The sequence below is a fragment of the Paenibacillus graminis genome, assembly GCF_000758705.1.
Lineage (GTDB): Bacteria > Bacillota > Bacilli > Paenibacillales > Paenibacillaceae > Paenibacillus_AQ > Paenibacillus_AQ graminis.
On record NZ_CP009287.1, the window covers coordinates 6,792,308 to 6,849,978 of the forward strand.

A 57,671-nucleotide genomic window follows, 5' to 3' on the forward strand; every position below is an offset into this window, starting at 1 on the left:
CACGGCCAGCAGCTTCACAAATGTGTATTTATTCTGCTCTATGCGCTGTGCGAACAGACCGATCAGAAAGGCCACCACCGGCCAGGAAAAAATATAGCCTGCGGTAGGTCCGACCAGCACCGACAAGCCCCCGCTTCCGGCCATCACCGGGAATCCGGCAGCGGCCAGCCCGATGACGATCAGCACTGCAAGACTGCCATAACGCGCGCCCAGCATGGAACCGGCCAGCATTACCGCAAGCGTCTGCATGGTAATGGGTACAGTAGAGAAGGGCAGTGAAATTCTCAAATAACTAAGTGCGATCATGACTCCGGCGAAAAGTGCACTGAAGATCAGGCCTCGAGTCGTCCATTTTTTCATGAGCAGGATTACCCCCATTTTTTTAGGAACACTATATCATCCCATACCAGATACATCAATCCTAAAATATTTGCTATAATGGGTAACGATTATTGACTACAGCAGTTAAGGAAGCAGGCACGACATGATCAGAGCTGAGCATTTGACCCTGTCCTTCCGGGACGGCCAGCGCAGGCTGCCGGTGTTGCAGGGGATTTCCATACATATCAAACGGGGCGAATGGGTGGCTCTTACCGGAGCCAATGGCTGTGGCAAGTCCTCACTCATCCGCACCTTCAACGGCCTGAATATTCCAACCGGGGGCAGTCTGTCTGCAGCCGGGCTGGATCTGCGGTCACCGGACAACCGGGCAGCTGTCAAGCGGCATATTCAACTGGTGTTTCAGAATCCTGAAGCGCAGACCGTCGGCTCCACACCGTTTGAAGACGTTGCCTTTGGGCTGGAGAACCGCGGTCTAAGCCGCAGCGTAATGCTTGCAAAGATTGAGAACGTCCTGGGCCAGGTAGGGCTGGCCCATAAAGCCAGGACGGATGTTTCTACCCTGTCCGGCGGAGAACGCCAACGCCTGGCGGTCGCCTGTTGTCTGGCGCTGGATACGGAAATGATTATTTTTGATGAGGTGACCTCCATGCTCGATCCGGCCGGACGGAGGGATATCCTGGAGCTGGCCCGCCAGCTGTGGGCACAGGGGACGACAGTGCTCTGGGTAACCCAGCGGATGGAGGAGCTGGCGGAGAGCCCGCGTGTCGCCGTTATGGGGCAAGGCAAAATGCTGTACGACGGAGATCCGCGGACGCTCTTCTATGCAAGCGGGCTGCCGGATGCACTGGGCTGGCCGTCCGCACCCGTCATCCGCATCGGACAGCTGCTGCAGGCCAAGGGCTGGTCTATGGACAGCTTGCCATTGACCGAGCGGGAGCTGGAGGCAGCCCTGTGAGGATTCAGGCGGACCGCGTATCCTTCCGTTATGACAGCCTCCCTGTCCTCACGGACATCAGCCTGGATATACGTGAAGGCACGCTGACTGTTCTATGCGGAGTCACGGGCAGCGGGAAGTCTACACTGCTGCGCCTTTTGTCGGGCCTTGCCCAGCCGGCTTCCGGCACTATTGCCTTTGACGGCGGACAGCCTCCTGGCGGAAAGGCCTCCATGGTATTCCAGCAGCCTGAGACGCAGCTGTTCGCGGGCAGCGTCCATAAAGAGCTGGAGTACGGACTTGCAGAGCGCGGAGTCCCGGGGCCGCAGCGGCTGGAGCTGATCCGCACCGCGCTTGCCAGAGTAGGCTTGCCCTACGATGAGTTCGGCAGGCGCTCGCCCTTTCTGCTGAGCGGCGGCGAGAAGCGGCGGCTCTGCATAGCCGCTGCTATCGCTTCCGCCCCCGGCCTGCTTGTCCTGGACGAGCCCACAGCCGGGCTGGACCCGCAGGCGGCAGAATCCCTGCTGGAGATGCTGCGCGGGCTGCGCCGCAGCGGCTTGACTCTGGTGGTTGGCACCCATGAGCTCGACAGCTTCCTGCCCATTGCCGACAAAGTGATAGTGATGTCCCAGGGCACCGTCCATTATGACGGGCCGGCTCTTGCCCTGTCCGCTGATCCGCTTCTGCTCACGGGTGCCGGTCTTACGCCCCCCGCCTATATGCGGCTGGGTTACAGCCTGCGGCAGCGCGGCCTGCTGGCAGAGCTGCCGGACAGTCTGGACAGCCTGCTGGCAGAGCTTGAACAGCAGCCGCTTGCACCTCCGGCGGCAGAGCTGCTTCAAGCGGCACCGGGCGAGCAGAGTCCGGGCCGAAGACCGGGCGGATCAGGCCGACTCCAGCCTGCCGCAAGGGACGCGGACAGCCGGTCTTCCGGCGCCGCAAATACGGAAACAGCCCCCGCCCAGAAACTGTGGCAGAGGCTGGACCCCCGTGTGAAATGGCTGGGGATGGTGCTGGGAACACTGGTCGTTTTGGGAATGGATACCTTGTTACCGCTGCTGCTTGCAGCAGGCCTGATTGCCGGGCTGACGCTGTCCGCCCGCATTCCCTGGCGGAGGATTGTCCGGTTCTTCCGCCCGTTCCTCCTGATGTTCCTGTTCCTCTGGCTGCTGTCCTCGCTCAGCTGGAGCTCCCCGGATTATACGCTCGGGCCGGTTGGCGTAAGTGCGGCAGGCATGGAACGGGGCGGACTGAACGTGCTCCGCTTTCTGCTGCTGATCGCACTTGGATTCCTGTTCACAGAGACGACCACTGGCGCCCCCCTGCGGGAAGGGCTGGAATGGGGCATCGCTCCGTTGAGGAGGCTGGGGGTCCGCACCCGCAACTGGTCGCTGGCAGTATCGGTCACGCTGCAGTTTGTGCCCTGGATTCTGGACAAGCTGGCCCAGCTGCAGCTGGCGCTGGACTCGCGCGGCAGAAAGGCCCGCGGCCTGGCCCGGTATTCGCCCAGGCAAGCTGCACTCCTGATTGTCCCCTTGCTGATCCTGGTCATCGGGATGGGCGATGAGCTGGCTACTGCCGTTGAATCCCGCGGCTATGACCCCGCCAAAGAGCGGACGCCATCCTACCGGCTGTCCTGGCAGAACCGCGATTCGCTCGCCCTGCTCTATATCCTGCTGGCAGCTGCCTTGCTGTGGACCGTCTCGCGGTTCAGCTGAGACCATAGCACAGCGTGTATTCCGCAGGCTGCGGCCCCGGAACATGCAGCATGGGGTCTAGAATTCACCCCGCAACTCTTGACGCTTATGCCTAATCCTCTTTCGCCTCCGGGTGACGGGAGACGAGTCTTACCAGATCAAGCGTCAGGATCGACAGGGTGAGCGTTGCGGGATATGCCAGATACCTGGGTTCCCACAGCGGGCTGAACTTCTCCTTATACCGTCGCAGGCCAGCGAATCCGTACCAGTGTCCGCCCCGTACAAAGACCAGATGGGCCACCTTCTCTTCCCGCAGCGCTCCCGAATTATGGCCGACGCTGGACAGCGGGGCATTGCCCAGATTGAATCTGAGGCTGCCCTGCTCCTTGGCCCATTCCAGCAAACGGATGAACAGATAGTCCATGGTGCCGTTCGGCGATTTGTTCCGGTGGCGCATTAGGTCAATCGAGGCCGTCTCTCCCCTGTCATATCCCGGGGCCATAGAGGCAAAAGCCAGCACATCGCCCTCCTTGTTCCGCAGCAGCGCGATCGGTGCCAGCTGCAGATATGCCGGCTTGAACCAGCCGAGGGAATACCCTTTTTCGCTGCGTCCATTCAGCCACTCCTCAGAGACCCGGCGCAGCTCGTCCAGCAGTGTCTCCGGATGCGGCGCCTCCGCCACCTCAAACACATATCCCTCGCGTTCAAAACGGCTTTTCACATTCCGCAGGTCTGCATTTTTTTTGCCGCTGAGGGTAAAGTCAGCAAGCGGCACCATCGCTTCTTCACCAAGCTTGAAGAAGTGGTATCCCTGTTCATGGTATATCGGCAAAAAGTCCGGGGTCGCCTGATAAAATACCACCGCAAGCCCGTACAGATCGGCTGCCTGCCGGAATTCACTGATTCCGTCGTTGATCAGACTCCGGGGGCCCAGCGGATCACCCAGCACGACCAGCTTGTCCCGCGCTCTGGCAAAAGCAAACAGCACCCTGCCGTCTTGGGCCCAGTAGAAGCTTTTGTCACCCAGAAAGAGCATATGCGTCAAGGAATTTCCGGTATGCTCCCCGAGGAAGCGGCTTAATCTTTCCATATCCCTGTCCGCGAACAGCTTATCCACGTTGCGGTGCGGCCGGAGGGTAATCATCATCGTCAGCAGCAGCCAGGAGAACACCAGCCCGCCGGCTGCCGTAACCGCCACGTTGCTGTGACGCTGCAGCCATTCCGGCTCGACTCCGTGGGGGAGATGCTTCAGGAAGCCATGATGCACGTAATTGCCGAGCAGGTAGTATACCAGCGCTATAAAAGAGGTCAGGGCCAGCCACCAGGCCGTATTCTGCCGGCTTACAGGGACGCTGATCCGGTAGAAACGCGCTCTGGAGATCCAGAGAATAAATGCTACTACCAGCAGGAACACAGCCTCCTCATAATCGAACCCCTTGGTAAAGGTAAACACGGCTCCGGCAAACAGCAGCGCGCTTGTCCAAATATAGGCTCTGCGAACCCGCAGCGAAATGCCGCGCGACAGCAATATGAGCATGAATCCGATCAGCACAGAGAGATGATGCGAGATCCGCATCACCGGCAGCGAGAGCAGATCCTCGGTAATCCGCAGCCGGTACAGCAGCTCAGGTGTCGCCGCCGACAGCAGCAGAATAATCCCGCTGGCAAACACCAGCTTGCCGAGCGCCCATACCCCAAGATCACTCAGGAAGGTATATTGGCCCGGCCAGCCCCAGATTTTCTGCCATACATTAAGGGAAGGCTCGATACCGGCGTTATTGCGATCAGCGCTTTTCTTGCCTTGAAGCCCGATTTCCAGTGCCGCCAGCACCAGTCCGATCAGCCAGGGAATCAGATAATAAAATAATCTGTAAATGACCAGCACTGCCATCGCCTGGTCACTCCGGTATCCCAGCTGTGTAAGCCCCAGCAGCGCAATCAGATCGAAAGCGCCGATGCCGCCGGGTGCCATGCTGAGAATGCCGGCAATGGCGGCGATCACATAAATACTGAATACGGTAACGAAATCGATGCCGCCGAGCAGATGGCTCCCGATGATCCAGAAGGTAATCCCGGCAAACAGCCATTCCAGCAACGAAGCGCCGATGGAAGCCCCTACGGTGAGCCAGGGCGTCCTGTTCTGTCCCCGGTTGATCCATTTTGCGAATAGCGCTGAACGCTGAACGATAATAAAAAACGGCAGATACAACGCCATCCCCCAGACCGCGAACACCAGCCAGCGGTGCTTGTGCAGAAGTGCAGCGGCCGGGAGCAGGCCAAGGATGTTTCCCCAGGAGAGCAGAGACAGCCCGGTAATCATCAGCGGTGAGAGAAATACAATGGCGGGCGTTAGAACGGAGGCTGGCACTCCGCTTTTTTTGTAGAGAAGCGTGCGCAAGCCCACTCCCGCCAAACCGGCAAAGCCGATCAGATTGTTGAACGTGTTGGCAATCCACGAGTAGCGGAAAGTGCTCCAGTGTCCAAGATCCAGCCGGAAATGCCGCCGGATCAGATAATCGTAGCCGCTCATGGCCGCCACAGAGAGCAGTGCAACGCCCATCATTTGCAAGATGGCCCCTGCGGGGACATGCTTCAGCTCATGAAGGATCATGCCCAAATGGACCCGTTTCAGCTCATGCTGCCCCTCCAGATACACAAAAGCTATAATCACAAGCGGTACAAGCGCCCTGACCGCTTTGAGCCGGTAAATGGATATAATCAGCCTTACAATTTTGAACCGCTCCAAGGTTTGCTTCATAGAATTCATAACTTCTCCTGCCTTTACTGCCGGATGGTGAGCTTAATTGGGCTATTTACCCTTATCCATTTCTCCATTATAACAACTCCGGGGATGGAAGGCTTCTTTTTACAGCGCTCAAAGGTTAGACCTGCCGCAAAGCCCCCTTCACTGCATCATGCGTATAAAAGATCAAAAACATTTCGGGCGTTCCCTGTAGCAAGATGTCTCTCTGAATAAAATGGCTGCGCTGTCCGGTAAAGGAAGGTGCAGACCCGCTAATCCCTCTGCAGAACGAATTTGAACCCATTTAAGTTCACTAATTCCACTTCACTCCCCTGCGGCCATCCGAACCATCAACCTTTCAAAGGTTCCAACAAAGGGGAAACCCTAGTTACTATACAAGCACAAAAAAAGGACCCCCCCACAGCAGAGGTGTCCTCTTTTCCAAAATGCTGTTTACGGTTCGCTGTTTACTGGACTGCTGATTTACACCTGGATTCAAATCTTCCCGCGCTGTCTGTAGCAGCAGTAGCGATCTCCTGTGCGCTTGCCGATGAGGAAACAGCTGCTCTGTGACTTGAAATACTCACGCTTGTCCCTCCTTTCGCCACTGAAGTATAGGCGGTTTACCTGGGAGGGACGTTAAAGCACGCTGATAGTTTGCTGAAAAGCATCCGTGCAAGCACCAGCACGTGCGGGATGTTTACGGCTTAATGGGACCACTCTGTCTGCAGAGCAGCAGAAAGGACAGAATGGAGCACACACCTGCCCCCGCGATGACCATCGCCATGGGCAGAGCAGTCTCGCTGCCGCCAAGCCCGACAAGCGGAGCTACACAGCTGCCGAGCAGCAAGGGCAGCAGGCCGAGCAGCGCCGAGGCGCTGCCTGCAGAATCGCCTTGGTCCTGCATGGCCAGCGAGAAGCTGGTTGTCCCTACTACGCCCACACTGGAAACCACGGCAAACAGGCAGATAAGGATGGGCAGGAGACCGCCGCCGGCCAGAACTGTCAGCAGCAGCAGCACACCGCCCAGCGTGCACAGCAGCAGGCCGCTGACCAGAAACTTCTGCTCGCCGACCCTTCCGGACAGTCTGCCGGCGATTTGGCCGGAAAGGATGATGCCCAGTCCGTTTACGGCAAAGATTACACTGTACATTTGCGGGGAAACCCCAAAAATATTCTGCAGGACAAAGGAAGAGCCGGAAATATAAGCGAACATGGCGGCGGAGACGAACCCTTGGGAGAGGGCGTACCCCATAAACTTCCCATTGCCAAGCAGGAGAGCGAAGGTGCGCAGTGTGCCGCGAATCCCGCTTCTCATACGCCGTTCCTTAGGCAGGGTCTCCGGAAGCCGCAGCAGAATCGTGACAAAAAAGATCAGCCCGGCGGCAAACAGCACCACGAACACCCCCTGCCACGTTGTAACTCTCAACAACTGCCCGCCGATAATCGGGGCCAGGATCGGCCCCAATCCGTTGACAATCATCAGCAAGGAGAAGAATTTGGTTAATTCCGAGCCGCTATATAGGTCCCGTACCGCTGCCCGCGAAATTACAACCCCAACGGACCCGGCAAGCCCCTGGATAAACCGCAGCATTATAAGCAGCCCGATGGAAGGAGTGAACGCGCACAGCAAGGAGGAGACAGCATACACCAGCATGCCAATAAGCAGTGGTGTGCGGCGGCCATACACATCGCTTAAGGGCCCTGCTGCCAGTTGACCCGAGGCCAGCCCCAGCAAAAAGAAGGTCAGGCTAAGCTGCACCAGTGCAGCGCCCGCTCCAAAATCCGCGCCCAGCGCCGGAAGCGCGGGCAAATACATGTCAATGGACAACGGCCCGATCGCGGAAATCGCTCCCAGAATGACGGCGATCTGCAGCCGCTGCTTTCTGGACGGCCCTTCCGCTCCCAGCATCTTATTATCGATTTTTGTGATCATGATTCATAACTTCAACCTTTCCGCAGCAATGTAACCTTCATACTACCTGATGGCAGACGGAATTTTCAATGCTTTTTAATCACCCGTGCCGTGAACCTCCAGATCGTCAGAACCGGATTCGCCGTCCTTAGCGTGTGAAACATGTAAATTCTTATAATTGCAAAAAACTGCCCGCAGGAGCTTTCAAGCGTCTGAAAACAGTCACTTGGCAGCGGCCCCACAGGCAGTTGTACTTGTCAGACTTTACGGAAATCACTTTGCTGCTTCAGCCAATCTCTGGCGGCTTCTGCTTCGGCTGAGCTGAGGCGGTGGCCCTGATTGCCCCAAAGCATTGTTACCTCTGCACCCGCCTCCCGCAGCAGCGACTCCAGCTCCTTGGTTTCCTCTGTGCGGATAATCGGATCGTTGGTGCCTGCTCCGATGAACACGGCAACCTCCTTCAAGGATGGCAGGTTCAGCCCGCGCAGCGGCACCATCGGATGCAGCAGCACAGCCGAGCGGAAAATGCTGCCGTAATGAAAGAGCAGGCTGCCGGCGATATTCGCGCCGTTGGAGTAGCCTACCGCGACCAGATTGCCGGAGTCGAATCCGTACTTTTCAGCAGCCTCATCCAGAAACTGCTTAAGCTCATGGGTGCGGAAGATCAGATCCTCTTCATCGAAGATGCCTTCCGCCAAGCGCCGGAAATAACGGGGCATGCCATTCTCCAGCACATTTCCCCGGATACCCAATACAGAAGCGCCTGGGGCCAGCAGCCCGGCCAGGGGCAGCAGATCATGTTCGTTGCCCCCAGTACCATGGAACAGTACTAACGTTGGCAGACTTTCATCGCTGCCCTTGCGGAAGATATGAATCATCCCTGTTCCACCTCGATTTCACGGATTTCAAAAGGGGTAAGGTTCTCTTCAATCACTGCGCGGTGCGGCTCGAACCAGGCAGGAAGCATGAGCTTCTGGCCCAGCGCATCCGGGGCTTCATCACGGGCAAAACCTGGAGGATCGGTTGCAATCTCGAAGAGAATACCGCCTTCTTCACGGAAGTAAATGGCGTTAAAGTACTGGCGGTCCTGCACCGGGGTCGGCTGATAGCCATGGCTCTGCACGCGCCGGCCCCATTCCAGCTGCTCGGCATCATCCTTGGCCCGCCAAGCGATGTGATGGACCGTTCCTGAACCTCCGGCTCCATGGGGAACCGGCGCTGCCTTCAGATCGATGATGTTGCCCACGTCGCCGGTTGATCTGTAGCGGATATAGCCGTCGCCTTCAGTAATACGTTCGAGGCCCAGCGTGTTGGACAGCGTATCTGCGGTTTTCTCCGGATTGGTGCTGTAAAGAACGGCCCCGCCGAAGCCTTTGATTGCATGTTCAGGGGTCACACCGCCAAAGGACCAGGTGCTCAGCGCGCCTTCTTCACGTTCCACCAGTTCAATCCGCAGCCCGTCGAAGTCGGCAAAGGAGAGATAGGATTCGCCAATCCGGCTCACCTCCGTTACCGGAATCTGATAAGCAGCCAGACGCTGCTTCCAGAAGTCCATGGAGCCCACCGGAACCGCATATGTGGTTACGCCTACCTGTCCGCCGCCGATCCGGCCCTTACGTCCCTGGGAGTAGGGAAAGAAGGTAATGATCGTGCCGGGCGAACCCTGTTCATTCCCGAAATAGAGGTGGTATACCTCAGGGGCATCGAAATTGATCGTTTTTTTCACAAGGCGCAGTCCGAGAATTCCGGCGTAGAAATCCGCATTGCGCTGAACGTCTCCAACAAAAGCAGTAATATGGTGAATCCCTTGAGTTTGCATAGTCATTATAATTACCTCCTGAAATTTGTATATATGGGTCAATCCTTATATTTCAAGTTCTGCTTAACCCCCAGCGGGCACAGAGACTTCTTCCAGCAAAATTAATTTCGAGGCTCTGAAACTGCGGTTATGGCCGTGCATTGCCGGATCAGTTGAAAAACAGCGCATCGAGCGAGATCGATCCCGGCCCGGTCAGTGCCACGCCCACCGCAACCACCAGCAGCGTGAGCGGAAACTCGATCCCGTTGGCCGTAGACCAGAAGCCGTTAGGGGCATGAACCTTAACAATTGCGCCGAGCATCGCTGCGGCAATGAGTACAGCTGCCACCGGCGTCAGGAATCCGGCTGCGAACAGCACCCCCCCGACAAGCTCCATCAGCCCTGCCATTACCGCCATCAGTACACCGGGCTTAATGCCAATCGACTCCATCCAGCCTCCGGTTCCTTTTGGACCGTAGCCGCCAAACCAGCCAAACAGTTTCTGTGAGCCATGCCCGATAAACGCAATTCCGATCACCAATCTCATCAACAGTAAACCTACACTAACCATTTTAAACACTCCTCATTCTCTTGGATTTAATTATCTTAACGTTAAGGTATTAGGTAAAAATTTTTGGGTCTTACCCATGCTCTGATGTTGCTTTTGTTTCTATAACGGATGTGACCCCGCTCTGAACCTGGCATGACGGAATTAACTGGCGTACCTTTGTACATGGGACGTTCTGTTCTATACGCCTTTGCCAAGCTTCTTCAGCAGTTGGATCGCCTGACTCTTTTCTTCCTGATTCAGACTGCCCATCAAGCTGTGAATGGAACTTACATGACGGGGAAAAATATCATCGAACAGCTCACGCCCCGCATCCGTAATCTCAGCGTAAGTTACACGACGGTCCTCACTGCATGGAACACGCTTCAGCAAACCCCTCTTCTCCAGCTTGTCGATGTTGTAGGTAATACTGCCGCTGGTAACAAGGATCTTCTCACCGATCTGTTGCAAGGGAATCCGGGTTCTGTGATACAGAACCTCCAGCACCATAAACTCCGCCGAAGCAAGTCCGTGGCTCTTCATATCCTTCACCGCATGATCCATAAGGCTCTTATATGCCTTGGACAGGACAACGAATAATTTCAGCGAGGCTGCCTGCTCCTCATCCTGACTGCCGGTGGCTGCTGTTTCCTTGATATCACTCATCCTTGTTCACCTCCAATTGCTTTTTTATTTATCTTTAAATTAATTATCTTTAAGTTAAGATAAATATAATCCATTCTATATCTATTGTCAACACCTGCAGCTAAAAAAATCACAGCGGTTTGACCTGCCTCAGAAAACGGCGTATCCTTTTCCTTGGAAAAGAGAGCATACTCCTTTCTTTCCGGCAGCCGGCTGCACGCGCACGGAGATGGTGGCCGGAAGCTAACCGGAGTATCCCTGGAGACTGGCTCTGCTGCATTTGGTGCAGCAGAATGCTCTGCAGACAGGGCTAAACACCGGATCTGCCGCACGTTGTACAATTGAATCCTGCAAAAATCCTTTTTGGAGCTTCGTTCCATTAAATCTGCTGCACAACATGCAGTTGACTTGCCTTTTTACAGGCTGCGCCGTCCATTCTGCTGCAGCTTCTGCAACAGAATCCCTTGCAGTCGCCGATGGGAATAACAGTGATCCTTATATAGAAGAGAGGTCACGCATTTCTTTTCATCGAAAGCTGAGGGGTGGTTTAACTGGCAGCTGCACTTCATTTTGACATGATATTTATATAGAAGGAGGCTACCTCATGGATGCATTGAATAGACAAGCCGCTGCTGCCGATGACACAGCCTCCGGCGGCGCGGAATCCTCCCGTGTCCTCATCGTGACGGCGGTCGCAGCCGAGCGGGACGCGGTCCTGCGCGGCCTGAACGGCAGCAGCAGGTTCGATGTGATTGCAGCGGGCGCCGGCACCGCTGCGGCTGCGGCGGGAACCGCCGCCGCTCTGGCAGCCGGGAGCTACGGCTGCGTCATCAGCGCCGGGATCGGCGGCGGCTTCCCGGGCCGTGCGCCCGTAGGCTCGCTGGTCGTCGCCAGCGAGATGACTGACGCGGCCCTCGGCGCAGAGACGCCGGAGGGCTTCCGCAGCGCTGCCGAGCTCGGCTTCGGCAGCGTGACCGTGCCGGCGGAGCGCGGCACGGTGCAGGCCCTTGCGGCCGCGCTGGCAGCGGCCGGGCTTGCGGTAAGCACGGGACCCGTGCTTACCGTGTCGACGGCGACCGGCACCGCCGGGACGGCCGCCGCCCTGGCCGCCCGCCACCCGGAGGCGGCGGCGGAAGCGATGGAAGGCCACGGAGTTGCCGTGGCCGCCCAGGCGCTGGGAATCGCGGCGCTGGAGCTGCGCGCGATCTCGAACCCGGTCGGCCCGCGCGACCGGGCCGCGTGGAAGATCAATGAAGCCTTAGACGCCCTCACAGCGGGTGCGGCTATTCTATTGGAGGTACTGTAAATGACAACAGAGCTGAATATTGCCTTTTCTCCTTGTCCTAATGATACTTTCGTGTTCCATGCCTGGGCCCACGGCTTAGTTCCGGGCGCGCCCAAGCTGAATGTGACGTTTGCCGATATCGATATCACCAACGGCCTGGCTGCGGACGGTGCCGGACCCGAGGTGCTCAAAATCTCCTATGCCGCCCTTCCCTGGGTGCTTGAAAAGTACAAGCTGCTGCCCTGCGGCGGTGCGCTTGGCCGGGGCTGCGGCCCGCTGGTGCTGACCCGCAAGGGCGCGGGCGCCATCAAGCATCCGCGCGAGCTGTCGGGTCGAAGAATCGCCGTGCCGAGTGAGCGCTCGACCGCCTACCTGCTGTTCCGGCTATGGGCGGCACAGCAGGTGCCGGGCGGCCCGGCCGAGATCGTTGTCCTGCCCTTCGATGAGATTATGCCTGCGGTGCGGGACGGGCAGATCGATGCAGGGCTCGTCATCCATGAAGCCCGATTCACCTATCCGTCCTATGGCCTTAATCTCCTGACTGATCTCGGCAGCTGGTGGGAGAGCGACACCGGGCTGCCCATCCCGCTCGGTGCGATCATCGCCCGCCGCGATCTGGACCACCAGGCCATCACTGGCTGGATTCGCAGCTCGCTGCAATATGCCTGGGATCACCCGACAGATTGCAGAGACTATGTGCTGGACCATGCCCAGGAGCTGTCGCCGGAGGTAGCCAAGTCGCATATTGACCTGTATGTCAATAAGTTCACGATGAACCTGGGCGATGACGGCTATGCCGCTATCTCCGCCCTTCTGAACCGTGCCGCCGCCGAAGGGCTGGTTCCGGCCGTTGATCCGGTGCTGCTGCGGTAGCACACGGACAGGCAGCATCCCGCCGTCTCCCGGTCCACATGCTAACGCTCCGGGAGCCGGCTTTTTCTTCCCCTGGCGCTCAGCATCCCGCCCTACTTGATTAGCACTGTACCTTAGACTACGCTGAGAATAGACTATGCTGACAATGGCCCCGGACAGAATGTTCCCAGTCCGGACATCGTTATTTCGGGAAGAAGGATAGATTAAGAACAGTGAGGAGGATTTGACGTGATTCCTGCCGGCAACAGCAAGCCGAATATCGAACGTTTCCTGGGCTTCCAGGATGAGTACGACCGCTACCGGCCCGAAGCTCCGCCGATTGTCATTGAGCTGCTTACCCGATACCTGGGCCGCAGGCCTTCACTGGTAGCCGATGTGGGCTGCGGAACCGGGCTGTCCACCTTTCTCTGGAAGGATGCAGCAGATACCGTAACCGGAGTGGAGCCTAACCCTGATATGCTGGGCAAAGCGCTGGAAAAGCTGCGCCTATTGAAAGGTTCGGCGCAATCCCTGTCCTTTATTCAAGGCTTCTCCAACCAGCTTCCTTTCTCACCGGACAGCGTTGACATCATCACCTGCTCGCAATCGTTCCATTGGATGGACCCGGAGAGTACGCTCCAGGAATTCTCCCGTTGTCTCCGCCAGGGCGGAATATTCGCCGCCTACGATTGTGATTGGCCGCTGGTCCTGCAGCCGGATATTGAAGCCCGCTACAACCATCTGATCGTTGCTTCTGAAGCTATGCTAGCAGAGCTTCAGCCCGCTGCCGAGCAGGCCCGCAAATGGGATAAAGAAGGGCATTTGTCCCGGATGAAGGCCTGCGGCGTCTTCACCTATGCACGGGAAATTGTTTTTCATAATACGGAAAACTGTGATGCACAGCGTTATGTGGGCCTCATGCTCAGCCAAGGCGGAATCCAAACCGTCCTTAAGCTTGATCCAGCTGCCCTGGCACAAGCTATTGCCGGGTTCACGGCAGATGTGGAGCAGTTTTTTCAAGGGCGGACCTTGCCAGTGCTGATCAGCTACCGGATGCGGGTTGGCGTTAAATAGCTTTTGCCACTGGCAACCCCGGCAATTAATTTCATGTTTCACCATACTCCTGTTTGACCATACTCCGTACTGTACTATACTTCGTACTGCACTATATTTCGTACTGCACTATATTTCGTACTTTACTATATTTCATACTTTACTATACTTCGTGTTTGATCATACTTGTGTTTGACTTTCTTCGTGTTTGATTATACTTCATGTCTGACTTATAATTATTGAAGCGAGACGAAGAACGTCCCGGCTGCCCTCCAAGGGGAAGCCGGGACGTTTTCTATTTTTCCGGGGAGAGTGAACCGAATGGTATTTGAAGAAGCGCATTTGCAATTTATAAATGGTCATTTGGCGGACAGACCGGCAGGAGAGCGGCGGGGACGGCTGGAAAGAGGCCATCAGCACGCTGAAGCCTTATTTCTCCGTAATGTCTGGTGGCCCCTTCGGGGACACTTTACCGCACTTCATCCCGAATATGAGGTGACCGACTGGCGGGGGAAATCTTATTTTGCTGACTTCGCCTGGCTGCCCGGATATGTGAAGCTGCTCATCGAAATTAAGGGCTATGCCTCACATGTGCGTGATATGGACCGGCAAAAATACTGCAGCGAGCTGAACCGCGAAACGTTTCTGTACGCGATGGGCTATCATGTGATTTCTTTTGCCTACGATGATGTGGAGCAGCGTCCCGAGCTCTGCATGACCTTGCTGCGCATGGTTCTGGGCAGATTCCAACCGTCTGAGGCACCTGTGTCGCGCGTGCTGCTACTGGAGCAGGAGATAGTCCGGCTGGCCGTTCAACTGGCTCGTCCCATCCGCCCCCAGGATGTGAAGGAGCATTTCAATATCACCTACAAAACAGCGATTCGAATACTTCGCAGTCTGACCGAAAAAGGCTGGCTGCTTCCTTCCGCCGACACCAAACAGCAAAGAATTGCCCGTTACGAGCTGGCGCGCGGGGTTTTGGAGTACTTCTAATAGTTAGTTTTAAAACAAGTATTTTTAACAGTGGACCTATCGTTGTCGGATTGCGCTGGAGTTTGCGGATCGCAGTATCCTATGTTTCGAGTAACATTTACCGGGCAGTTTCCCGTTGATCCGCTTATTTATGCTCATCAAATGCCAATTCCGGTCACACTCGCTGTGCTGCTTTATTATTCAGCAGTTGCCTGTTACTCCCCACGTTGTCTTGTTAGTTACTTTACCAATTCCGGGTTACGCTGCGGATCGTCGCAATGATTGTGCCAATAGCTGCGTGCCTTCGGTTTATCCGAAGGCGCTTTGTGAGTCAGGCGGAAGCTGCTGCGGTTGCCGTCGCCGGATTGTTGAAGTGAATAGTTGCTTGCGGGTCGCGTTCGTTCTTTGGCTAACACTCGAATCAGAATTAGGTGGAAAAAGGGAACCTAATTTGTTCATTTTCACCGTTTCAGAACTTTTAGGTGGAAAAAGTATATTTATTTCTCTCGAATTTACTCATTATCTGTGTTTAGGCATGTTTTAAGTTTACTTTTTCCCACTCGCGCCTCCTAAAGAGGTGACCTAAAGAATTTTAGTGGAGAAATTCCCACTAATCAGGTGTATACAAAGCAAGTGTGTTCTAATTCAAACCCATATGCCTGCAATGGGGCGGGGTTACGGAGCTACGGAGGTACGGGGTTGCGGAGCTACAGAGTCACGGGGTTACCGGGTTACCGGGTTACGGGGTTACGGGGTTACGGGGTTACGGGGTTACGGGGTTACGGGGTTACGGGGTTACGGGGTTACCGGGTTACGGGGTTACGGGGTTATGGGGTTACAGCCAAAAAGCACACCACCAGCCTTTTGCCTTATTCGCCTCCACGCCTCATTCCTCTCCGCGCTCGTACGCGCGGTTCCACTTGCGGCCCCACCCTCGACGACAGAAAAGAGCCTGAAGCGAAATACCGCATCAGGCTCTTTTCTGTCGAGTGTGAGGAGGGGAGGGGCTCAGGACTTGTTACCGTCGCTCCGCTAACACAGCGGTATTGGTCTGTTCCATCCCGCCCCGAAGTCCCACCCGCTCATATCTCATTTATATCTCATTCATATTCTTCATTTCTTATTCATTTTAAATCTCAGGAACAGCTCGTTATAGTGGGCAAGCATCCGCTTGCCGAGATTGTCATAGACCTCCAGCCGGTCGGTAATTTCGGCGGGCGGGTAGAATCGGGTATCGCCGGAGATCTCTTCGGGAAGCAGCTTCAGTGCCGGAACATTGGGGGTGGAATAGCCGACGTACTCCGCATTTTTGGCTGCCACGTCTGGCCGGAGCATGAAGTCAATGAATTTGTGCGCTCCTTCCACATTCACCGCCGTGCGCGGAATGACCATGTTGTCGAACCATTTGTTCGAACCTTCCTTCGGCACCACATAGTCCAGCTTGTCGTTCTCATCCATGATCTCCGAAGCATCGCCTGACCATACAATCCCGACAGCCGCTTCTTCATTCGCCAGCAGCATCTTGATCTCGTCGCCGACAATCGCCTTCACATTGGGCGAAAGTCTGTTCAGCTTGGCCAGTGCTTCCTGCAGATGCGCCTCATTCTGGTCATTGACAGAATAATGCAAGCTGTTCAGCGCCAGGCCCATGACTTCACGGGCTCCATCCACCAGAAAAATATTATTCTTCAGCCTGTTGTCCCATAGGGAATCCCAGCTGCTGAAATCCATGCCCTTGGTCATGTCCGGGTTGAAAATAATGCCAACCGTCCCCCAGAAATAAGGCACGGAGTAGACGTTGCCCGGGTCGAACGACAGATCCATAAACCTGGAATCGATGTTGGCCAGATTCGGAATCTTGCTTTTATCCAGCGGCAGCAGCAGGTTCTCCTCCCGCATCTTGGCAATGGCATAGTCGGACGGGACCACAACATCGAAGGTCGTTCCGCCCTGTTCGACCTTCGTCAGCATAGCCTCATTGGAATCAAAGGTCTGATAGATGACCGTAATTCCCGTCTCTTTCTCGAACTGCTTCAGCAGTTCAGGTTCAATATAATCGCCCCAGTTATAGATGGTCAGCGTATTCCCCCCGGAGTACCCCTCGGCTGAGTTGAGCCGGGACGCGAGGAACATCAGTCCGAAAACAACAATAAGAATCGCCAGAAACGCATTAACCAGCTGCTTCATCTAGGCACCCCCATTTCGGCGGCAGGCCCGGAAAGCGGACCCGCCGGACGGTTCTTGCGCCGGTTCAGGAAGTAGTACCCGATGACCAGCAGGATGGTGAAGAGGAAGATTAGCGTTGACAGCGCATTGATCGACAGCGACACGCCTTGCCGTGCCCGGGAGTAGATTTCCACCGACAGCGTGGAGTATCCGTTCCCCGTAACGAAGAAGGTTACCGCAAAGTCATCCAGCGAATAGGTCAGGGCCATGAAAAAACCGCTGAAAATCCCCGGCTTAATAATCGGCAAAATGACCTTCGTCAGCACATCACGGCGGCTGGCTCCCAGATCACGGGCCGCATCGGTCAGCGTAGGGCTCATTTCCTGCAGATGCGGCAGGATCATCAGCACAGCGATCGGCACGCTGAACGCCACATGCGAGAGCAGTACAGATGTGAAGCCCAGCTTAATGCCAACAATCGTAAACAGGATGAGGAACGAGGCCCCGATAATCACATCGGGGCTGACGATCAGCACGTTGTTCAGCGAGAGCAGTGTGTTTTTGGCCCGGCGGCTGCGGACACGCTGAATCGCCAGCGCGCCGATGATTGCAATCAGCGTAGCAATCGCTGAAGACAGCAGCGCAATCACCAGCGTATTGATGACTATGATCATCAGCCTTGTATCCTGAAGCACCTCGCGGTAATAATCCAGCGTAAAACCTTCGAATTTGTGCATCGTGCCCCCGCTGTTGAACGAGTAATACATCAGATACAGAATCGGCGCATACAGCACGGCGAAGACCAGCACCAGATACAGATTAGTAAGTCCGTTTTTGTTCTTCACTGGCGCACCCCTTTCCGCGATCCGCCCGTCAGCAGCATGAACAGCGCCATAATGACGATCAGGAAGACGGCAACCGTAGAGCCCATTCCCCAGTCCTGCGTAACCAGAAAATGCTGCTCAATCGCAGTGCCCAGTGTAATGACCCGGTTGCCTGCGATGAGGCGCGTAATCATGAACAGCGACAGCGCCGGGATGAAGACTGCCATACAGCCGGAACGCACCCCGGAAACCGTTAGCGGAAAGATCACCCGCCGGAACGTCGTCCATCCGGAAGCGCCCAGATCCCGCGCGGCATCCACCAGCGACAGATTCAATTCTTCCAGGGCGCTGAAGATTGGCAGGATCATGAACGGGATAAAAATGTACACCGACACAAACACAAAACTGAAGCCTGTAAACAGAATCTGCTGCTCCCCGATGCCAAGCAGGCCGAAGAAATTATTGACCGGCCCGAAGGTTCCAAATATGCCGATAAAAGCGTATGTCTTCAGCAGCAGATTGATCCATGTTGGCAGAATAATCAGCAGCAGCCACAGCTGCTTATGCTTCGTCCGGGTCAGCAGATAGGCTGCGGGATAGGCTACCAGAAGCGAAAACAGTGTGATCAGAAACGCATACCAGAAGGAGTTAAGCATCATTCTCATATATACTGGCGTAAAGAAATTCACATAATTGTCCAGAGTGAGATGCCCGTCCAGATCAAACAGGGAATAATAGACCACCAGCAGCACCGGAGCTATGACAAAAAGCGCGATCCACAAGTAGTAAGGGATGAGAAAATACGACTTGCCCTTATTCTTCATGGCTCTCCACCTCGCCGTAAGCTTCCAGACGTTTGTCGAATTCTTCCTCCGTTTCACCGAACCGCATGACATGAATCGCTTCCGGATCAAAATACAGGCCGATTTCGCTGCCGACCTCCGCTTTGCGTGTGGAATGAACCAGCCACTCATGGCCCGATTCATCGTAGCAGCTGATCTCGTAATGCACGCCCCGGAACAGCTGGGAATCCACGCGTACACGCAGCTTGCCCTGTTCAAGCGCGGCAATCTCCAGATCCTCGGGACGAATGACAATCTCCACCGCTTCATTGCGCTTCAGCCCGGCATCGACACATTCGAACCGGTGTCCGTTAAACTCCACCAGGTAGTCATCGATCATCACACCCGGCACAATATTCGACTCCCCGATGAAATCGGCCACGAAGCGGTTGATCGGCTCATCATAAATATCATTGGGCGTGCCGCTCTGCTCGATCCGTCCGCCGTTCATGACAAAGATCCAGTCCGACATCGCCAGCGCTTCTTCCTGGTCATGGGTCACAAATATAAAGGTAATGCCCAGCCGCTGCTGCATTTCCCGCAGGATGTACTGCATCTCTGTACGCAGCTTCAAGTCCAGCGCCGACAGCGGCTCATCCAGCAGAAGCACCTGCGGCTCATTGACGATGGCGCGGGCAATCGCCACACGTTGTCTTTGTCCGCCTGACATTTCATTAATAGCACGCTGCTCGTAGCCTACAAGGTTCACGAAGCGCAGCGCTTCCTGCACCTTGTGCGTGATCACATCCTTCTTAAGCTTCTTGATGCGCAGTCCGAAAGCCACATTCTCGAATACGTTCAGGTGCGGAAACAGCGCATAGTCCTGAAATACCGTATTGACCTGCCGCTCGTTGGCGGGAATGTGGTTGATGATTTGGCCATTGAGATAAATAGAGCCTTTAGTCGGCTCGGCGAAACCGGCAATCAGCCGCAGAATAGTCGTCTTGCCGCAGCCCGAAGGGCCCAGCAAGGTATAGAATTTACCGCGTTCGATCTCGAAGCTGACGCCTTTTAATACAGGCTCTTCGTCGTCGTATTGTTTGATCACCTGGTCAAAAGAAATAATAGTGCCTTCCGGGGTAGCTATAGCTAACAACCTCCCTTACCTTATGTAATACAATCTATTTTACCCCCATCTTGCGGAGGACAATCGAAGCGGGCTGGCTCAGCGTGTGTTAGCGACAATTCCTCCCATTCTTCGACAACCTTCCATAATATATAGCATAACGGATTAGTCCTATATATGCGATAGCATACATGGTTAAAAGCAGTCTGGAAACTTAACAAGTTCGTAAAATTTATGAACCTCCCGGACTGTTTTGCGGTGCTATAATGAAAACGGCTGAAATTCATTTCATTTTTACACCTGAAAGAAGATGACCTCCAATGAATGAAGGATTACAGGACCGTCTTGAGAAATTCGGACTGTCTTTATATATGATACGGGTTACTCTTGCAGCTTCACTCTCCTGGCTGGCAGTACACACGCTGTATGGAGACAGCTATTTATACTTCGCCCCGCTGGCGGCGATTCTGATTACACAAGGCAGCGTCAAGGCCTCCCTGGAAAAGGGGGTCTACCGCATGACCGGCATTGTGCTCGGCGGCATTGTCAGCCTGATTGTGGGGCGGTTCTTCGATGTAGGAGCCCTTTCCATTCTGCTGATGCTTCTGATCGGTATCGGGGTCGCCACAGCCTGCCGGATCAATATCCAGGCGATCTCCCAAGTCGGTGTAACCTCTGTTCTGGCACTGACCTTCTATAATGATCATTATATTGAGTGGCGGGTTGCTGAAACGCTGATCGGTGTGGTCATTGCCCTAATTATCAATATGATTATCGTTCCGCCCAAGGGGTTCGTCAAGGTGAAGGGCCTGACTCTGGAAAGCGGACTGCTGCTGGCGGATGCCCTAAGCGGCCAGGCCGGCAGCGGACGGGAAGCCGTTCAGGCGGGAGACGCCCTGGCACGCTCCGCTTCACTGCTGGCGAAGAGCGAGCTTCAGCAGAAAGAGCTGCATTATACCTTAACACATTACCATTGCCGCAGCGAGCTGAGCGGACTGACACAGACCACTGCCCATCTCAAAAAAATCCACTCATATGTAAAAGAAATCCGTGCAGAAATCGAACGACTGCCCGCGCATTACGCCGCAGCCGACTGGATGGCAGAGGTTGTCACAGCCACCGCAGACTGTATCGCCCTGTACGGGACGAAGACCCTGTCCGATGCCGAATGCCAGCGTTCGCTTCCTGAATCGCTGCGCCGGGCGCGCGATCTTCAACTGGCGTGGTTCTCCGAGCTGCAGGGACAATGCTCCCTCACCTCCATCCGCGATCTTGGCGCGGTTTTCTCTCACCTGAACCGGGTGCTGGAAGAGATTGAGCAGGCCGACTATGTAGTGATGTCAGCCGCGCCGCAGAAGGCCAAAGCTGGGGCCGCCCACGCTGTGCGCTTCATACAAAAGGGACTCTCCCACAAGCTTTAAGCTTGGGAGCGTCCCTTTTCAAATATATGGCTTTCCTCTTTCATCCTATCAGTTAGCCTTCGCTTTCAAGCCCCTCCATCATGCTTCAAACTCTCCATCATAAACCGCCCGATCCTTCTATATTCTCCTGTAAATCTGGAATTCATTAAGTGTAATTTAATTATAAATTCATTATTTTTACAAAAAATCAACAATTACCTACATTATTCAATTTTTATAGTCAAATTCAATTATTCCAGTTGAAAATTCGCTACTTAAGTACTAGAATTAAGCTTGTTTGGAGAAGTTATTTTTGGACATCATACCAGTATTGACCACTTTTTTGTCGATTACAGTCGATTTATTCGCCTCATACTGAGTGTATATCATTGATCTATTCCTAAAGGCAAACTGTCCCGAAAGGGCAGGACGCAAAGTCATGGGCCTAAGAGCGCTATTGCTGCATTTATGGTCGCCAGGCTGCCAATAGAGACGCCATTTGGTCGGATATCCCAGGATATAAGTATCACGGCTCCATGATGTTCTTTTCTGTACAGATACCATTGATTATACGAAAAAAGTGAGGTTACGAGAATGCCGCAGCATACCATCGAACGTTCACGGTACGAGTTCATTGCTTCCATGCTTCTTGGGAAGACCGATCTCTTAAATCTTTACTCTGTGGATCCTCAGACGTTTGGCGGAACAGACGAAGCTAAGAATGGTGTCATCATTATCCAGAATAACGAAATCTTCATCACTCCGCCTCTTCCCGGCGGCAAGCCGGCTGTAATCTCCGCGATGCATCCTGTTGTATTGAAGATTAATGGTCAGGTCATCACGGGACCAACTCAAATTACCTCTGCTGATGACCTCACCTGGGAGATTTGCGAGAAACCGCAATACCAGATTACAGTATCCGATGATAAGCTAAAAGTGTACTTTACCCTTTACCGCGCTGAAAGGTATGCCTGGAATCTCGTCAACAGTCCGGCCTCAGCCTTTGTCACTGTCCGTGCGGAGATGAACAGGGAAATGCTCTTATCCACCCTCTCCATAGAACGGATTATGGCCGGTTTTGAGAAAAGCCCTATAGTCAGCAGTCTCAATATCCCTGCGCTCTACGAGGAGCTGAATAACCCTACCTACCTTCCGGTATGTATTGCTGAAGGCAAGGCTCCTGTGCCAGGGACCAATGCGAGTCTCGAACTGCTGTTTCAACAGAAAATAGAGACTGAGTTCAAGTCTATGGACGATTCCGCCCAAGAAACAAGCTGCCTGGAATTCTTTATGGTGCAGGAAGGCGAAGTATTTGCGAAGAAGCTGCCCCCCAAAGAAGGCCTGCCCGGCTTTGATGTGTATGGCGGTGTACTTCCGCCGCCGCCGCCGCAGGACCTTACCCTGTTCTCATCCCCTTACGCAGCGCTGCTTCCGGGCGGGGAGATCAAGGCCTGCCGCAAAGGCAGACCACGCATAACCGGAAGCGGAACCTTTGTTAGAACGATTGATTTTCCCCAAACGTTCTTCGTTCCGCATAGTGACAATGAGGCCGGGGGTACCCTCATGTTCCCTGGTGATGTTATCGCAACTCGTTATTTAAGCAAGAATACAGTTATCGAGGCTTTGGGCAATGTTTATATTTTTGGTGATGTGCGCAATTCCCGGATCGCTGCTACAGGCAGCATATTTATCAGCGGCAATGTTGTAGGGAGTGAGCTGTACGCCGGGGGATACGGGGCCACACATAACCGCCTGTGCAGCTTCACCGAACTGGTGGCGAAAGAGGTTTCGAGACTGAGAGAGGCTGCCAGACATCTTGCCGAGACGGTCGAGTCAACGATGCAGACAGTGAAATACGGGTTGGTCATCATGCTTCTGCTGGAAAGTAAATATGCCCATCTTCCCCGTATGTTCCGTGACATGCAGGAGCTGTTATCAGGTATGAGTACTGATTATCCTCAGGATACCAAGATCCTGAAACATATGATGAAGTTTTTTCTAAATCCCGGACAATTTACCGACCAAATTACGGATGCGGGAATAGGCTCTTTTCTGAGTCTGCTGAAGAACCTGGCCCATAGCATCTACCAGATGCAGGAGGAACGGGTCCGGATCGATATTGCCGGGTCACATGACAGTGTTATAAAATCCGGCGGGGATGTCCATATTCATGGAGATGGAGTTTCCCAGAGCAGCCTGTATTCCTCTGGAGATATTTATTTTGCGAAGTATAGCTCCATGTCTTCCGACTCCACCATGGAGGCAGCCGGAACGATTAATGCACGCAGCGTTGGCGGGGAATCCATTGGCACAACACTGCTGGTTGCAGGCCAACAAATCATTGCCCATACCATCAGGAATGCTTCTGTGGCAGTAGGCGGGTATTCTTTAGAGATTACTGACCCGATTGAAAGTATCGCATTTACGGCCAAAAGCCTAAAACAGGAATACGGGGGAGTCCCCTCCTCTTCAAGCGAGTAATCAGCGGTATCCCTTACATATAGCCTTACCGGCAAAAGGTACACATACAGAAAGACCCTGCCGGGCTGCGTGCCGGCAGGGTCTTTCACGGGCTTTTTAAGACTCGTATTGCGGTCTCTCCATGTCGAACGTCCGGCCAACCGCTGCATACGAAGCTCCCGCGAGACGGCTTACCGGCTTCAGCTTGGCCGCATCAATGCGTCCGTTATGAATCAGTTCATCCTCTACATAGAAGCACAGCACTTCTCCGATCATCATATCGCAGTGTCCCAGCTCCACATGCCGCGTAAGCCGGCACTCCATGGCAATCCTGCATTCCGCTATACGCGGAACCCGGATCATTTGTCCGGGCACCGGCGTTAGTCCGGCCAATTCCAGCTCGCTGACGCCTTCCGGGGCGTTGATTGAGGTGTGGTTAATCGCAGCCACATTATCCTCGTCCACGATATGCACCACAAACTCTCCATTGCGCAAAATGTTGCTTGCCGTGTGCTTCATCTCTCCGGTTGCCTTGCGCACACAGGAAAACATAATCATCGGCGGTTCATCATTCACAATATTGAAAAAACTGAACGGCGCGGCATTCACCACGCCTTGTTCATTTATTGAGGTTACAAAAGCAATCGGCCGGGGGATAATGCTTCCGATCAGAAGCTTGTAATTGTCATGCGCCGATTGTGCTGAAGCAGCGATATACATAAAAACACCTCCATGCAATGTGTTGAACGCCTAAGGTAAGGGCTTAAGGGCTTATTCTAAAATAGAAAATGTATAGTTTCAAGCTATCCATTATCCTTCGATTTCCGCTGAAACTTCACTGTCCCTTTAAAGGGCGGTGTTGCCGTTTCTGCTTGAGGTTGACCAAAACGATGCTGCCCACAATAAGCAGCAGGCCGACCACCAGATTAAGCGTGATCCGCTCATGCAGCAGCACTACACTTGAACCGATGGAGATCAGCGGAATCAGAAAGGTGAAGGAACCGACCTTGCCGGCCTCCCCTTCCTTGATGAGACTGAAATACACCATCCAGCCCAAGGCGATCACGAATACAGAAATGAACAGGGTGTTCATGATAAAAGCCGTGTTCCAGGTTATATCCGCCCAGCTCTCAATTACTGACCCGGCTCCCAGCAGGACAAGGCCCCCAATCATGATCTGCATGGCTGTCATCCACAGCATATCCACCCGGGCCGCATTACGCTTCGTATAGACGGTGGCAAAAGCCCAGCTGAGCGCACTGGCCAGAGCGAGCACAATGCCCTGAACAGAGATGCTCCCGGTGAAGCCGCCGATACTGAGTGAGGCTACACCGAGGAATCCGAGCACGAGACCGGCCAGCTTCAGCCCATACATGCTCTCACCCAGCCAGAGCCAGGCGAAAATGCCAAGCAGCACCGGCTGCAGAAAAACAATGGCGGAGAACAGGCCGGAAGGCACATACTGCAGGCCAATGGTCTGGAAGCCATAATAGAAGACGATACTGAGAAAAGCCGACACCAGATACACCGGCCACAGCCGCTTGAACTGAAGCTCCTTCAGCTTCGGAAGGGCGGCGGCGATCAGAATTACACCGGCGATTACGGTGCGTATCCCGGCAAACAACAGCGGCGGAGCGTAGTGTAAAGCAATTTTGGAAAGAGGCCAATTAATGCCCCAGACAATGACCAGAAAGATAAGCAAAGCTATGGTTTTTCTCTGCTGCTGCATTTATTCACCTCTTGTTCTATTTTCATACCAATGATACAGTAAAATTAGTTATAATTGAAATGAATTATTATTATAAGGGGCATACCAAAACTGTTATGAACAACAATCAGATCCGTTTGTTTGTCAGCATTGCCGAGAGCGGCAGCTTCACGAAAGCCGGACTGGAAATGAATATGACCCAGCCTGCAGTCAGCCGGGCCATCTCCGCGCTGGAGGCGGAGCTTGCGGTGAAGCTGCTGCTGCGCGACCGCCGCAGCGGGCTGATGCTCACCGATATCGGCAAGCGTATCCTTGTTATTTTCCGGGAGATCCTGATCGGGTATGACAAAGTGGAGCAGGAGATTGCCGCCGAAAAGGGGCTGGAGAAGGGACTGATCCGTGTCGGGGCGTTTCCGGTGGCTTCGGCGCATCTGGTCCCCAAGATTATCCGCTCTATCGCCTCAAGCTACCCTGAGATCGAGATCAGGCTGTACGAAGGGACGGTCGACGAGGTGAAAGAATGGCTGGACGCGCGGTTCATTGACGTGGGGCTGATCATTCCTCCGGATGGAAACTTCGACACCGTTCCACTCTTCCGGGAAAAGCTGTATGCCGTGCTGCAGGACGACCACCCGCTCCGGCACAAGGATGTTATTTGTGTGAAGGACCTGGAAGATGAGCCGATGCTGATCTGCAGATCCGGCTATGAACCGCCGGTAGTCGATTTATTCAAGAGAGGCGGCAGCAAGCTGAATGTGAAATATGAGGTCAGCAGCTATCTGACTGCCCTCAATATGGTCAAGGAAGGGCTGGCTGTGGGCGTGATGTCCCAGCTCTCGCTGCTGTCGCTTCCTCCCGGCGTGATCATCCGGGAGCTGGCTCCTGATGCCTACCGTGATATTCATCTAGCGGTGAACTCGCTTGCCGAGGTGTCGATTGCCGTCAGGCTGTTCATGGATACGGCCCTGCAGCTGACCGCCAGTCCGGATACTGCAGGATCGCCCGGAATTCAGGCCGGGCAAGTATAGCCGGGGAGATTGAACTATATAAGGAGGGAATCGAAGTGAAATATAACCGTTTGGGCAACAGCGGACTGCAGGTGTCTGCGCTGGGCCTCGGGACCAACGCGTTCGGAAAGAGGGCCGGCCAGCAGGCCTCGATTGATATTGTTCATGCCGCGCTGGACCATGGAATCAACTTCATAGATACTGCCAATATCTACGCCGGCTCCGAGTCCGAGCGAATCATTGGGCTGGCACTTGAAGGCAGGCGGCAGGAAGCCGTTCTGGCTACCAAGGCAGGCCTGCCGGTACACGAAGGGCCCGGAGGCAGCGGCTCTTCGCGCCGTCATCTGATACAGGAGCTTGAAGGCAGCTTGCGCCGCTTGAAGACGGATTATGTGGATCTCTATCAGATACATACCTTCGATCCCTATACGCCGCTGGAAGAGACCTTGCGGACACTGGATGATATGGTATCCGCAGGCAAGGTCCGCTATATCGGCGCTTCCAATTATGCAGCCTGGGAGCTGATGAAAGCGCTGGGAATCAGCGAATTGCGCAATCTGGCCAAGTATGTCTCCATCCAGTGTAGCTATTCTCTTGCTGACCGGACACCCGAGACCCAGCTGCTCCCGCTCTGCCTGGATCAGGGAATCGGCATCATTCCCTATTTCCCGCTGGCTGGAGGCATCCTCACAGGCAAATACGGCGGCAGCGACGCCCCGCCCGCCGGCTCCAGAGCGCAGACGGATCCGAACTTCAGCCGCTTCCTGAGCAAGGACCGGATCGCCCTTGGCGATGCGGCGGGAGCCATCGCCGCTGAGCTGGCGGCCTCCCCCACCGTGCTGTCGCTGGCCTGGCTGATGCACCAGCCTGCCGTCTCCACCGTCATTGTCGGCGCTACGAAGGCCGCGCAACTGCAAGAAAGCATCCAGAGCGTTACGCTGGCTCTGGATGCCGATAGCCTGCACCGGCTGGACGAAGCCAGCCGGGCCTTCCGGCACGGCGAGCCGTTCGCATACTACCGTCTGCCGTAAACAGCGAAGCCGCTGCCTTTTGTGAATGGCAGCGGCTGATTGCTGTTCCTCGAACGCATGTGCACAAGCCGGCAGCTTCGCGGACTCAGCATCCGCTGTTCCTGCCAAAATCGCGTTCTGCGCTTCATATCTATAGCCTATAACGGTCTTTATGACTTGGAGGCCGGCGTATAAATCAGGCAGCGCAGGGTCTTCCCGGGATAACGAAGCTCTGCTGTATAGGAGCTTCCGTCTTTCAGTTTAACCAAAACTGCTACAACCCCGCGTTTGTCATATATGCTGTCCTTAATAATAGAAGTGCCGACAATCTCACGGGTGTCACCCTGTTTGTCTGCAACAATGGTGCGCGCGGTCTGGAGCCAGCTGGAATCCTGTCTGATCCGCCCGTTCATCTCTGCTGTGATTGGCGTTCTCTTATAATCCCGTTCCACAATGGTCGTATCCAGGACCGTTCCGCTCAGCGAATCAATGAGTACATTATACGTGAGATAGGGTCTTCCTTGAGCTCGGAGCGTCCCTTCTCGGTAAGGATGGAAATCGACGGACCACTCTCCCTTTTGCTCAGGACCCCATTTATTGTATAACGCTGTGGCCTCTAGCTTGGACAGATCCACATCGAATAGACGGATCACACTCTCTCTTGCTTTGCTGAGGGTTTCGGCCTCGCCGATGTCCTTCTGATCAGGCTGCGGTTTTACATAGGTCAGGCTCAACACATAATTGAAGCGATAATTCCAATCGATAAACTGCAGCATTTCCTCATCCGTAAGGGCACGCTTGGGGAATACATAAGTAGCTTTGCTCTGATCCAGATAAAACTCGTGGTTCCCGGCTTTCATGGGCAGCTTCTGCTTGGGACGCAGGCCATCGAACCGATATTGATCGTCCAGGATAAGCCGCCGTTTGATTTCTTGCTCGGTCATCTCCCGGGTGAATATTTCATGATCCATAAATCTAAGCTTTTCGGCGTACGCATTGGACTCCTTGATTTCCTCTTCAGTGACCGTGAGCTCCAAATACGTCTGGATCGTCGAGACCGGAGCCTTCGCCTCGATCTTCAGCACCGGAATCTGGCCGCTCGCCAGTTGAACCGCAGGCTTCCCGGTTTGCTGCTGTGTGTAGGATACATTCGCTTCCGGCATCTGGCGGCTCATTTCTGTGTAAGCAACAATTTGCGGTACCGCAAAAGCACTGAGACCCAGCAGTCCTCCCGCTATGAATATCACTCCAAGGGCCGATTTAACGTCATTTCTGTTCATCTTCACTACCTCCAATGTGTAAGTGGGCTTGTCTTAGCCTTACTGTAAGATAAAGATGTTATAAAGTAAGAGGCCCGTTGTTATGGAGTTGTAAAATAAGCTGTATGGTCGTACCCTTCTGCTCCTCCGACTTCAGAGACAGCTGCGCCTGATGCGCTTCTGCAATCTGGCGGCACAGGGCCAGACCGAGTCCGGCCCCGCCATGTTCTCTGGATCGCGCATGATCCACCCGGTAGAACGGCTCAAATACCCGCTCCAAATGTGCGGCGCTCATGCCTCTGCCGGAGTCTGTCACCTCCAAAACCGCCGCAGCATCCTGTTCATACGCCGCCAGCTTGATCTCCAAACCCGGGGTTGAAGCATGGATCGAGTTCTCCAGGCAATTCACCAGAAACGATTCGAGCAGTTCCCGGTCGCCCCATACCGCGGGAATATCTGCATCTAGAATCAGCTCAATCCCTGCCGCATCCAGATTAGCCTGTTCCATCCGGCGCACGGATTCGAACAGTTCCACAACCGGTATCCTGCTCCGTTTCACCGGCTGATGGCTGAGAATGGATAGATCCAGCAGCTTGAAAACCAGATTCTTCAGGCGCAGCGTCTCGCTCCAGAGATACCCGCTCGCTGTTATCCGCTCTTCCTCATCAATATGGGCGGCATTCAAATACTGGGCGAATCCCTGCAGACTGGTCAGCGGCGTTCTCAGCTCATGAGCCAGGTTATCCACCATCCGCTGTTTCTCCTCAGCCATGGCGGAGAGGTCCGTGACCTGCCTTTCCACAGCATCTGCCATGCGGTTAAAGTGCTGCGCCAGCTCCCCGAATTCATCCCTGTTCTTAAGCTGCACCCGTTGGCCATAGTTCCCTTCGGCTATACTTTTGGTGCTGTCCGCCAATGATTGCAGAGGTTTCGTCAGCTTGCGGATCAGCACATACATGAGTGCAGCAAGAACAGGAATCGAAATACAGTTGATATAGACAAAATAACGATTCAGCTCATCCTGGCCGGCATACAGTGCTTCAATATCCCGCCGGTAAGTTAGCTGCAAATACCCGTAAGGCGCCGGCAGCTCATTCGTTACGCTGATATGGCGGGCGGACGGCTCCGATGGCTCCGCATACACGGGGGCATCCTGATTGGATAATTGCAGAGATATGCCCCGCTCCCGGTAATACTCTCCATAGGAACGGGCAACATCCAGCAGAATCGTATCGTTAATCCGCATCCCCCGTGATTTTATGGAATTTAGATTTTCATAGATACTGTTGGCAATCAGAGCATGGTCACTTGCCGCCCGCTGCTGTTCCCTGTTCATATTCAGCCGCCAGCTTTTGTTCATAATCATAATGACGCTCACATCCAGGACTACAACGAACAAGACGAGCATCAGCACCAGCGTTTTCTGCCAGAATCTCATCGCTCACCTCTCCGCTTCCAGACGGTAACCCAGCTTGTACACCGTTCTGATACGTTCTTCCCAGCCCAGTTTTTTGCGCAGTTGCCGGATATGCACATCCACCGTCCGGGTATCTCCTTCAAATTCATAACCCCAGGCCAGCTCCAGCAGTTTCTCCCGGGATAAGGCAATATTCTGGTTCTGAATCAGAACCTCCAGCAATTCAAATTCTCTGGCCGTTAGTTCGACAAGCTGTCCGCTCCTATAGATCTGCCGGGCCGCCAAACGGATGTCTACATCTCCTGCGGTAAATCCCTCTTCTTCCTTGATATTCCGGCGCAAAACAACGTTGATGCGGGCCAGCAGCTCCAAAATCTCAAACGGTTTAATGATATAATCATCCGCACCCAGCTCAAAGCCGGTGATGCGGTCAGCCAAAGAATCCTTGGCGGTAATAAAAATAACCGGAACACCCGGATGGCGGTGCCGCCTCATCCATTCAAATCCATCCATCACCGGCAGCATCACATCCAGCAAAATAAGATCGATCTTCTCCTGCTCCAGAATCTGCTGCATCTGCGCTCCATCAAAGGCTTTAAAAAACCGATGGCCAACCAGCTTTAAATTCATCGTAATCAGATCGCTGATCGGCTTCTCATCCTCAACCACCAATATCGTTGCCATCCCCAAACCTCCACCTCTTGCTTAGCCAGTTATACCTGTACGGTGCCATAATCGTTGTGGTTCGACATTGTAACCCAATTCCCTCTATTATTCAAACCCTTCACTGGTCTCAGCCCGGTCATCGGCCGGAATCCAACAGAGAAATCGCCTTGCCTTAAGCGGACTGGACGCAATGGTGAGGGCTTGCAGCAGGGATACTCCGTCCTCAGCCATCTGTGTGTCGAGCCTATCCATCTTAGACGCCAATAAGCCGGACGCTATCCCCTTCAGGGGGCAGCGTCCGGCTTAATTTTAACCTGTCTGTGTTAGACCGCAGCGATAAAATGCTCCATATCCTCTTGTACACTGGTAATGCCGCTAATGCCGAAGGTGTCTACCAGCACTTTGGCTACATTCGGAGAGAGGAAGGCCGGCAGTGTCGGGCCAAGATGAATATTCTTGACACCGAGATGCAGCAGGGCCAGCAGCACAATGACCGCTTTTTGCTCGTACCAGGCAATATTGTAGGCAATCGGCAGATCATTGATGTCCTCCAGTCCGAATACCTCCTTGAGCTTCAGCGCAATCACGACTAGGGAATAGGAGTCGTTGCATTGTCCGGCATCCAGTACGCGGGGAATCCCGCCGACCTCCCCAAGCGCCAGCTTGTTGTATTTATACTTCGCACAACCCGCCGTCAGAATAACGGTATCTCCCGGCAGCTCAGCGGCAAATTCCGTGTAGTAATTCCGGCTCTTCATCCGGCCGTCGCAGCCTGCCATCACAAAGAACTGCTTGATTGCGCCGCTCTGCACAGCCTCTACCACCTGATCGGCCACATTCATTACCGCAGCATGGGCGAAGCCGCCAACAATTTCTCCGGTTTCAATTTCAGTTGGTGCCTCGCAACTCTTGGCCTGCTCGATGATTGCAGAGAAATCCTTCTCCCCGTTCTCACCGGCCGCAATATGCTGTACCCCAGGGAAACCCGTATGGCCGGTGGTGTACAGACGGTGAATATAGCTGTCCTTAGGAGGTACAATGCAGTTCGTAGTCATCAGAATCGGACCGTTAAAGCTCGCAAATTCCTCATTTTGCTTCCACCAGGCGTTGCCGTAATTGCCTACGAAATGGCTGTATTTTTTGAATGCAGGATAATAGTGGGCCGGCAGCATCTCGCTGTGTGTATACACATCCACTCCGGTTCCTTCCGTCTGCTTGAGCAGCGAATCCATATCCTTCAGGTCATGCCCGCTGATCAGAATCCCCGGACGGGTTCCCACACCGATGTTCACTTTGGTAATTTCCGGGTTGCCGTATGTCGATGTATTCGCCCGGTCCAGCAGCGCCATGACCTCTACACCCAGCTTCCCGCATTCCAGCACCAGCGCAGTCAGTTCGTCGCCGCTGAGCGTGTCATCCAGCACTGCCGCCAAACCTTTTTCCATAAAAGCCTGAGCATTAGGCTCATAATAGCCCAGTACCGCCGCATGCTCCATATAAGCCGCCATCCCTTTGAGTCCGTAGGTCAGCAGCTCGCGCAGCGAACGGATATCCTCATGTTCTGTGGCAAGAACACCTACTTCCTGTGCTTTTAGCTGCAGCTCCTCATCTGTACCGGCAGTCCAGAGGGCTGCATCATGACCGGACAGGGCAGCCTCTGCCCCTGCGGAGTTCAGCCGGTTTCTCCACTGGTCACGAAGTGCAAGTCCTTCTCTAATGCGTGTTGTGAAATGCTCCGGGGTGAAGTTTGCATTGGTAATGGTCGCGAACATGCTTCCGGTTATAAACTTCTCTGTGGCCGGATCAGTGATGCCAAGCTCGCGGCCCCGCTGTGCAAAGATTGAAATGCCTTTCAGCGTATACAGCAGCAGATCCTGGAGATTCGCCACCTCGCTGGTTTTACCGCAGACTCCCTGGATGGTGCAGCCTGATCCCTTCGCCGCCTCCTGACATTGAAAACAGAACATTTCGCTCATTTCCCGTTCACTCCTTATGGGTTCTTGGATACTGGACAGGACATTCCTCGTCCCGCCTTTACAGTTACCAGTAATTGTAGTAGACTTTCGTCGAACAATCGGTAACGGATGTTACCGAATATTTAAATTCTGGAGGAAATCTATGAAACCTGACCCTGCCGTGCTGCAGGCCTGTCTGCTGTTTCGGGGACGGTCTGTGGAAGAGATTGAATCTCTGCTGCACAAGATGATCTACACTGTCAGCGAGTTTCCGAGAAAAACAGTAATCCTCGCTGAAGGCGACAAGGCCGACCGCCTCGGTATCGTGCTCTCGGGACGGGTGGAAGTGCAGAAGAACCATCCCACGGGCAGCGGTGTAACCATTGCCCATCTGAATCAAGGCCAGACCATTGGCGAAGCCGTGCTGTTCCGCAGAAACAACAGTGTTCCCGCAACGGTTACCGCCTCTGATCCCTGCACCGTCATGTTCATTGGCAAGCAGGAGCTGCTGCGGATGTTTACGGCAGATACAGACCTGTTGACCCGTTTCATTGAGAATCTGTCCGAGCGGCTGGTGCTGGTCAACCGGAAAATTGAAATACTCTCAGCCGGACCGCTGCGGCGGCGCATTGTCGATTTTCTGCTGGAGCAGGCGGAGCTGCAGTCCTCCGCTACTGTCCGGCTTCCTTTCAGCAGAAAGGAATGGGCCGAGCATTTGAATACGGCACGGCCTTCGCTTTCCCGTGAAATGGGAATTCTGCGCGACCAGGGCTGGATTCTTTTCAAGGGGAGGGAAATCACCCTTCTGGACATGGATCAGATGAAGGATTACATTCACAGTGTCGAAGCTGATTCCGGGGGCAAGAGCTGAAGCAGATGACTAATTATGGAGGAAGGGTCGAGGATGCTCGAAGCAACGTCGCAGAACGTAGAACAAATGTTGGGGGACACCTGTGAATTTTTCCACACCGGAGCTACAAGGGCTGTTGCCTTCCGGCTGGAGCAGCTGCGGAAGCTGAAGAATGCCATCAAACGCTACGAAACACGGATTATTGCCGCTCTGAATAAGGACCTGCACAAAAGCGAATTCGAAGCCTATGCTACGGAGATCGGCTTCACGCTCGACAGCATCGGGTACATGATGAAGCACCTGAAACGCTGGGCAAAGCCCGTCAAAGTAAAGTCCCCGCTGCATATGTTCCCGGCCAAAAGCCTGATTCTCAGCGAGCCCTACGGGACCGTGCTGATTATCGGACCTTTCAATTATCCGTTCCAGCTGCTGATTGAGCCGCTGATCGGCGCTATCGCCGCCGGGAATTGCGCTGTGCTGAAGCCTTCGGAGAGTACTCCCGCTGTCTCGGGAGTTATAGAAGACATGATCCGGGAGACGTTCGAACCGGCTTATATCCGGGTAGTCCAAGGCGAGAAAGAGATGACCACTCAGCTGATCCAGGCCAAGTTCGATTATATTTTCTTTACGGGAAGTGTCCCTGTCGGCAAAATCGTGATGGAAGCCGCCGCCAAAAATCTGGTCCCGGTCACGCTGGAGCTCGGCGGTAAAAGCCCGGTCATCGTCGATAAGACGGCCGATCTGGAGGCGGCGGCCAAGCGGATCGTCTGGGGAAAGCTGATCAATGTGGGGCAGACCTGCATCGCCCCGGATTACATGCTGGTCCACCACAGCGTCGCAGCCGAGCTGATCCGCCGGATCAAACATTATATTACTGTTTTTTACGGCAGCGATATTCAGCGCAGCCCGGATTACGGCCGGATCGTCAATGAACGGCAGCTGCAGCGGATTCGCGGAATGTTGGAGAAGGACCAGGCTAAGATTGTTCTGGGCGGCAAGGTTTTGCCCGAAGATCTGTACATTGAGCCCACCTTGATCCACCCGGCTGCCTGGAGCGACGCCTCCATGGCGGATGAGATCTTTGGACCTGTCCTGCCCATTATGGAATACAGCCGCCTGGAAGAGGCCATTCAATCGGTGAATGAACACCCCAAACCGCTGGCGCTCTACTTATTCACAGAGGATAAGCAGGTGGAGCGCGAGGTGCTTGGGCGCGTTTCGTTCGGCGGCGGCTGCGTAAATGATACCATCACCCACGTAGCCAGCAGCCACCTGCCGTTCGGCGGCGTCGGCGGCTCCGGGATTGGCGGGTATCACGGCGAGCACAGCTTTGATGTTTTCTCCCACCGGAAAAGCATCGTAAAGCGGAGCACCCGAATCGACTTCGGCATTGTCTATCCGCCTTATGGCAATAAAGTCAAGCTGGCGCGGAAGCTGCTGAAGTAGCAGCGGTTAGGATTCAGGAACACAAACATAACGTAAAATAGGATCAGATGGATAGGAGAGGGTTCTGTGGCGGAACGAAAACAAGTGTTTACAGGCTCACCGTGGGAGTCAACCGTGGGATACTGCCGGGCCATCCGTGTTGGCGACCGGATTGAGGTAGCAGGAACGACAGCGATGAAGGACGGCGTAGTTTTTGGCAAAGGCAACCCTTATGAGCAAACCCGGTTTATTCTGCAGGTCATTGAGAAGGCGCTTGGGGAACTGGGTGCAGGCCTGGAGAATGTTATAAGAACAAGAATGTTCGTCACGGACATTTCCAAATGGGAGGAATTCGGAAAGGCCCATGGAGAGTTTTTCAAGGATATCCAGCCTGTTGCGACAATGGTTGAGGTAAAAGCGCTGATCGCCCCCGACCTGCTCATTGAAATCGAAGTAGAGGCTATCGCACCGTAAACCTGTTCCTGCATTTCCGCCGTTGTTGCGGAGCAAACACGCCTGCGGCGTTCTAACAACGGCGTTTCTGCCGTTGTTGCGGAGCAAACCGGCCTGCGGTGCTCTAACAACGGCATTTCTGCCGTTGTTGCGGAGCAAACCGGCCTACGGTGCTCTAACAACGGCATTTCTGCCGTTGTTTCGCCAGCGCTCTGTATGCGCTGGAATCAGAGGTACTTTTACCTCTCATCTGGCTCAACGAACCACTTCTGGCCTAATCAGAGATATTTTTACCTCTCATTTCACCCTGCGGGCCTACTTCTAGCCTAATCAGAGGTATTTATACCTTTCATTTCACCCTGCGGGCCTACTTCTGGCCAATTCAGAGGTATTTTTACCTCTCATTTCACCCCTTCGGCCTACTTCCGGCCTAATCAGAGGTATTTTTACCTCTCATTTCGCCAATAGCCCAAACTAAACTCCAGCTCAGCCCGCCGGTCTGCCGGAAATCCAGCCGGCTACCTCTTTTTCCGGGATCGGTCTGCTAATGAAGTAGCCTTGAATCTTGTCGCAGCTTGTCCGCTCCAAAAAGGCAAGCTGTTCCTGCGTCTCTACACCTTCGGCGGTTACATTCAGCCCCATGTCATGGCCAATCGTCACAATGGAGCTGGCCAGCGACATGTTGTTCGGTGTATCAATACTGTCGATAAAGGATTTATCGATCTTCAGCGTGGTAATTGGCAGCTGCTTCAGATAGCTTAGCGAAGAGTAACCTGTCCCGAAGTCGTCAAGCGCAATGCCGATTCCTCTCTGCTTAAGGGGCTCCAGCTTGGAACTGACCGCCTCGAAGGATTCCATAAAGATCGACTCTGTAATCTCCAATTCCAGGTACTCCGGTGCAAGTCCGGTATCCCCCAGTACAGTCAGCACCATATCCGTGAAGTCATCAAGCATCAATTGGACCACTGAAATATTAACCGAAATGTGATAGCCCTCGTATCCCTGTGCCTGCAATTCCCTCATGAAACGGCAGGCCTTGCGCAGCACCCATTCCCCAATCGGAACAATCAGGCGGCAATCCTCGGCGATGGTGATAAACGACAGCGGAGACACAAAGCCAAGCACCGGACTGTTCCAGCGGATCAGGGCCTCAAAACCCCATATCCGGCCTGAGCCGGTATCCACCAGCGGCTGGTATTGCAGCGACAATTCATTGTTCGCAATCGCATTCCTTAGATGATGTTCAACAATCATCCGTTCATCAAAATGCTGCTGCATCTCTTCTCCATAGACGACATAGGTGCCTTTACCTGCCTCCTTCGCCTTATACATCGCAATATCAGCATTCTTCAGCAGTTCCTCGGCATTCGTCCCATTCTCCGGATAACTGGAAATTCCGATACTAATCGAGATATGTACACTGCTGGCATTAAGCTCAAACGGCTCACTGAAGCCCTGAACCAGAGACTCCGCATAGTAAATTACCTCAGCATATCCTTCCACATCCTTAATCAAAATGACAAACTCATCCCCTCCAAAACGGAAATGCCTGCACCGCCCGTCTGACAATTTCAGCAGCCGTTCACCAGCCTTCACCAGCAGTTCATCGCCGAACGTATGGCCCATCGTGTCATTAATATATTTGAAGTTATCGATATCCAGGAAAAAGAGTGCGGCCTGCCCGCCCGGATGCTCTTCAATAAAATCCGTCAGCTCCTCGGACAGCGACAGCCGGTTCGGCAGACCGCTGAGAACGTCGTTATAGGCCAGCAGCCGGTATTTTTCTTCACTGGCCTGCAGCAGCTCCTGATTCTCCACAACCTTCTTATACTGCTCCATAAGCTCATCCTGCAGGGCGGTCAGCTCCTCATAGGTGGACTCCAGCTCCTGGTAGCTCATCTGCAGCTTGCTCTCGTAACCCTTGCGGTCCGTCACGTCCACCATTGATCCCGCAAAACGGATATATCCCCCGCCAGCACTGCGCAGCACCTTGCCCCGGGCTTGAAACCATAAGTATTCCCCCGATTTGCTGCACATCCGGTACTCTGCATAATAATAAGAAGAACGCCCCTCCAGATGCTGTGTGCGCAGCATGTTTTCCTGCTCGGCATCCTCCGGATGAACAATCTCCCTCCACCCGCCATGGCTCTCATTGATCTCACCCCGTTCGTAGCCCAGCAGCTCGTACCAGCTGTCCGAGAAATAGTAGACCATCGAGGACATATCTACATCCCAGATCACCGCATCGGAGCCATAAGCCGCCAGACTGAAGCGCTCATTGCTTATTTCCAGATTGCTTCGCATCCGTTTCACCAGCTGCACATAGAACAATAAAATGAGGATCAAAACCAGCAGAACGGCAAAAGCTGCAATGGTGCCCAGCACCAGCGTCCTATAGGTTTCGTAGAAGGAAAAGGGCTTGTTGATCACCTCGCTGCCTTTGGGCAGCTTGTTCAGGGGAATCCCAAAATGCTGGAGCTCATTATAGTCGAACACATTGCGAATCGTGCTGTCCGTAACGATCGGCAGTCCATCGGCGCGTTCCCCCTGCAAAACACGCAGCGCCAGTCCAGCCGAGGTCTGGCCCTGAATTTTGCCGCTGATCAGGCTTCCGCCAAAGGCCCTGTGGTTAAGGGCAAAATCATATATATGATAGACCGGGACACTGCTTCTTTTTCCCAGCTCGCTTGCGAACCGTTCAAATTCGACAATTCTACCGGTGGAATCGCTAAAGTATGTAGTCATGAGCACAATACTGTCTGATGAGAGACCCGAGACGTTTTGAACAATCTGTTCACTGGAGAGACGGTTCAGCGGGATGAGCTCAAGCCTCTGATTCAGCGAGGCAATCCGGTCCATTACCAGCTTGCCTGTAGAGAGTCCGCTTTCAGAATTGTCGAATACAACATACACTTTGCGGATTGAAGGATTAATTTGCAGTGCCATTTGTATGGTGCGGGTGGGGTCGATCTTTTCCGTCACACCGGTTATATTGCGCTTGTCCGGGATGTTGTCCACCCCCAGTTCATTGACTCCGCTGAATATAATAGGCGCGTCGTCCAGGATTTCCTGCCGGTATTTCAGAGCGAAGCTGAGTGCGGCATCATCCGTGGTGATGATGGCATCCACATGGATGTTATGATATTTGAGCTTAATCGTCTGATACAGTTGCTTGAGGTTCTCCTGGTTAGGATAACGTTTCCAATCCATATACTCCGTATAAATCACCGGGGCATTCTCCGCACCTTTGAGACGTTCTTCAATGCCGTCGCTTTGCTCATCCGTCCATGCAAAGCCCTTCTGGTAGGAGTGGAGCACCAGCACATTCTGCGGAGGCGCACCCTCGGCTTTGACCGTCAACACCGGAAAGAGGAATGCGCTCAGCATAGCAACCAGAAGAAGAGGCATCCGCCAGCTTCGTAACACTTTGAGATCAAATCTCCCTGCGACCATTAGCATACCCCCATGCATCTATCTCAAAGTCTGCCCCACCACTCTTAATAGCGAAAACCTCTTATTTATGGACCAAAAAATATCCGGGGAGTTTCGACAATATATTAATTCGTTGACTGTCTTCCGCTTCCCTCTTTATAGATCGATTTTCACTGAATTATATGGGGAACATCCTTAATCAGACCATCGGTCAACAGGTAAAACCGGCTTTGTGGACAGCTCAGGTCATACGGGATAGAATAAATTTGCAGGAAACGCTTAGACAGGAGAGCTTTATTATGCCTACCATAAAAGACGTAGCACTCAAAGCCGGCGTTTCGGCCACAACAGTATCCAGAGTGCTGAACAACAGGGGTTATTTAAGCGAAGCGCTGAAGCAGAGGGTCTATACCGCGATGGAGGAGCTGAACTACAGGCCCAATGAGCTGGCCCGTTCACTCAGCCGTTCCAGATCCAATATCATTGGACTGATCATCCCCCTTGTCTCGCTTCCCTTTTTCAGTGAATTAACCGGCCATATTGAGGAGCATGCCTACCTGAACGGATACAAGCTGCTGCTCTGCAACTCGCAACAGGACAAAAATAAAGAGCTGGAATATATCGATATGCTGCGTTCCAGTCGGGTCGACGGCATCATTATGGGCAGTCATACGCTGGAGGTTGAAGCCTACCGGCAGATGAACCTGCCCCTGGTCACCTTTGACCGGCAAATCTCCCCGGCTATTCCATATGTCTGTTCGGACAACTATGCCGGAGGACAATTGGCAACCACATTATTAATTGAAAAAGGCTGCCGGAAGCTCGCCCATATCGGCGGCCACCCGGAGCTGAATCTCTTGTCCCATCTCAGATATGAGGGTTTCGCAGATACCGCCCGTAGGGCGGGTATATGGCAGACCTCCCTGCATACGGACAATAACAGCTTCGATGTTCAGGCGTATGAACGGCTGCTGGAGCAGCTGTTCCGGGAACATCCCGGGATTGACGGCATCTTCGCCGGCAGCGATCTGATCGCTGCCTACGCGCTGAAGGCCTGCCGCGAGAGCGGGCGGCGCGTGCCGGCGGATGTGCGGATTATCGGCTATGACGGCACCGCACTGTGCAGCCTGAATCATCCGTCCATCACCACAATCCGGCAGCCAATGGAAGAGATGGGCAGGCTCGCAGTGGAGCTTATCCTGAAGCAGGTGGAAGGCGTCAGCGTCTCCCCTGCTAATATTCTGCCGGTGAAGCTGCAGGAAGGCTCTACGACCTAACGCGCGGAGAGCAGGGGCGACCGGCGGTACGGTCAATGCGTGGTGCTGCGCGTACAGCGGCAGCGCAGGCGGCTATGCACGCGGCAGCGCAGGCAGGCGGCTCTTCGGCAGCAGCCCAGACAGACGGCTATGCACGCGGCGCGGCAGGCGGCTCTTCGGCAGCAGCCCAGGCAGACGGCTATGCGTGCGGCAGTCCTCTACTCCGCTTCCTCCATTCCCTTGCCTTGCAGCTGCTCTTAGGCCCAGCCTAATTGAGAGAGATCTCTGCGCTAACTGCACTTTATACAATTATTCGGAACAAATGAGCTCCAAAATGAGCAATAAGTGTATTTCGCATTATTAAAGATCAGTTTCCCCTCCAAGTCGGCTTTTTCAAAGACAGAATACAATTAAACTAGTACTAAGAAGAAATCCTGCATTTTAGTTGTACAAAATAAAACTACCCCTGACGCAACTGTCATCACGTAAAATCGCCCCCCTATTCCGGGCGTTCAGGCATTCCGGCATTTCTAAATACAATCGAAAGGCAGTGAAGGCGAATGGTACAGACCACAATTTTGGGTCTGCAATCACTCTTGAAGGAGGTTCCTGCGGCGTTCATCTCTATTTCTCCCGAAGAAGCTGCAACGCCGCGTCCGGGAGGCAAATGGTCCAAGCTCCAGCTGCTTGGACATCTGTGCGACTCCGCTATCAACAATATGTCGCGCTTCATCAAGGTGCAGTACGAACCGCAGCCGCTGCGTCTCGCCCTTTATGACCAAAACGAGTGGATGGCCGCCCAGCAGTACGGCAGCGCCGCCCAAGAGGAAGTATTAGCCCTCTGGGTCAGCCTTAACCAGGCCGTTCTGCGGGTCATTTCCAGCCTCACCCGAGACCAGCTTCAACTTGTATTCCTGCAGGAAAGCGGCGAAACTGTCACCCTGCAATGGCTGATTGAGGATTACCTGGAGCACATGAAGCATCATTTGGGGCAGATCTTCCCGGGCGAGTCTCTGCAGTCACTTTGAATCACACGAAGCATCATACGGAACAGTTCCTCTGGACGTAGTCCTAAATGCAAACACCCCGGCTCTCCAGCAATGAAGGAGAGTCGGGGTGTTGTCTTATTGCCGGAGCAGCTCCAGCAGCTTCTCTACGCTCAGCTCCACGGTCCGGGGCAGCAGCAGATCGGCATCGCCCAGCTGCGCCGGGCTTCCGATGCCTACGGCCTTCATGCCCGCCGCCTTAATCGCGGCGATGCCCGCCGCCGCGTCCTCCACGCCGATGCAATTGCCCGGCGTGACCCCAAGCAGCTCCGCCGCCTGCAGGAAAATCTCCGGATCGGGCTTGCCCTTCCGGAGACTGGCCGGGTCGGCGGCCGCCTGGAACCAATGGGCTGCGCCAAGACGCTCCAGAATGACCGGAGCGTTCAGGCTCGCCGAGGCCAGTCCCACCAGGATTCCCCCCTTCCGGAGGGAATCCAGCAGCTCCGGGATCCCCGGCAGCAGATCCGCCGGAGTGATGCGCCCGATCATTTCCCTGTAATGATCGTTCTTCTGCTCCGCCAGCCGCAGCTTCGCGGCTTCCGGGAGGCCGAGGCCGCTGTCCTCCAGCACGATGTCCAGCGACTCCATGCGGCTGACGCCTTTCAGCCGTTCATTCTTCTCCCTGCTGAAGGGTACGCCCAGCTCATCGGCCAGCGCCTGCCAGGCCAGATAGTGATATTCGGCCGTGTCGGTGATCACGCCGTCCAGATCGAAGATCACCGCTTCCAGTCGCTTCGCAAGCGGAACCCGCACCGGCTCCTGCGGAGACAGGCGCAGCGACTCCTCCTTGTGCCGGATCTCAAGACCTTCCCCCTCAAGCAGCGTATACACTGCTGCCTCTCGGCTGACATAGATGTCCAGCAGTTGTCCGCTGTACGTGATTTTGAAGCGGTAGCTCTCCCACTGCTCCGGCAGCGCGGGACTAAAGCATAGTTGTCCGTTATATTGGCGCATTCCGCCGAAGCCGTTCACAATCGACATCCAGGAGCCTGCCATTGCGGCCATGTGCAGCCCGTCCTTGGCGTTGCGGTTGATATCATCCAGATCCATCCGTACCGTACGGTCGAAGTAGGCATAGGCTCCGGCCAAATCGCCGATTTCGGCGGAGACAATACTGTGAATGCACGGCGACAGGGAAGAATCGTGAGTCGTCAGCGGCTCATAATACTGATAATTGCGGATTTTATCGGCCAGGGTGAATTGATCGCCGAGCAGGAACAAGGCCATGACCAGATCGGCCTGCTTCAGCACCTGGTGGCGGTAGATGACCAGCGGGTGATAGTTCAGCAGCAGCGGGTATTTATCGGCCGGAGTCTGCTCGAAATCCCATTTCTGCTTGCTCAGAAATGTATCATCCTGCGCATAAATGCCCAAAGCCTTGTCAAAAGGAATAAACATCTTCTCCGCAGCTTCCAGCCAGCCGTCTGCCTCCTCCGCACTTAGCCCCATCCCATGCTGCAGCCGTGTATAATCACCGGGATATTCGCGGCGGAGCCAGTCCGCCGTCTCATAGGCATACAGTAGCTGATCCCGCACCATAAGGTTCGTATAGGCATTATTGTTCACAATGGCCGTATATTCATCAGGCCCGGTTACGGCGTCAATGCAGAAGGCCCCGCCGCGTGCAGGATTGTAATGGCCAAGGTCCGCCCAGAAGCGCGACGTTTCGAACAGAATTTCCGCACCCTTCGCGGCGAGAAACTCTTCATCACCGGTCGCCTGCACATACTGCTTGATGCCATAGGCAATATCGGCATTGATATGGGCCTGGGCCGTGCCTGCCGGGAAATAGGCCGAGTTCTCGGCACCGTCGATGGTGCGCCACGGATATAGCGCCCCCTTCTGCGACATCACCGCCGCCCGTTCCCGCGCTTTGCCGAGTGTGGCATAACGGAACTCCAGCAGCGCCCGGCTGACTGCAGGCTGGGTGTAGGTAAAGAACGGCAGCATATACATTTCGGTATCCCAGAAATAATGGCCTTCATACCCTTCACCGGTCAGGCCTTTGGCGCCGATATTCGTTACCCCGTCACGGCCGGCAGACTGCAGCAGCTGAAAAGCATTGAAGCGGATTCCCTGCTGCAGCGCCGGGTCACCGGTAATCTCTACATCCGTATGACTCCAGAAAGTATCCAGGTAGGCCTGCTGTTCAGCAGCCAGCCCGGCAAAACCGCATCTTCCCGCCATATCCAGCACAGAGGCGCTCCGGCTAAAGAGCTCCTCCTCGTCATAATCCTTGGAGGTATGATACGTGATATATTTGCTCAGCGTGACGCTCTCTCCGCTGCGGACGGCAGCGGCATAACACACCGAGACCCGCTGCCCGGCCAGCTGGCGTCCCATCTCGCGGCCCGTCTCCGCCTGCAGCGCATGACCCATTGCCGTCACCAGCGCGAACCCGGTATGCCGCGTCCGCTGCTTCATCCACAGAAAGCCGCCGGCACCCTCATCCCCTGTGTCTTCCAGCAGCAGGCTGGGCTCCGTGCTGCCCGCCCCTAACCGGGGATCACCGCTTGCCTCCGGCCGGACGATCTTCCCATCCATGGCGGACTCCAACTTCAACGTGCCGCCGAAGTTCAGCGCCGTTACCCGGTATTCGATGGCGGCAAGATGCTTATGCTGCAAGGCAACCATCCGCCGGATTTGCAGCAGCACCCGGTGGCCCGCAGGCGATTCCCATTCCACTTCACGGTGAAGAATGCCGCTTTTCATATCCAGCCTGCGCTCGTAGCGGTGTACCGTACCACTGTTCAGATGGAAGGCATGGCCCTCAACACTCAGCTCAATGATCCGGGCATCGGTCACATTCAGCATCGCCTGGTTGCGGCCTGGATACCCGTAAGCCCCTTCGGGATACACAATCGGCTCAGAATCAAAGAAACCATTCAGATAGTTCCCCGCAACCGAAGTTCCGGCATGGCCGTGGTAACCTTCCTCGAAATTGCCGCGCATGCCGATATATCCATTGCCCAGTGCGAACACGCTCTCGCTCCTCTGGTTGTGCTCCTCCTTATAGATATCCTCGTCAATACTCCAGTCCCGGTATGGATACAGCGCCGGCGGATGCTCATAGGGCTTCATTTTCATCGCTAAGTCTCCTTCTCATCGCGGACTTCTTCCGGACCGGCCCGCTTCAGCGGTCCAGACCTCCGCTTTATAGATTTGCCGCCCGAACCGGCGTTGCCAGCACACCGGTCCGGCCAACCGTCAGCCCTTTACCGAACCGCCCATAAGCCCCCGGACAAAGTACTTTTGCAGCAGGAAGAAGATCGCCAGCGGCATCAGCATCGATATAAAAGCTGCGGAGGTCAGCAGATGCCAGTCGTTGCCGCGCGAGCCGACCAGGTCGGCAATCTTCATCGACATGACCTGCACCGAAGGCTGGTTGCCGATAAAAATCAGCGACACCAGGTAATCATTCCACACCCAGAGGAACTGGAAGATTCCGATGGAGGCGAGAGCAGGCACAGACAGCGGCAGAATCAGTCTGCTGAAGATCGTGAAATGGCTCGCGCCGTCAATAAAGGCCGATTCGAACAGATCCTTGGGAAGCTGGCTGATGAAGTTGTACATGAAGTAGGTAACCAGCGGCAGGCCAAAGGCGGTATGCGCCAGCCAGATCCCCAGATAACTTCCGTTCAGACCAAGCGAAGTATAGTCCTTAAGCACAGGAATCAATGCGACTTGAATCGGGATCACGAGCATGGCGATAATGATGACGAACAGGGTTTTGCGCCCCGGGAACCGCAGCCAAGCAAAGGCATATGCGGCAAAAGAGGCGATCAGCACCGGAATGACCGTAGCCGGAACCGCAATCGTCAGCGTATTCCAGAAGGCTTGGGACAGCCCCGTACCCTTTTGCACCGTTTCACTGCCGTCGGCTTCCGTGAGTTTGTACTCTTTGCCGGACAGCACATTGCTGTAATTATCCAAAGTAAGATCAGGGGTAGTCTTCCAGCCCTGCTCCTGCATATTGACCGTGCGCGCTCTGCGGTTCTCCCACATCAGGCGGCTGTCGTCCACCTCCACGCCCGCCTTCAGCTGGTCATCCGTGTAGGCCTGGCCGTTCACCTCAATCGGCTGGCGCAGATCGGTATCCTTAGACAGCTGCAGCGTCTCGCCTTGCGTCCACTCCTGATGGGGAAATACCTTCCACCAGCCGGTTTGCAGAATATCCGCTGCCGGACGGAACGAGGAAATAAAGAGACCCAGCGTCGGGAGCAGCCAAATGAAGCAAATGACGCCCAGCACGAGATTGACGATGGTTTTGCCGCCTTTTCTTTTCTTTTTGCCGGCCATTTAGAATCCCCCCTGTTTACGGAACTGCCGCAGATTGATAAGAATTACAGGCAAGACTGCAATCAGGAGCACAATAGCCAGCGTTGAGCCGTACCCGAAATTACGGTACATAAAGAACTGCCGGTAGAACTGTGTCGCTACCACTTCTGTATCGTATTGACCTCCTGTCATCACCATGACGACGTCAAATATTTTCAATGTAAAGACGATAATGGTGGTTGTAACGGTCAGAATCGTCGCGGAGATGAACGGAATCATAATGCCGAAGAAAATCTTCACCTCACCTGCACCATCCACACGCGCGGCCTCCAGAATATCGTCGGGAACCCCTTTAATTGCGGCGGAGAAGATCACCATCGCAAACCCCGTCTGCATCCAGATCAAAATCACAATGAGAAAAAAGTTATTCCAGGGCTGCAGCATACTCGTCCAAGCCTGCGGTTCGCCGCCAAAATAGGTCACAATCGCGTTCAGCAGCCCGATTTGCTCGTCGCCCGGCTGATAATAATAGACAAATTTCCAAATGACTCCTGCGGCTACAAACGATATAGCCATGGGCATGAAGATGATCGACTTGGCGATTTTTTCGTAGCTGCTGCGGTCGGCAAGAATGGCGATCAGCAGCCCGAAGCAGACACAGGCCAGCGTTCCGACGAATACCCATAGCAGATTGTTACGCAGCGCGGTCGCCATGAGGTGGTCGCTGAAGATCGCGGCATAGTTGCTGAGTCCGACAAATTTCTCCGAGGAAGCATTAAAAAAGCTCAGATACAGCGTCCGCAGCGCAGGCAGCACCAGCAGCCAGCCCAGAATGATAACCGCCGGCCCGATAAAAACATACGGCAGCACCCTCCTGCGGATATGGTCAGGATACTGCTCCACCGCCCAGGTCAGCGTATAGTAAATCAGATACACGCCAAGCACGCCCCACAGTACGGCAAGAACCGCAGTCAGCAGCGGATTCAGCGCAGAATCCCGGAAAAACAAAAAAATCAGGCCATTAATCACGATGTTGGCAAGCAGAACCCCAAGGGACAGAAGCACCGCCTTGATGCTGATGGTCCGTTTCGCTTGTGCACCGGGGTCACTGGATTTCGGCTTTATTTGTGCATCCATATTAGCTCCTCCTAAAAGCTTTGTGAGCTTAAGCATCATCCGAACCGTTTCGTACAAAACTGGCTTCGGAAGCATAGGCTTAAGTTTTGTGCGCAAAACTTTTTTCGTAAGCATACGCTTAGGTTTTGCGCAGCAAAACCCTTCGTAAGCCTTGCAGACCGTCCATTCAGGCAGTCACCGCGCCTTGGACAGGCAAAAAGCGGGACAGGCTATACTCGCTGCTCACTGCCCCGCTTTTTCGGATGAATCTTATGACTTAAAAAAGTCCAAGCTTAATTGTTCCAGCCTGACTGAATCTGCTCGAGGGCCTTATCCAGTGTAGCTGTTCCGCTTACATAGTCGGTCATGCCTTTCCAGAACGTGCCTGCACCCACTTTGCCCGGCATCAGGTCAGAGCCGTCGAAGCGCAGTGTGGAAGCATCCTGTACCAGCTTCGCCATCCGGCGGTCAGATTCGGAGGTGTACCAATCCAGGGAGGCATCATTCATTGGGGCAATCACGCCGCCGGACTGTACCCAGGTTTTGATCGATTCGCCTGTGGTGAAGAACTCCATGACTGCACGCACTTCCGGACGGTCATTGAACATAGCATAGATATCGCCCGCTACCAGCACCGGCTTGCCGTATTGCGGATCAATCGGCGGCAGATAGAACCAGTCGTAATCCTGATCCACCTTGGCCGTTTCCGGGAAGAAGCTGGTAATGAAGTTCCCCATCAGATTGAACCAGGCTTTTGGCGGGTTCTCGAACATTGGCTTTGGCGCATCCCCGAAAGCAGTGGTTACAATCGATTTGGTTCCGCCATAGACGTAATCCTTATTGAGCCAGATCTTGGACATCACTTCTACGGCATTCTTCACTTCCGGCGAGGTGAACGGCAGCTCGCCTTTAACCCATTTATCATAGTTCTCAGGCGTAGTAGTACGCAGCATAATGTTCTCTATCCAGTCGGTTGCCGCCCAGCCCGTTGCCGCACCGCTCTCAATTCCAATAGTCCAGGCCGGATCGCCGTCCTTGGCAATTTGCTCGGTCAGCGCCATCATGTCATCCCAGGTTTCAGGAACCGTATAACCGGCATCGTCAAATTGCTTCTTGGGATACCAGACCAGACTTTTCACATTGCTGCGGTTCCAGATCCCGGCCATGATCTTGCCGTCTTTTCCGTCCATGGTGGACATATCCAGCCAGCTTTTGTTGTAGTTCGCTTTCAGCTTCTCCTGGTCCAGCACCCCGGTCAGATCAACCACCTTGCCGGTTTTGGCAATGGAGGCCAAGAGGCCCGGCTGCGGGAAGTCGGCGATATCCGGCGCATTGCCGCCGTCAACACGGATGTTGATCGTCGCTTCGAATTCCTTGGAGCCTTCATATTGAATATCGATGCCGGTTTTTTCCTCAAACTCCTTAATGCTGCTCTCAAACTTCACCTGGTCGGCATCCACGAACGGTCCGAACATGGTTACCTTGGTGCCTTTATATTCACCTTTCATAGCCAAATCCAGCGGTGAGCCCGCCCCTGCGGCCTCCGAAGCTTCCGGTGAAGCTTGGCTGTTAGATGCAGCCGGTGCTTCTGTAGCCGCTGGCGGATCGGTCTTGGCCGCATTATTAGTATTATTATTTCCGCCGCATCCGCTAAGCATCATGGTGAAGGATAGACACAGCACCATGGCGAGTGACAGTTTTCGTCCCGTAGCCTTTTTCATTTCGTCATACATCCCCTTTAATTATGGTTTTAGAGACTGCATTCCTTATGCCTTCTTCCGGGTGTTGCCTCCGCTTGCCTGCGGGATCACCTCCTTGCAAAGCTTTTCAAAAAAATAGCGATCTATAATCTCATACTGCTTGTATGCGTTTCCAATATTTTAATGGCTATGTCTGCTGGAGGTTATTTATGCTGCTAAATTGTTCAAATGAAGTTTTCCAGCGTATAGCTACAACATTTTCAGAGTCGTTGCACATGATTTGAAAAGCTTTTCAGAATGTTGGAAAATAAGCCGTGCTCATCTTTCCCGTGAGGATTCCCTTACAATCAGCTTATGCTCCATCTTTTCCGTAGGAACTTCTACCTTCCCAGTGGTCAGCAGTTCATGCAGCTTCTCCGCTGCCCGGTAGCCCAGTTGATAGATCGGCTGTGCAATGGTCGTCAGCTTCGGAATGTACATACCCGACATCCGCAGATTGTCGAACCCGATGACGGATACCTGCCCCGGCACCAGAATATTGCGGTCCTTCAGATACGAAATGGCTCCCATCGCGAACTCATCGGCTACACAGAACAGGGCTGTCACTTGCGGATAATCTGTAAACAGCTCATGCGCTGCCTGATAGGCATGCTCAAAGCGGTGATTGGCGTATCTGACCTTCTCTACACTGTGCTCAAGCCCGGCTTCATTCAGCGCTCTTACAAATCCTTCATAACGCGGCGGGCCGGATACGGAGTTGTCATGATTGAACCCGATCATCCCGATCTCGGTATGCCCCAGTTCAATCAGGAACTTCACGGCGTCATATGCCGCTTTCTCATCATCAACTTCCACTGAGGGCACATCGAATTCTTCCGAATGGGAAGATACCAGTACAAAGGGAATTCTGCAGCCCGTCAGCTTCTCATAACATTCCGGATACAGAACATCACTGGCGTATACGATTCCATCCACCTGCTTCTCATGAAACGTGTCAATGTAGCTCAGCATCCGTTCCTTGTCACGGTCCGTATTGCAGATCATCAGACTATAACCCAGCTTAATGCAGGCATCTTGCATCCCCCGGATCACTCCGGCAAAGTAAAGGTTCTCAATATCAGGTATAAGCAGTCCCAGTGTATTGGATTTCTTGTAAATCAACCCCCTGGCAAAAGCATTCGGCTGATACTGCAGCTTCTCAATGGCTTCAATTACACGGCTGCGCTTGCTCTCAATTACAGTATGGGGTGCATTCATTACACGTGACACGGTGCTGATTGACACCTCTGCCATTTTGGCGACATCTCTGATTGTTGGCTTCATTTGAGTGACTTCCTTTGTGTAGAAAAGCTTTTCAAAGCGATTATAGCAAGGGTTCACAACTTTGACAAGATATTTTTTAAAACGCTTACATTCAGGAATTCTAGCCAACAGACGCTCATTTTACACCAGCCCACCCTATTTCACACGTTATATGATTCCACCGGAAAGTTAAGACAGCAGGTGGAGTGCCAATTTTGAAAACCTTACCAGTCCTTCTTATTCTCCACTAACTTACTGACTTGCGAACTCCATCCCCTAAGCAAACCTAGATACCTAAAGGAAACTGCCTTCTTGGTGATATTTGCTTACTTAAAGTGTGTAAATAATATTATTTCATGTTATAATTGCCGGGTAGATTACTTCCGCACTGCAAATACTGGTTATTAATAGAAATATTTATTTGGGAGGGATTATTCGTGAACAAACTGCAGGACATTCCGTTTTCCGTGCTGGATCTGGCTCCAATTGTGGAGGGGGGAACGGCAGCGGACTCTTTTCATAACACGCTTGATCTGGCCCGCCATGCTGAAGCTTGGGGCTACCACCGCTACTGGCTCGCAGAGCATCATAATATGCCGGGCATTGCCAGCTCCGCCACTTCGCTGGTGATTGGCCACGTGGCGGCAGGCACCAAGAGTATCCGCGTAGGGTCAGGAGGCATCATGCTCTCCAATCATGCGCCGCTGATGATTGCCGAGCAATTCGGCACACTCGAATCCCTCTATCCCGGCCGCATCGACCTCGGGCTGGGCCGGGCTCCCGGCTCTGACCAGGCTGCGGCCCGGGCCATGCGCCGCGGACTGGGCCAGGACGGCAGTGAATTCCCTGAGCAGCTCAGCGAGCTAAGAGCTTACTTCGATCCGGAGGGTGCCGGCTCACGTCCGCTTGGCGTGCGCGCGGTACCCGGCGAAGGGCTGAATGTGCCCATCTGGCTGCTCGGCTCCAGCGGCTTCAGCGCCCAATTGGCGGGGCAGCTCGGGTTGCCCTTCGCTTTTGCCAGCCATTTCGCACCCGATTATCTGCTGCCTGCTCTTCACCTGTACCGCACCAGCTTCAAGCCGTCGGCGGTGCTCGATAAACCTCATGTAATGGTGGGACTTGGCATCACGGCAGCGGAAACCACAGAACAGGCCCGCTGGCTGGCCACCTCGCAGCAGCAGCAGTTCCTCAACATTATCCGTGGCCGTACCGGCAAGCTGCAGCCGCCGGTAGACAGCATGGAGGGACTATGGTCCCCTCAGGAAAAAGCCATGCTGCTCAGCAAGCAGCTGTACTCCATCGCCGGAGACCAAACGGCAATTAAGGAAAGACTGCTGCAGATCGTGGAAGAAACGCAGGCTGACGAATTCATTGTCGCCTCGCAAATCTACGACCATACTGCACGCTTGCATTCTTATGAGCTTGTTGCCGAGCTGGTTAAGGGAAGCTAGTCTGTGCAATGTTAGAATGGAGCAAGGGGATTGCACCGGTCAGGGAAGCATTCGTTCCTGACTGTGCAATCTCTTTTTTTGCACCTTTACCCAACGAGCAGACCAGTCACGGTTTACTCAATGAAACACTATTTGCGATCAAACAGCTCCAGCTGTATATTCAACTCTCTATCTCTTCCCGCTGCGTTATGGATTGCTCCGGAGAATCAGAAACCTCGGGGAACACAATGAAGCTCATAAGCGGCTGAAGCTAGGTGGAAAAAGTAAAACTAATTCGCTGAAAACCGGGCTGCAGAAGGTTTTAGTGGGATTTTGTACACCTAATTCGTGCATATTGATCCCATATGGCCGATTTCAGCTGGATTAGTGATACATTTTCCAACATAAGATACTCCATAAGCCAAATGGGTCCGTTTAGTGATACTTTTTCTAACATAGGATACTCCATAAGCCGAATGGGTCCGTTTAGTGATACTTTTTCCAACATAGGATACTCCAAAAGCCAATCGTTTAGTGATACCTTTCCCCAAATACAGTGGCTAGCCCTCTTCTTCGATTTTTCAAGTTCAATCTACATAGAGTTAATATTGACGCCAATACTCCAGGTGAAGCATACCCTAAAGCCGAAAGAATACCTATTTGTTCTTTATAAAATACAACTTCTTTTCCGTAATATCGAGAAATAATCAGCAATGCGGAGTTATACGTAAATAATTATATATTAAATCAACTATTTGCCCCTATAAAATCGTTAAAGGCGATTTTCCCCGTTTTTATTTATCTTATAATTTGATTATACTGATATTATTCGTTATAACGAACATACATAATCCTTATCCACTCCACTCATTCCTGACTGCCTGCTCTAAGGTTAGTAGTTCTCTAAAAAACCACTCTTTTCGACAAGATTTGAGCAAATTACTGAATAAAGCAGAGATGGTGCCGGATTTCCCCGGTGTCAGAATTGACTTCCCATAAGGAAAGGAGCGGGCAAGTGAAGAAAAAATACCACAAGGCAATACTAGGCTTGTATATTCTGATCGTTCTGGCCGGGGTAGTCTGGCACGCCGGGGGAGTAAGTGCAGAGGACACGATAAAGCTTACGGTGAATTCGCACACAACCAGCATGGCAAAGATGGCCAATATGCAGCCGGGAGATGTAACCACTTCTGACTATACCGTGATTAATGAGGGCAATGAACCGTTCAATTACTATGTGGATTTCAAATTCATGTCCGGAGACCGCGAATTGTACGATATTCTGCAAATGACCCTGCAAAAAGAGGGAGTCATTCTCTATTCCGGGGTGATGAGCAAGGCAGAGGGGCGAGTGGCTGTGGGAACATTGGCCGGTGGAGGCCAGGAAGCCATTCAAATGGATGTAACTTTTCCGTATGAGGCGGGCAATGAATATCAGGCGACAACGGCCAGTGTAGCCTTTGTGTTCACCGCTTCCGGTGAGCCCGGACCATCAGCAGAGCCAAGCGCTACGCCTTCCGCTTCTGCTACACCGAATCCGTCGGCTGATCCTAGCGCTACGCCTTCGGCTTCCGCTACACCGAATCCGTCGGCTGATCCTAGCGCTGCACCTTCCGCTTCTGCTACACCGAATCCTCCGATGGACCCAACGGCCACACCAACTGGAAGTTCGGTGCCGGGAACCATCGTCACACCGTCCGCTGCACCTTCGGCAACCGCATCACCGGGCCCGAATGAGGCTACTGTAACCGATCCGCCGGTTCCACTCGGAGGCCACAACAGCAGCGGGGGCAATACACCTTCAGCTTCACCGGGTACCGGCAGCACGGGAACCGGAACTGAAGCCGCCCCATCAGCGGACCCTGAAGCATCGCTGCCCGACAATGAGCTTCCGCTTGGGGGGCCGGATGGCGGCGATAAGCTGCCGGACACTGCTGAGCCGTGGTATAACCTGGTTCTGCTCAGTTTGGCCGCAGCGGTTGTGAGCGTGATTATCCTGCGCAGGCTGAACTCGAAGAAATAAGCTCATTACATCACAGGTTGGAGGAGAGAGTATGAAGAAGCGTTCCGGACTGGTCATTGCCGTGAAGCTGGTCTTCGTACTCTCTTTGTGTGTACTGCTCTATTCAGCCTTCCAAATCCTCAAAGCACCGGTGGAAGCGCGTCAAGCCCTGCAGATATGGGAGAAAAAGAGGGAGGAAGCTCCCAGTATATACCATAAGGGAGAAGAAACACCCCTGCCTGACGGAATGGTCTCTCCACCAGAGGGAACCCACCCGTTCAAGCCAGCCTACACTGCGGGTGATATTATCGGGGAAATTTATCTGCCCAGGCTGGATAAGCGGATTGCCATTGTGGAGGGCACAGAACGCCCGCAGCTGAAAAAGGGTGCCGGACATGATAAGAACAGTGCTCCAATCGGCGCTGCCGGCAACAGTGTGCTGGCCGGCCACCGTGACACGGTGTTCCGGGGACTCGGTGCTTTGCAGAAAGATGACCGGATTGAGGTGGAGACTGCTGAAGGTAAATTCATCTATAGCGTTACAGCCAGCACGATTGTAGACGGGGACGCCAGAGGGGTTATCAAGCAGAGCGATGAGGCCGTGCTCACGCTCATTACCTGCTATCCGTTTACTTATGTCGGCTCCGCACCGGACCGCTATCTGCTCTCAGCGGCTCTGCTTAAGGATGAGACATTGTATAGAAAGTGATACTATAGACATATGATGACACAGAGGAGATGACCTATTGAATGAAAGAAAAGCTGATAGAGCGGTTTATTTCGTATGCTCAAATGGATACCCAATCGAATGATGACAATGAAGCCTGCCCTTCCACACCCGGACAGATGGAGCTGGCCCGCAAGCTGGTAGCTGAGCTGCAAGAGCTGGGGCTGGTGGAGGTCACCGTGGACGAGCATGCTTATGTCATGGCTACCTTGCCTGCCAATACGGACAAGGAGGTTCCCGCCATTGGTTTTCTCGCGCATCTGGATACCGCGACAGATTTCACCGGTGCGGGGGTGAAGCCGCAGCTTGTCGAGAATTATGATGGCAAGGATATTGTCCTCAATGAAGCACAGGGCATCGTGCTCTCCACAGAGAGCTTCCCCGAGCTGGCCGGATATAAAGGCCACACGCTGATTACCACGGACGGGACAACCCTTCTGGGGGCGGACAACAAAGCGGGAATCGCTGAGATTATGACCGCCATGGCCTATCTGCTGGAGCATCCGGAAATCAAACACGGCAAGATCCGGGTGGCTTTTACCCCCGATGAGGAAATTGGGCGCGGACCGCATAAATTCGATGTCGCACGCTTCGGTGCTTCCCATGCCTACACCGTGGACGGTGGACCACTCGGGGAATTGGAGTACGAAAGCTTCAACGCTGCCGGAGTCAAAATCAGCTTCAAAGGGGTGAATGTGCATCCCGGAACCGCCAAGGGCAAAATGATCCATTCCGCCAAAATCGCCATGGCGTTCCATCTCAGACTGCCGTCCGGTGAGGCCCCGGAATTCACTGAGGGCTATGAGGGCTTTTACCATCTGATCTCCATGCAGGGTACAGCGGAGCAGAGCAAGCTGCAGTATATCATCCGCGACTTTGAGCGCGAGGCCTTCGAGAACCGCAAGGCGTATATTGCTGCTATTGTAGAGGAATTCCAGTCTACGTATGGAGCGGAGAATATAGTGCTGGAAATGAAGGATCAATACTATAATATGCGCGAAAAAATCGAGCTGGTGCGCCACATCGTCGACATCGCCCAGGAAGCCATGGAGAACCTCGGCATTACACCGGTGATCCGCCCGATCCGCGGCGGTACGGACGGTTCGCAGTTGTCCTATATGGGGCTGCCTACACCGAATATTTTCACTGGCGGCGAGAATTTCCACGGGAAATTCGAATATGCCTCGGTAGATGTAATGCTGAAAGCCGTTCAGGTTATAGTCGAGATTGCTAAGCTGACCGAACAGAAGGCTTAACTACTGCAGATTCCGCGTTGCACAAGTCCGCATAAGACAACAAATATTCCCCGGCTAGCTAAGCAGAAGCCCTAGCCGGGGATATTTGTGTTCGTTTCACTGACCCATTCTGCATCCGGAGTGGCTGGTGCCGGGTACTCCGGCAGTTGAGGATGCTCCATGCAGAATTCCCCACGGTAAGCTTCCCCCCAGCTTTTGATGCTTAGGAGGGCTGTCTCCAGACCTCTGCCCCACTCCGTCAAGGAGTACTCCACCTTCCTCGGTGCCTGTGGATACACCTTGCGGTGAACGAGTCCATCCCGCTCCAGCTTTCTTAGCTGGAGCGTCAGCATCCGCTGGGTGATTTCGGGGCAGAGCCTGCGGAGTTCATTGAACCGCTTCGTTCCGCTGATTAGTTGATAGAGAAGAATCCCCTTCCACTTGCCGCTTATCAGATCCAGCGTGCTCTGAAGTGATCCCTGGCCGTCATTCGAGATGGATGCTCCGCTGCTCCGCTGTACATTCATAAGCTGTGGTCCCCTTCGCCCAAATTATGTATATCGCTAATTAATACAATTGTATCACATATACTTGGAAACTAAGCAAATAACCTCTCACTGCTCCATTTGGGCGGCAGCGGGAGGTTGTGAACAGGCAGGTTTCGGGCCAGCTTCCTGATTAAGACTTAACCGGAAGCCAGCCCGGCGTATGAATCAGCGCTCTCCAGAGCGGATCGGGGATGACTAGCGCGTCTTGGGCAGCAGGGTCCAGTTCCGTCTCTATTTCATCGGCACGGCCTTCCGCCACCTTCTGCACCCAGTCCGGTTCAATCAGCAGCGGGCGGCCCAGAGCCACCAGACTGATTCCGCTGGACAGGCTCTTCAATGCATCTTCAGCACTGTACAGAGAACCGACACCGATTACCGGCAGTCCGCTGCCTGCACGATCAACGATCTGTTCAATCCGCGGACGGCTATCCTCGGTTCCACGGTGCGGCAGCGACCACAAATCCATCTGGGAGACGTGCAGATAATCCAGTCCCTCTTTCTTCAACGCATCGATAAGCGCGAAAGTCTCAGCCATTGTAATCCCCGGTGTTTCCGGTTCTTCGGGGGAGAAGCGGTAGCCGACCAGGAACGGCGACGATGCCTGTTCGTTTACCGCGCTTTTTACCGCGCGCAGAACAGCCAGCGGAAATGCCAGGCGTTTCTGCAGATCTCCGCCCCAGCGGTCATCGCGCGTATTGGAATGCGGCGAGAAAAACTGCTGCAGCAGATATCCGTTTGCACCGTGAATCTCCACGCCGTCAAATCCGGCTTCGATGGCCCGGCGCGCAGCTGCTCCGAAATCGGCGATGATGCCTTCAATTTCATTATCGGTCAGCGCACGCGGCACAGGCCCATGACCACCGCCCGGAAGCTCCGACGGCACATTGCCTGCGCTGACAGGCTGTCCGTCCGGCAGCTGCTCCGGCGGGCATTGGCGTCCGCCGTGAAAAATCTGCAGAACCGCTTTCGCGCCTTCTCCCTTAATGGCTTCTGCCAGTTGGCGCAGACTCGGGATCAGCTCATCCCGGTCAGCACCAAATTCGCCTGCGAAGCCTTTGCCTCCGCGCGATACGTATACACAGGCGGTGATGACCATTCCCGCCCCCTTGGAGCGGCGGATATAATAATCAATCTCCGGCCCGGATACCGTCCCATCCTCATTCGAGGAGAAGTTCGTCATCGGCGCCATAACTACACGGTTTTTCAAGGAAAAGCTGCTTGCGAACCGGAATGGCGCAAGCAGCGGGCTGTAATCTGTTGTGGACATGGCTAATAGATTCCTCCAATATTTAATGTTTTATTGAAAGGGCTGTTTAGTATCAGCAGGTTGCTACCGGTCACCGGGAGGGATGTCCTTCCAGATTACATTCTCGCCATAGTTTTTGCCCCAGTCATACATCATACGCAGCACTGGCAACAGACTTTGGCCATATTCCGTCAAGGAGTATTCTACTCTCGGGGGAACCTCCGCATACACTTTCCTGAATACAAGCTGGTCTTCCTCCAGTTCGCGGAGCTGGTTGGTCAGCATTTTTTGGGTGATATGGGGAATCAGCTTTTTCAGCTCACTGAAGCGTTTCGTCCCTTCCAGGCCCAGATGCCACAGAATAATCAGCTTCCACTTCCCGCCGATGACAGCAAGCGTAAGTTCCTTCTCACAGTTAATTTCCTTCAGGTTAATGCGGTCCTTAATCTCCGTTGCCAATCTGAATCAGCCCCCTTCCCTCCTTAATCATACTACAGAACACCGGCGAAACGCACATGGCAGGCGAAGCCGAAGAGCTTTCGAAATTTCCGGCGAAGCCGTAAGCACCGGTATCTTTTCCCGCTGCTATAATATTCTTGGCGTCTTCCACCCTCTCCGCCACCGTTGGGGGAACTTCACCTTTTCAGAACCGGGAGTCAAACGCTGTATCCTGAATGCGGCAGGCAGCCTGATGATGATGGAGGTTCATTTCGAAGAGGGAGCCGAGGGGTATGAGCATAGCCATCCCCATGAGCAGATGAGCTACTGTCTGCGCGGAAGTTTCGAATTCCGTATTGACGGTAAAAAGTATAAGGTGAGCGCAGGCGAGAGTATTGCCATACCGCCTAACGCCAAACATGGCGTAACCACACTGGAAGCAGACTCAGCACTGCTCGATGCCTTCACGCCTATCCGTGAAGATTTGCTTAAGCGCTAGAAGGGCTGATCTCAGATTAATGAGGAATCCTGCCAACCGCTGTACAATAAGCACCGCCCGTCCGGTCTCCCGGGCAGGCGGTGCTTGGTTATTCCAGATTCGCATGGTTGCCGAACATCCGGGTA

The 57,671-nt window shown here is 53.9% G+C and carries 49 protein-coding genes and 1 riboswitch (2 of these 50 running past the window's edge); of the genes, 22 read left to right on the forward strand and 27 right to left on the reverse strand.

What is annotated here, in order from left to right; all coding sequences use genetic code 11:
- Positions 1-360: the 5' portion of a biotin transporter BioY gene (locus PGRAT_RS29380; RefSeq protein WP_025706694.1), read on the reverse strand. It extends 249 nt beyond the left edge of the window; the window shows 360 of its 609 coding nt (coding positions 1-360); the start codon lies at positions 358-360; its stop codon lies off the left edge, out of view.
- A 124-nt stretch (positions 361-484) separates the two neighbouring features.
- Here PGRAT_RS29380 and PGRAT_RS29385 point away from each other — a divergent pair, with 124 nt between their 5' ends.
- Together PGRAT_RS29385 and PGRAT_RS32000 are read left to right on the forward strand one after the other, a co-directional pair.
- Complete coding sequence (locus PGRAT_RS29385; protein ID WP_025706693.1) at positions 485-1,297, forward strand: ATP-binding cassette domain-containing protein; 813 nt, start codon at positions 485-487, stop codon at positions 1,295-1,297.
- The gene (locus tag PGRAT_RS32000; RefSeq protein ID WP_052415744.1) at positions 1,294-2,994 is read left to right on the forward strand and encodes an ATP-binding cassette domain-containing protein; all 1,701 of its coding nucleotides are present in this window, start codon (positions 1,294-1,296) and stop codon (positions 2,992-2,994) included. The genes PGRAT_RS29385 and PGRAT_RS32000 overlap by 4 nt, the downstream gene beginning before the upstream one ends.
- 91 nt (positions 2,995-3,085) lie before the next feature.
- Here the strand turns inward: PGRAT_RS32000 and mprF are convergent, their stop codons facing one another.
- From mprF to PGRAT_RS29420, 6 genes are all read right to left on the reverse strand, one after another.
- Positions 3,086-5,740 carry a bifunctional lysylphosphatidylglycerol flippase/synthetase MprF gene (gene mprF, locus PGRAT_RS29395; RefSeq protein WP_042267616.1) on the reverse strand — a complete coding sequence of 885 codons (2,655 nt, stop codon included), beginning with the start codon at positions 5,738-5,740 and terminating at the stop codon, positions 3,086-3,088.
- Between the two features lie 676 nt (positions 5,741-6,416).
- Entirely contained in the window at positions 6,417-7,652 is a 1,236-nt protein-coding gene (locus PGRAT_RS29400; protein ID WP_036705639.1) for a multidrug effflux MFS transporter, read from the reverse strand.
- Positions 7,653-7,888: 236 nt separating this feature from the next.
- Positions 7,889-8,509 (reverse strand): alpha/beta hydrolase, encoded by a 621-nt coding sequence (locus PGRAT_RS29405; RefSeq protein WP_025706648.1) that lies wholly within the window; start codon positions 8,507-8,509, stop codon positions 7,889-7,891.
- Positions 8,506-9,456 (reverse strand): ring-cleaving dioxygenase, encoded by a 951-nt coding sequence (locus PGRAT_RS29410; protein WP_025706647.1) that lies wholly within the window; start codon positions 9,454-9,456, stop codon positions 8,506-8,508. Before PGRAT_RS29410 ends, PGRAT_RS29405 begins: the two co-directional genes overlap by 4 nt.
- Before the next feature lie 142 nt (positions 9,457-9,598).
- Positions 9,599-10,000: a DoxX family protein gene (locus PGRAT_RS29415; protein WP_025706646.1), complete on the reverse strand. Its 402-nt coding sequence runs from the start codon at positions 9,998-10,000 to the stop codon at positions 9,599-9,601.
- Positions 10,001-10,177: 177 nt separating this feature from the next.
- Positions 10,178-10,642 (reverse strand): MarR family winged helix-turn-helix transcriptional regulator, encoded by a 465-nt coding sequence (locus PGRAT_RS29420; RefSeq protein WP_081758875.1) that lies wholly within the window; start codon positions 10,640-10,642, stop codon positions 10,178-10,180.
- A gap of 583 nt (positions 10,643-11,225) precedes the next feature.
- Between PGRAT_RS29420 and PGRAT_RS29430 the strand changes: the two genes are divergently transcribed.
- From PGRAT_RS29430 to PGRAT_RS29445, 4 genes are all read left to right on the forward strand, one after another.
- Positions 11,226-11,927 carry a futalosine hydrolase gene (locus PGRAT_RS29430; protein WP_081954780.1) on the forward strand — a complete coding sequence of 234 codons (702 nt, stop codon included), beginning with the start codon at positions 11,226-11,228 and terminating at the stop codon, positions 11,925-11,927.
- A 12-nt stretch (positions 11,928-11,939) separates the two neighbouring features.
- Positions 11,940-12,779, forward strand: coding sequence for a 1,4-dihydroxy-6-naphtoate synthase (locus PGRAT_RS29435; RefSeq protein WP_025708748.1), 840 nt, complete (start codon positions 11,940-11,942; stop codon positions 12,777-12,779).
- Positions 12,780-13,007: 228 nt separating this feature from the next.
- A complete protein-coding gene (locus PGRAT_RS29440; protein WP_025708747.1) occupies positions 13,008-13,832 on the forward strand; it encodes a class I SAM-dependent methyltransferase in 825 nt (274 codons plus the stop codon).
- A 300-nt stretch (positions 13,833-14,132) separates the two neighbouring features.
- On the forward strand, positions 14,133-14,804 hold the full coding sequence (locus tag PGRAT_RS29445) for a MarR family transcriptional regulator (protein WP_025708745.1): 672 nt from the start codon (positions 14,133-14,135) through the stop codon (positions 14,802-14,804).
- Positions 14,805-15,896: 1,092 nt separating this feature from the next.
- On the opposite strand, the gene PGRAT_RS29450 is transcribed toward PGRAT_RS29445, so the two are convergent.
- Genes PGRAT_RS29450 through PGRAT_RS29465 form a run of 4 tightly spaced genes read right to left on the reverse strand, consistent with a single transcriptional unit; the run spans position 15,897 to position 19,711 of the window.
- Positions 15,897-16,970: an ABC transporter substrate-binding protein gene (locus PGRAT_RS29450; RefSeq protein ID WP_025703885.1), complete on the reverse strand. Its 1,074-nt coding sequence runs from the start codon at positions 16,968-16,970 to the stop codon at positions 15,897-15,899.
- A complete protein-coding gene (locus PGRAT_RS29455) occupies positions 16,967-17,794 on the reverse strand; it encodes an ABC transporter permease (RefSeq protein ID WP_025703884.1) in 828 nt (275 codons plus the stop codon). Before PGRAT_RS29455 ends, PGRAT_RS29450 begins: the two co-directional genes overlap by 4 nt.
- Positions 17,791-18,597 (reverse strand): ABC transporter permease, encoded by an 807-nt coding sequence (locus PGRAT_RS29460; RefSeq protein WP_025703883.1) that lies wholly within the window; start codon positions 18,595-18,597, stop codon positions 17,791-17,793. Before PGRAT_RS29460 ends, PGRAT_RS29455 begins: the two co-directional genes overlap by 4 nt.
- The gene (locus PGRAT_RS29465; RefSeq protein WP_025703882.1) at positions 18,587-19,711 is read right to left on the reverse strand and encodes an ABC transporter ATP-binding protein; all 1,125 of its coding nucleotides are present in this window, start codon (positions 19,709-19,711) and stop codon (positions 18,587-18,589) included. Before PGRAT_RS29465 ends, PGRAT_RS29460 begins: the two co-directional genes overlap by 11 nt.
- A 290-nt stretch (positions 19,712-20,001) precedes the next feature.
- Between PGRAT_RS29465 and PGRAT_RS32005 the strand changes: the two genes are divergently transcribed.
- Together PGRAT_RS32005 and PGRAT_RS29475 are read left to right on the forward strand one after the other, a co-directional pair.
- Positions 20,002-21,102: an FUSC family protein gene (locus tag PGRAT_RS32005; RefSeq protein ID WP_052415745.1), complete on the forward strand. Its 1,101-nt coding sequence runs from the start codon at positions 20,002-20,004 to the stop codon at positions 21,100-21,102.
- Between the two features lie 374 nt (positions 21,103-21,476).
- A riboswitch (cyclic di-GMP riboswitch) is annotated at positions 21,477-21,569 on the forward strand.
- Positions 21,570-21,675: 106 nt separating this feature from the next.
- Entirely contained in the window at positions 21,676-23,562 is a 1,887-nt protein-coding gene (locus PGRAT_RS29475; RefSeq protein ID WP_025704757.1) for a flagellar assembly protein A, read from the forward strand.
- A gap of 96 nt (positions 23,563-23,658) precedes the next feature.
- Here PGRAT_RS29475 and PGRAT_RS29480 read toward each other — a convergent pair whose 3' ends face one another.
- Positions 23,659-24,261 (reverse strand): flavin reductase family protein, encoded by a 603-nt coding sequence (locus PGRAT_RS29480; protein WP_025704756.1) that lies wholly within the window; start codon positions 24,259-24,261, stop codon positions 23,659-23,661.
- A gap of 115 nt (positions 24,262-24,376) precedes the next feature.
- Positions 24,377-25,270 (reverse strand): DMT family transporter, encoded by an 894-nt coding sequence (locus tag PGRAT_RS29485; protein WP_025704755.1) that lies wholly within the window; start codon positions 25,268-25,270, stop codon positions 24,377-24,379.
- A gap of 95 nt (positions 25,271-25,365) precedes the next feature.
- Between PGRAT_RS29485 and PGRAT_RS29490 the strand changes: the two genes are divergently transcribed.
- Positions 25,366-26,277, forward strand: a complete 912-nt coding sequence (locus tag PGRAT_RS29490) for a LysR family transcriptional regulator (RefSeq protein ID WP_025704754.1) — start codon at positions 25,366-25,368, stop codon at positions 26,275-26,277.
- Between the two features lie 35 nt (positions 26,278-26,312).
- Positions 26,313-27,287, forward strand: coding sequence for an aldo/keto reductase (locus tag PGRAT_RS29495; RefSeq protein WP_042267621.1), 975 nt, complete (start codon positions 26,313-26,315; stop codon positions 27,285-27,287).
- Between the two features lie 149 nt (positions 27,288-27,436).
- Here PGRAT_RS29495 and PGRAT_RS29500 read toward each other — a convergent pair whose 3' ends face one another.
- From PGRAT_RS29500 to hcp, 4 genes are all read right to left on the reverse strand, one after another.
- The gene (locus tag PGRAT_RS29500; protein ID WP_025708542.1) at positions 27,437-28,546 is read right to left on the reverse strand and encodes a hypothetical protein; all 1,110 of its coding nucleotides are present in this window, start codon (positions 28,544-28,546) and stop codon (positions 27,437-27,439) included.
- Positions 28,547-28,604: 58 nt separating this feature from the next.
- Positions 28,605-29,963: a sensor histidine kinase gene (locus tag PGRAT_RS29505; protein WP_025708541.1), complete on the reverse strand. Its 1,359-nt coding sequence runs from the start codon at positions 29,961-29,963 to the stop codon at positions 28,605-28,607.
- A 3-nt stretch (positions 29,964-29,966) separates the two neighbouring features.
- Entirely contained in the window at positions 29,967-30,626 is a 660-nt protein-coding gene (locus PGRAT_RS29510; protein ID WP_025708540.1) for a response regulator transcription factor, read from the reverse strand.
- A 305-nt stretch (positions 30,627-30,931) separates the two neighbouring features.
- On the reverse strand, positions 30,932-32,584 hold the full coding sequence (gene hcp / locus PGRAT_RS29515; protein ID WP_025708539.1) for a hydroxylamine reductase: 1,653 nt from the start codon (positions 32,582-32,584) through the stop codon (positions 30,932-30,934).
- Positions 32,585-32,726: 142 nt separating this feature from the next.
- On the opposite strand from hcp, the gene PGRAT_RS29520 reads away from it, so the two are divergent.
- The 4 genes from PGRAT_RS29520 (at position 32,727) to PGRAT_RS33835 (ending at position 35,616) form a co-directional block, all read left to right on the forward strand.
- Positions 32,727-33,434, forward strand: a complete 708-nt coding sequence (locus PGRAT_RS29520; RefSeq protein ID WP_025708538.1) for a Crp/Fnr family transcriptional regulator — start codon at positions 32,727-32,729, stop codon at positions 33,432-33,434.
- A 33-nt stretch (positions 33,435-33,467) separates the two neighbouring features.
- Complete coding sequence (locus PGRAT_RS29525; RefSeq protein ID WP_042267623.1) at positions 33,468-34,859, forward strand: aldehyde dehydrogenase; 1,392 nt, start codon at positions 33,468-33,470, stop codon at positions 34,857-34,859.
- 66 nt (positions 34,860-34,925) lie between these two features.
- Positions 34,926-35,312, forward strand: coding sequence for a RidA family protein (locus PGRAT_RS29530; RefSeq protein ID WP_025707920.1), 387 nt, complete (start codon positions 34,926-34,928; stop codon positions 35,310-35,312).
- Between the two features lie 22 nt (positions 35,313-35,334).
- The gene (locus PGRAT_RS33835; RefSeq protein WP_167337243.1) at positions 35,335-35,616 is read left to right on the forward strand and encodes a hypothetical protein; all 282 of its coding nucleotides are present in this window, start codon (positions 35,335-35,337) and stop codon (positions 35,614-35,616) included.
- Between the two features lie 161 nt (positions 35,617-35,777).
- Here the strand turns inward: PGRAT_RS33835 and PGRAT_RS32010 are convergent, their stop codons facing one another.
- Positions 35,778-38,744 (reverse strand): ABC transporter substrate binding protein, encoded by a 2,967-nt coding sequence (locus PGRAT_RS32010; protein ID WP_052415746.1) that lies wholly within the window; start codon positions 38,742-38,744, stop codon positions 35,778-35,780.
- 278 nt (positions 38,745-39,022) lie between these two features.
- On the opposite strand from PGRAT_RS32010, the gene PGRAT_RS29545 reads away from it, so the two are divergent.
- From PGRAT_RS29545 to PGRAT_RS29555, 3 genes are all read left to right on the forward strand, one after another.
- Positions 39,023-40,000 carry a LacI family DNA-binding transcriptional regulator gene (locus PGRAT_RS29545; RefSeq protein ID WP_025707918.1) on the forward strand — a complete coding sequence of 326 codons (978 nt, stop codon included), beginning with the start codon at positions 39,023-39,025 and terminating at the stop codon, positions 39,998-40,000.
- Between the two features lie 35 nt (positions 40,001-40,035).
- The gene (locus tag PGRAT_RS29550; RefSeq protein ID WP_025707917.1) at positions 40,036-40,251 is read left to right on the forward strand and encodes a hypothetical protein; all 216 of its coding nucleotides are present in this window, start codon (positions 40,036-40,038) and stop codon (positions 40,249-40,251) included.
- A gap of 288 nt (positions 40,252-40,539) precedes the next feature.
- Positions 40,540-41,007, forward strand: coding sequence for a DinB family protein (locus PGRAT_RS29555; protein WP_025707916.1), 468 nt, complete (start codon positions 40,540-40,542; stop codon positions 41,005-41,007).
- A gap of 96 nt (positions 41,008-41,103) precedes the next feature.
- Here the strand turns inward: PGRAT_RS29555 and pgmB are convergent, their stop codons facing one another.
- From pgmB to PGRAT_RS29580, 5 genes are all read right to left on the reverse strand, one after another.
- Positions 41,104-44,112 (reverse strand): beta-phosphoglucomutase, encoded by a 3,009-nt coding sequence (gene pgmB, locus PGRAT_RS29560; RefSeq protein WP_156124086.1) that lies wholly within the window; start codon positions 44,110-44,112, stop codon positions 41,104-41,106.
- Between the two features lie 120 nt (positions 44,113-44,232).
- On the reverse strand, positions 44,233-45,324 hold the full coding sequence (locus tag PGRAT_RS29565; protein ID WP_025708926.1) for a carbohydrate ABC transporter permease: 1,092 nt from the start codon (positions 45,322-45,324) through the stop codon (positions 44,233-44,235).
- Positions 45,325-46,440, reverse strand: coding sequence for a carbohydrate ABC transporter permease (locus tag PGRAT_RS29570; protein WP_025708924.1), 1,116 nt, complete (start codon positions 46,438-46,440; stop codon positions 45,325-45,327). It abuts the gene before it with no gap.
- A 272-nt stretch (positions 46,441-46,712) separates the two neighbouring features.
- Positions 46,713-48,140, reverse strand: coding sequence for an ABC transporter substrate-binding protein (locus PGRAT_RS29575; RefSeq protein WP_042267625.1), 1,428 nt, complete (start codon positions 48,138-48,140; stop codon positions 46,713-46,715).
- Positions 48,141-48,437: 297 nt separating this feature from the next.
- A complete protein-coding gene (locus PGRAT_RS29580) occupies positions 48,438-49,442 on the reverse strand; it encodes a LacI family DNA-binding transcriptional regulator (protein WP_025708348.1) in 1,005 nt (334 codons plus the stop codon).
- Positions 49,443-49,858: 416 nt separating this feature from the next.
- On the opposite strand from PGRAT_RS29580, the gene PGRAT_RS29585 reads away from it, so the two are divergent.
- From PGRAT_RS29585 to pepT, 4 genes are all read left to right on the forward strand, one after another.
- Complete coding sequence (locus tag PGRAT_RS29585) at positions 49,859-50,872, forward strand: LLM class flavin-dependent oxidoreductase (RefSeq protein WP_174469040.1); 1,014 nt, start codon at positions 49,859-49,861, stop codon at positions 50,870-50,872.
- A 994-nt stretch (positions 50,873-51,866) separates the two neighbouring features.
- On the forward strand, positions 51,867-52,874 hold the full coding sequence (locus tag PGRAT_RS29600; RefSeq protein WP_025706364.1) for a hypothetical protein: 1,008 nt from the start codon (positions 51,867-51,869) through the stop codon (positions 52,872-52,874).
- Positions 52,875-52,905: 31 nt separating this feature from the next.
- A complete protein-coding gene (locus PGRAT_RS29605; RefSeq protein WP_025706363.1) occupies positions 52,906-53,562 on the forward strand; it encodes a sortase in 657 nt (218 codons plus the stop codon).
- Between the two features lie 41 nt (positions 53,563-53,603).
- Positions 53,604-54,836, forward strand: coding sequence for a peptidase T (pepT, locus tag PGRAT_RS29610; RefSeq protein WP_042267627.1), 1,233 nt, complete (start codon positions 53,604-53,606; stop codon positions 54,834-54,836).
- 71 nt (positions 54,837-54,907) lie between these two features.
- On the opposite strand, the gene PGRAT_RS29615 is transcribed toward pepT, so the two are convergent.
- The 3 genes from PGRAT_RS29615 to PGRAT_RS29625 all read right to left on the reverse strand — a co-directional run bounded on the left by PGRAT_RS29615 (position 54,908) and on the right by PGRAT_RS29625 (position 57,068).
- Complete coding sequence (locus tag PGRAT_RS29615; protein WP_025706361.1) at positions 54,908-55,342, reverse strand: winged helix-turn-helix transcriptional regulator; 435 nt, start codon at positions 55,340-55,342, stop codon at positions 54,908-54,910.
- A 151-nt stretch (positions 55,343-55,493) separates the two neighbouring features.
- Positions 55,494-56,630: an NADH-dependent flavin oxidoreductase gene (locus PGRAT_RS29620; protein WP_025706360.1), complete on the reverse strand. Its 1,137-nt coding sequence runs from the start codon at positions 56,628-56,630 to the stop codon at positions 55,494-55,496.
- Positions 56,631-56,693: 63 nt separating this feature from the next.
- Positions 56,694-57,068, reverse strand: a complete 375-nt coding sequence (locus PGRAT_RS29625; RefSeq protein ID WP_025706359.1) for a winged helix-turn-helix transcriptional regulator — start codon at positions 57,066-57,068, stop codon at positions 56,694-56,696.
- 133 nt (positions 57,069-57,201) lie between these two features.
- Between PGRAT_RS29625 and PGRAT_RS29630 the strand changes: the two genes are divergently transcribed.
- Entirely contained in the window at positions 57,202-57,546 is a 345-nt protein-coding gene (locus tag PGRAT_RS29630) for a cupin domain-containing protein (protein WP_042268492.1), read from the forward strand.
- Between the two features lie 88 nt (positions 57,547-57,634).
- Here the strand turns inward: PGRAT_RS29630 and hxlB are convergent, their stop codons facing one another.
- Positions 57,635-57,671 carry the end of a 6-phospho-3-hexuloisomerase gene (gene hxlB, locus PGRAT_RS29635; protein WP_042267630.1) on the reverse strand. The gene runs 521 nt beyond the window's last position, so 37 of the gene's 558 nt are visible here — the last part of the coding sequence; its start codon lies off the right edge, out of view; it ends in the stop codon at positions 57,635-57,637.

Coding starts and splice junctions, on each gene's coding strand:
- PGRAT_RS29385 (WP_025706693.1), top strand. CDS start 485: ATGATCAGAGCTGAGCATTTGACCCTGTCCTTCCGGGACGGCCAGCGC.
- mprF (WP_042267616.1), bottom strand. CDS start 5,740: ATGAATTCTATGAAGCAAACCTTGGAGCGGTTCAAAATTGTAAGGCTG.
- PGRAT_RS29400 (WP_036705639.1), bottom strand. CDS start 7,652: ATGATCACAAAAATCGATAATAAGATGCTGGGAGCGGAAGGGCCGTCC.
- PGRAT_RS29405 (WP_025706648.1), bottom strand. CDS start 8,509: ATGATTCATATCTTCCGCAAGGGCAGCGATGAAAGTCTGCCAACGTTA.
- PGRAT_RS29410 (WP_025706647.1), bottom strand. CDS start 9,456: ATGACTATGCAAACTCAAGGGATTCACCATATTACTGCTTTTGTTGGA.
- PGRAT_RS29415 (WP_025706646.1), bottom strand. CDS start 10,000: ATGGTTAGTGTAGGTTTACTGTTGATGAGATTGGTGATCGGAATTGCG.
- PGRAT_RS29420 (WP_081758875.1), bottom strand. CDS start 10,642: ATGAGTGATATCAAGGAAACAGCAGCCACCGGCAGTCAGGATGAGGAG.
- PGRAT_RS29430 (WP_081954780.1), top strand. CDS start 11,226: ATGGATGCATTGAATAGACAAGCCGCTGCTGCCGATGACACAGCCTCC.
- PGRAT_RS29445 (WP_025708745.1), top strand. CDS start 14,133: ATGGTATTTGAAGAAGCGCATTTGCAATTTATAAATGGTCATTTGGCG.
- PGRAT_RS29450 (WP_025703885.1), bottom strand. CDS start 16,970: ATGAAGCAGCTGGTTAATGCGTTTCTGGCGATTCTTATTGTTGTTTTC.
- PGRAT_RS29460 (WP_025703883.1), bottom strand. CDS start 18,597: ATGAAGAATAAGGGCAAGTCGTATTTTCTCATCCCTTACTACTTGTGG.
- PGRAT_RS32005 (WP_052415745.1), top strand. CDS start 20,002: ATGAATGAAGGATTACAGGACCGTCTTGAGAAATTCGGACTGTCTTTA.
- PGRAT_RS29475 (WP_025704757.1), top strand. CDS start 21,676: ATGCCGCAGCATACCATCGAACGTTCACGGTACGAGTTCATTGCTTCC.
- PGRAT_RS29480 (WP_025704756.1), bottom strand. CDS start 24,261: ATGTATATCGCTGCTTCAGCACAATCGGCGCATGACAATTACAAGCTT.
- PGRAT_RS29485 (WP_025704755.1), bottom strand. CDS start 25,270: ATGCAGCAGCAGAGAAAAACCATAGCTTTGCTTATCTTTCTGGTCATT.
- PGRAT_RS29490 (WP_025704754.1), top strand. CDS start 25,366: ATGAACAACAATCAGATCCGTTTGTTTGTCAGCATTGCCGAGAGCGGC.
- PGRAT_RS29500 (WP_025708542.1), bottom strand. CDS start 28,546: ATGAACAGAAATGACGTTAAATCGGCCCTTGGAGTGATATTCATAGCG.
- PGRAT_RS29505 (WP_025708541.1), bottom strand. CDS start 29,963: ATGAGATTCTGGCAGAAAACGCTGGTGCTGATGCTCGTCTTGTTCGTT.
- PGRAT_RS29510 (WP_025708540.1), bottom strand. CDS start 30,626: ATGGCAACGATATTGGTGGTTGAGGATGAGAAGCCGATCAGCGATCTG.
- hcp (WP_025708539.1), bottom strand. CDS start 32,584: ATGAGCGAAATGTTCTGTTTTCAATGTCAGGAGGCGGCGAAGGGATCA.
- PGRAT_RS29520 (WP_025708538.1), top strand. CDS start 32,727: ATGAAACCTGACCCTGCCGTGCTGCAGGCCTGTCTGCTGTTTCGGGGA.
- PGRAT_RS29525 (WP_042267623.1), top strand. CDS start 33,468: ATGCTCGAAGCAACGTCGCAGAACGTAGAACAAATGTTGGGGGACACC.
- PGRAT_RS32010 (WP_052415746.1), bottom strand. CDS start 38,744: ATGGTCGCAGGGAGATTTGATCTCAAAGTGTTACGAAGCTGGCGGATG.
- PGRAT_RS29545 (WP_025707918.1), top strand. CDS start 39,023: ATGCCTACCATAAAAGACGTAGCACTCAAAGCCGGCGTTTCGGCCACA.
- PGRAT_RS29550 (WP_025707917.1), top strand. CDS start 40,036: ATGCGTGGTGCTGCGCGTACAGCGGCAGCGCAGGCGGCTATGCACGCG.
- PGRAT_RS29555 (WP_025707916.1), top strand. CDS start 40,540: ATGGTACAGACCACAATTTTGGGTCTGCAATCACTCTTGAAGGAGGTT.
- pgmB (WP_156124086.1), bottom strand. CDS start 44,112: ATGAAAATGAAGCCCTATGAGCATCCGCCGGCGCTGTATCCATACCGG.
- PGRAT_RS29565 (WP_025708926.1), bottom strand. CDS start 45,324: ATGGCCGGCAAAAAGAAAAGAAAAGGCGGCAAAACCATCGTCAATCTC.
- PGRAT_RS29570 (WP_025708924.1), bottom strand. CDS start 46,440: ATGGATGCACAAATAAAGCCGAAATCCAGTGACCCCGGTGCACAAGCG.
- PGRAT_RS29575 (WP_042267625.1), bottom strand. CDS start 48,140: ATGAAAAAGGCTACGGGACGAAAACTGTCACTCGCCATGGTGCTGTGT.
- PGRAT_RS29580 (WP_025708348.1), bottom strand. CDS start 49,442: ATGAAGCCAACAATCAGAGATGTCGCCAAAATGGCAGAGGTGTCAATC.
- PGRAT_RS29605 (WP_025706363.1), top strand. CDS start 52,906: ATGAAGAAGCGTTCCGGACTGGTCATTGCCGTGAAGCTGGTCTTCGTA.
- pepT (WP_042267627.1), top strand. CDS start 53,604: ATGAAAGAAAAGCTGATAGAGCGGTTTATTTCGTATGCTCAAATGGAT.
- PGRAT_RS29615 (WP_025706361.1), bottom strand. CDS start 55,342: ATGAATGTACAGCGGAGCAGCGGAGCATCCATCTCGAATGACGGCCAG.
- PGRAT_RS29620 (WP_025706360.1), bottom strand. CDS start 56,630: ATGTCCACAACAGATTACAGCCCGCTGCTTGCGCCATTCCGGTTCGCA.